Genomic DNA, 57,671 nt, shown 5'->3' with positions numbered 1-57,671 from the left:
TACATCGGGGCGGAGTACAGGTTAATCATGCCAGAGGTTTGGCTGGTCAATATCTTTTTGTTATACCCTCCCAGAACATGATTGTGGTAAGATTGGGCAAAAAGAGAGCCAGCGTCAAACAAAACGGCGTTTCGGTCGATATCCTTATATACCTGGATGAGGTCTTGAAAATGATGAAAAACAACTAAACATCAAAAAGAACATGGAATACATCTACCTTGGAAAGTCACAATTAAAAGTTAGTCGTTTTGGTTTTGGATGTATGTCATTGCCTGCAGATCAAAAAGAATCCGAAAGCCTGATTACACAAGCTTTAGACAAGGGAGTTAACTTTTTCGACACAGCAGATCTTTATGAGAAGGGCGAAAATGAAATACGTGTAGGACAGGCACTACATACGCGCCGTAAGGATGTAATTTTAGCTACCAAGGTCGGGAACCGATGGCGGGCCGACGGAAGTGGCTGGGACTGGAGTCCTTCCGGGGCTTACATCACCGGAGCTGTGGAACAAAGCCTGAAGCGCTTAAGAACAGATTATATAGACCTGTATCAATTACATGGGGGAACAGTAGAAGATCCGGCCGATGAAATCGTCGAAACATTTGAAAAACTAAAGCGAGAAGGTAAGATAAGATATTATGGTATTTCTTCCATTCGGCCAAATGTGATCAGAAGCTATGTAGAACACTCCAGGATCGCCAGCGTAATGATGCAGTACAGCCTGTTAGACCGACGGCCGGACGAGAGCATCACAGCCTTGCTTAAAGAGCATGAGATCGGGATGATTGCCAGGGGCAGCCTTGCACAAGGCTTACTGACGGGCAAAGAACCAAAAAATTATCTTTCATACTCTGCGGAAGAGGTAGGCAAAGCTGCACGAGCTATAATGGCCGTATCCGGCTTGCATAGAAGTCCGGCTCAGACTGCTCTTCGTTATGTTTTACATCAGCCGGCTGTACAAGTTGCCCTTGTGGGAATCAGAACAAGCGCTCAGCTATCAGATGCTCTGGGAGCTTTTGATACCTCTATATTGAACACTGACGAGATAACAATACTGGAAGAGAGTATTCAGGCTCTTGCTTATACAGATCACAGGTAGCTTCCATTGTGTTAAGTTGACACTATTAACAGCTAAGGGTAAAAAATGTATTTCTGGTCTCGATCTTGCATCGAATTTGAAGACCTTTGGTGAACATTATCAAAATATTTATCCATTACCTGTTTATACGTGGCACTATCAAATGAGCAGCTCCCGGCTGCAATCGAAAATACTTCCCTAATCAAAGAAATCAGTCCCAACAGAATACGGTTGGCGGTTTCCTTGTTTTATTTTGGACAAGGTTTAAGTTTTGCCTCCTGGGCAAGCCGGATTCCGGATATCAAACATAATTTGGGTCTTACCGACGCTGTACTGGGCAGTATACTGCTGGCACTTCCGCTTGGCCAATTATGCACTATGCCTATATCGGGCCGGTTAGTTACCCGCTTTGGCAGCCGGCAGGTACTCACAGTGACGGCGCCTTTGTATGTGCTGGCGCTAAGTAATCTGGGGCTGGCAGGCTCGGCCTGGCAGTTAGCAGCCTGTCTATTCCTTTTCGGCATTATTGGCAACATGTGTAATATTTCGGTTAATACACAAGGTGTGGAAGCTGAGAAATTGTTTACACGACCGATTATGACCTCCTTCCACGGAGCCTGGAGTATTGCTGGTTTTACGGGAGCACTCCTGGGCCTGTTAATGATCAACCTGCATCTCTCGCCCTATCTTCATTTCTGGATTATTGCACTCATCATTTGGTTAAATGTTTTTTTAAACTATAAGTACCTGGTGCCGGGCAAAGGCAACAGTAGTAATGCGTCAAGATCCAGTTTTTTTGTTAAACCAGAAGGCTCCCTGCTCCAGCTGGGGATCATCGGGTTTTGCAGCATGGCAACTGAAGGCGCCATGTTCGACTGGAGCGGTGTATATTTTAAAGAAGTCGTTCAAACTCCTTCTACCCTGGTAGTAATAGGATATGCCTCGTTTATGATCATGATGGCTGTTGGACGATTTATAGGCGACAGCGTAATTTTGAAATTTGGCCGAAAAAGGACTATGCAGTTCAGCGGTATGGTTATGTTTACAGGCATGTTTATTTCTGTAATTTTTCCTTACCTTATACCTGCCACAATTGGTTTTATGATGGTCGGTCTGGGAGTATCCAGTATCGTACCCACACTTTACAGTGTTGCCGGAAAAAACAAAAAAGTTTCAGCCGGAATGGCACTGGCTATGGTATCGAGTGTTAGTTATTTTGGTTTTTTAATGGGCCCCCCTCTAATTGGGTATATCTCAGCTTTATCAAACTTACGGTATTCATATGCAGTGATCGGTTGCTTCGGACTATTGGTAACTTTGTTAACAGCAAAAATAAAAGCACTTGATCAAAACTAATGACCTAAATATTTAAGAAAATTATAAATTGGACCTTACATATAAAGTACGGTTAATCTAGATTCTTAAGAAATATTAAAATGGACTTTCACATTAAAAATATGGTTTGCAGACGTTGTATCAGTGCAGTTGATTCAGAATTGCACAAGCATGGCTTAAATCCTGTGAATATACAGCTTGGCATCGCAACCATCAGTGAAGAAAACATATCTGAAGATATAAAATCGGCGCTGACCAAAGGTTTAAAAGATCTGGGTTTCGAGATGCTAGATTCTAATGTATCGAGGGTTGTCGAAAAGATAAAAAGCCTGATCATTGACAAAGTTCATCACCACGACCGTCTGGACTTAAAGGTGAACTGGTCTGACTATATAGCAGAACAACTGCATCAGGATTACAATAATTTAAGCAGCTTATTCTCTTCTGTAGAGGGTATCACAATTGAGCAATATATCATTCGCCAAAAAATTGAGAAGACGAAAGAACTGCTCATCTATGATGAAAAAAATCTTAGTGAAATAGCGTTTTTATTGGAATACAGCAGCGTTCAGCACTTATCCACACAATTTAAGAAAGTAACAGGGCTGACACCTTCGCAATTCAAACGTATGCGGGAGCCTGTTTTGCATCGAAAGGCCCTGGATTCTATTTAAAAGATCAAACGCCTAAAACAATCTTTTTAGGCGTTTGATCTTTTAATGATCCTGAAGTTCGCTGGTATCCCTGGTAGAAAGCATGGAATCCTGTCCAACAGATATGATCTTAAATGTGTTTATCCCGTCCGGCATCTCCCATTCGGTAATCGCCCCAGTTGGATAACCCAGCAAGGCGAGGCCTATAGGCAAAGCGGTTTCGGTGGCGCCTTCCGGAACCAGTTCCGGAATGTCAACCTGTACACTGAACGTGTGATTTTTATTTACGTTCCAAACAACCACTTTTGAGTTCCGGCAAACAACATTTAAGGGCAAACAATCCTTTGCTACGATCCTCGCCCCCATTAGTTCGCTGTATAGACGTCTTTTATTTATAGATGAAAGACCGCCATTAAGGAAATAACGCATTAATAAATTAAAATCCTGTTCAGTTAAAATAATAGTTGGTTGCTTCATTTCTTATTCTTTAATCATGAAAAGATTAACCGGTTTGCTTAGCATTCTGGCAGGCATTAATTGACCGCTTCCTCTTGCGCGCTATGGGTGACCTTTAAGATCTTAAAGTTCTTCAAGCCATTTGGCATCTCCCATTGCACCAGCGCCCCTGTGCGATAACCAAGCAGAGCAACGCCTATTGGAGCAAACACTGAAACTTTATTTGCTTTAATGTTAGCATCAGAGGGTAAGACGATCTGGAAAACAAACTTTTGCCCGGTTTTAGTCTCTTCTATCTCTACCTTAGCGTCCAGGCAAACAACATCGTCTGGTAATTCAGACTCCTTTTTAACCTGTGCAGATTTTAATTCATCCAGGAGTTTATTTTTATTGAAATCAGAAAGATTGCTGCGCATCAAATGCGTCTTTAGTAATTCGAGCTCTTTTTTTAGAATAATTAATTGTTCTTGTTTCATAATCTAGATTTAAGTGCGTTTAAATATTAATGGTTAATCGTCACTTGACGGTATAAAAAACGATAAAACGCTGCCAGAATAAACCGGCAACATATTGTTTGTTAATAATTTCAGGCTAATAAAACAGATCGTTTTATGAGTGCCCCAACGCAAAAAAGATGGTTGGGGCCTACTTGATAAAGTCCTTGCTCGCTTTAAGAAATGACTTGCGTAGCTCGATGCGGGAAAAAACTGACCTACAATAACTAACGGCAACAGCGTGCGCTGCATGCAATGGTTTCGTTACGCTATTTTTTAATGAATTGGTCATCAGTTAAGAAACGATATCTTTTCGCTTTTATTGTACTCTACTTAGAAACAGTTGACAGTTCGTTTTACTTTGTTAGAATTTTGTACTCTTTTTGATACGGTTGAAAGTATATATTTGCAGAACTGAAGATTTAATTGATGAAAAACCAGAAGATCATTTTAGCTTTACTGGCCGGGGCGGCAACGGGTGCAATAGCAGCAATCTTGCTAACCTCTGATGACGGAAAAACCACCCGCTCAAGAATCGGGGAGTGGGCCGGGGAAAAACTTAGAGGTGCTAACAAAGGTGCCGGTGTGGAAGAAGAAACAGAGGAAACAACCCTGGGAATTTAAGTGGTAATATAAACGTGCATGAGCGCAGCTCTGCAGGATGAAGTTGAGGCGCCTCTCCAGGAGTTGTAGACAAATCAATTCATAAAAAAGGCGCTGTGAGGTTCTCACAGCGCCTTTTTTATCGTAAATCAGAATTATTATTGCGCTCTTCCTGTCTTCTTATCCTTAGAACGACCGATCACATAACCGGTACCTGCTCCCAACAGACCCCCGATTACGGCACCACGTCCATCCTTTTTGTCAACAAGTACCCCGGTAACAGCACCTGCACCAGCTCCGATTACAGCTCCTTTAGCTGCCGAACTCCAGCCTTTCTTTTTTTGTTGTACAGGTGTTGGAGTATAGTAGTATGATTCAGACACTCCTTTAACGTAGGTTTGTCTTTTCGGTGCAGCAGAATAGGCTACCCTTTGTGCTGCAGCTTGCTGTTGTTGCAGTTTTGCATTTTCCGCAACACGTTGTAAACTGTCAATCTTCAAACTATCGCGCATTGCCTTCATTGAATATTGCAGCATCTTAACCGAATCGCGCGCTGAAACTTCCTGACTGTTTGTTTTTGTGTTGTTGTTGCATGCCGCAAATATTGAGGCAACTGCAAAAGCTATCATTATCCGTTTCATAAGCCTAATAGTGTTTATGTGTGTGTGTGTGTTTAATTTTTATATTCTACTGAAAAAATAATGCCAAATAATTTATGCTTAATATTTTCTCTTTAATAATAACAGACAAGCTAAATGTAAAAAGGTTTAATTTAGATCCTTTGCATATACTTCTCTATATTTGCCGCATTCACAAAATTCAATAAGTATGCTTACTCATCACGTTTTATTCTGGCTTAAAGCCGATACTTCCGAAGAACAAAAAGAAGCGTTCCGAGGAGGTCTAGAGTCCCTTCAGGGAGTAGAAACTATTAAATCAATTTATATCGGAACCCCGGCGCCGATCAGCAGGGCTGTAGTAGACACCACTTATACCTTTTCTTTGCTAACCTTATTCGATGACCTGGCAGGACATGATGTGTATCAGGAACATCCAATACATAAAGCCTTTCTTGATGAGTTCAGGGGGCTTTTTGAGAAAGTGGTTATCTATGATTCTCATTAAAATACAAAAAGCGGCCACAGAAGTGCCGCTTTTTGTATTTTTAACCGTAATCCGCGAATCTCTTTAGTTAAGGATCAAAACACTATTAGTGCTACCAAAAGCGTTAACATTCTGATCGTCAGCTTCTGGCTCTTCCATCCACTCCGTTTTATTTACACGATATTTAAATTCATGCTGACTATTTTTTGGAAGGGTTATTTCTGTTGAGAAAGAACCATCCTTTTTTTTGCTGAGCGGAATCGAGTTCTCCCAATCACTATTAAGACCCAGTATCTCTACTGTTTCAGCACTATCATGTTTGAAAGTGAACTTTACTTTCCAAAGATCTTTACTTTTTACGTATGTTTTCTGTAGCATTTCAATAAAATATAACTTACTTTAATAAGAACTTGACAATCAATAGATTTAATTATTGTAAAATTAATAAATAAAACCACACTACAAGTACACAAAAACATTTTTTTTCCCTCAAAGAGAAAATTGGGCAGAAGCTGTGTAAAAGCATGGTATATTTCTTCAAATGATACAATATAAATGCCGAATAGTTTTTAAAATATAGAACTTTTTTAATGACAGAGAGTAGTAACAGGAGAGAAAAATCTGCCTAAAAAAAAAGCATCCATCAAATGATGGATGCCTACAATTTATGATACTAGTTTTCTTAGCTAACTTTCACATTTACTGCATTTAAGCCTTTTCTACCTTGCTCAACATCGTAAGTTACGGTATCATTCTCACGAATGTTATCGATAAGACCTGAAGAATGAACGAAGATTTCGCTACCACCTGTTGAAGGGATAATAAATCCGAAACCTTTAGTTTCATTAAAAAATTTTACTGTTCCTTGTTGCATTATATTATTATTAATTAATATAAAGGTACACTTTAAAAGATCCAATTTTCTATCTTTTATAAAAAAGATTTTCGAATGACACATTCTAAAAAGTCAAGAAAACTAACGAACACCTGATTATCAGAACATTACCTGACATTCCAGATAAGTAGTTTGTATACTTTTGTAAAACATTCGTCCACACAAGGCTTCACTATAATATCATTTTATAAAAACTTTTGGCCGCACTATGCAGTTTTTGCAATGAACCTATAATTAGGTGAATGAAAATTTACCTGCAAAATCATCTGCGCATGAACGAAAATGGTAGGAAAAGAGCAATAATCACGAATGTAAAGCCCTCAGTTGAAAACGGTCAATATCCGGCAAGATCTGCTATACACGAGATCATAACAATCTCGGCAAGTATCTTTGGGGATGGTCACGATGAAGTTGCCGCTGCAGCCGATATCCATAAAGCGGGTCAGTCACCGGTACATATTCCACTTAAACATCTGGCTAATGATTACTGGGAGGGCACATTTGAGCCAGAGGATCTTGGCTTGCATACCTTCAGCATCCGGGCATGGATCGACCATTTTACAACCTGGCAAAAGGGACTCATTAAAAAACACGACGCAGGTCAGGACATCTCGGTAGAATTTTTGATTGGACTGGAGATGGTTGAAAAGACGGCGTCAAAGTCACCGAAAGCTGATCAAACTTTGCTGGTGAAATACATCGATCAGTTTAAGTCACTCAAGGATGATCCAGACAATTTGGTGAATATTTCCACAAGTAATGAGCTGTCTGAGCTCATGTACAGAAACCGGGACACCTCTCTTGATACCATTTCCCCAGAGTTTACCATCGAAGTGGAAAGAAAGAAAGCTGGTTTTAGCACCTGGTATGAGTTATTTCCAAGGTCGGCTTCTAAGGAAGCTAATAAACATGGTACTTTCAACGATGTAAAGGCCCTGCTACCCAGGATTGCAAAAATGGGCTTCGACGTCCTCTATCTCCCTCCCATTCATCCGATTGGAGAGATAAACAGGAAGGGAAAAAATAATTCCCTGGTAGCTGAACCTGGAGAACCGGGCTCTCCATGGGCAATAGGTAATCGTCTTGGGGGACACAAAGATATCCACCCAGAACTGGGATCATTGCAGGACTTTAAAAACCTTATTGAGGAAGCTAAAAATTATGGGATTGATGTAGCTATGGACATTGCGTATCAATGCGCTCCCGACCACCCTTATGTTAAAGAGCATCCCCAATGGTTCAAATGGCGGCCCGATGGCTCTGTTCAGTATGCAGAGAATCCGCCTAAGAAATACGAAGATATTCTACCCATAAACTTTGAAACAGAGGATTGGGAAAATCTTTGGCAGGAATTAAAGAGTGTAATTGACTATTGGATCGAACAGGGTATAAACATCTTCAGGGTCGATAATCCGCATACCAAAGCATTTCCATTCTGGGAATGGATGATCAAAGAAGTTCGTGCCAAGCGACCGGATATCATATTCCTGGCCGAAGCATTCACTCGTCCCCGTATTATGGAACGACTGGCTAAAAACGGATTCAACCAATCGTACACTTATTATACCTGGCGCAATACAAAACACGAACTGGAAGAATATATCAACGAACTGACGAACACTGACCAGCGTTATTATTTCAGACCCAACTTTTGGCCGAATACCCCCGATATCTTACCACCATTGCTGACCTATGGGGGCGAAAACGCTCATATTTTACGCGTTCTCTTAGCTGCCACTCTTTCTTCGAATTATGGACTGTATGGACCCGTTTATGAGTTTGGATTAAATGAGCCTCGTCCGGGAAAAGAAGAATATATCGATAATGAAAAATACGAGGTCAGACACTGGGATTGGGATCAGTACACCAGGATAAGGGAGATAATCACCCGTATCAATAAGATACGTAAACAAAATACTGCTTTTCATTCTACCTGGAATATCGGTCTGGCAGAAACCACAAATGAGCAGATCATCTGCTACACTAAAAATGATAAAAAGAACAGCAATACACTTATCATGGCTGCAAACCTGGATCTGTTTAACACACAGGGCGCCTATGTAAAGATCCCCATTTCAAATCTCGGCATTGATCCGGATAAGCCTTATATCGTACATGACCTGCTCAGTGGCAGCCGGTATCACTGGCAAAATGAATGGAACTATGTGGAATTAAATCCATACGAGATGCCCGTTCATGTGTTTAAAATAGAGCAGCAACAAGAAACATCAGACCTGTTAATTTAATTATTAACCATATTCACATGCCCGATAACCACAATCAAATAGACGATAAACTTCATTGGTATAAAGATGCAGTTATTTATGAACTTCATATAAAAGCCTTCCGCGACGGAAACTGCGACGGAATTGGCGATTTCAAGGGCTTACTGGAAAGACTCGATTATCTGCAAAACCTGGGTGTAACCGCAATCTGGCTCCTTCCCTTTTATCCATCGCCTTTAAAGGACGATGGTTACGATATTGCCGACTACTACAGCATAAATCCATCTTATGGTGATTTAAAGGAATTCAAACAGTTCCTGCGGGAGGCTCATAACCGGAACCTCAAAGTAATAACCGAGCTGGTCATTAACCATACTTCTGATCAGCATCCCTGGTTCCAAAGGGCCAGAAAGGCTCCAAAAGGTTCACCCTACAGGGATTTTTATGTATGGACTGACGATCCTAATCAATTTAATGAAGTGCGGATCATATTTCAGGATTACGAAGGCTCAAACTGGACCTGGGATCCTGTAGCCCAGCAATATTACTGGCATCGCTTTTTTCATCACCAGCCAGATTTGAACTATGATAATCCCCTGGTTCAGCAGGAAGTTTTTAAAATAATAGACTACTGGTGCAAAATGGGCGTTGACGGCTTCCGTCTTGATGCTGTTCCATACTTGTTTGAGCGGGAAGGCACCAATTGCGAAAACTTGCCAGAGACCCACGAGTATTTGAAAAAACTCAGGAAACATGTAGATGACAACTTCCCTGGAACTCTTTTGCTCGCAGAGGCAAATATGTGGCCTGAAGATTCGGCAGCTTACTTTGGCGACGGCGACGAATGTCATATGAATTATCACTTCCCGGTGATGCCGCGGATGTTCATGTCCTTACAAATGGAGGACCGCTATCCTCTTACTGACATCTTTGAACAAACCCCGACAATCCCCGAGACCTGTCAATGGGCAATGTTTCTGCGCAACCACGACGAACTTACCCTTGAAATGGTTACTGATGAGGAGCGCGATTACATGTATAAGGTGTATGTGAAAGATCCGAAAGCGCGCATTAACCTGGGTATCAGGCACCGCCTTGCACCCCTAATGGATAACAGCCGTAAAAAAATAGAGTTATTAAACTACCTTTTGTTTTCATTCCCGGGAACCCCTGTCATCTATTACGGAGATGAAATCGGGATGGGCGATAACTTCTATTTAGGAGACCGTGACGGAGTTCGTACGCCAATGCAATGGTCCTCAGATAGAAATGCTGGCTTCTCTGAGGCAAATCCGCACCGGCTTTATCTGCCTGTTATATTGGATCCTTCTTACCACTACGAATCAGTTAACGTTGATATACAGCGGCGAAATACCAGCTCCTTGCTTTGGTGGACAAAACGAATAATTAATACACGTAAGCAGTATAAAGCCTTCAGCCGAGGCGATATGAAATTTATCCAGGCTGAAAACTCAAAAGTACTGTCCTTTACCAGGACTTATCAGGATGAAACAGTTCTTGTAATTGTAAACCTGTCGCGATACGCCCAGCCTGCCGAGCTTGACCTTAATGCTTTTAAAGGCTATCTTCCGGTAGAGATCTTTAGTAAGAACAAGTACCCTGCAATTAAAGAGGATACGCCTTACTTTTTTACCCTAAGCCCCTATGATTGTCAATGGTTTATTCTGGAGAAAAGCTTCCCTGAGATTGGAGAACATAAGGATCTGCCTCTTGTTCAACTCAGCAAGTGGAAAGATATTGTATCAAGGCAAGCCGTTACTAGCCTTGAAAAGACAGTGCTGCAGCAATACCTCATGAAAGTGCGCTGGTTTGGAGGTAAAGGGCGTCTGATCGAAAGTATCCAGATCATTAATCATGCTTTTATCCCTCTGTCTGAAAATCCGGCACTCGTACTATTGATAGAACTGCACTATCAGAGTGGCTTGCCCGAAATTTACCATCTACCTGTAAGTTTTGCCAGCGGAGCTAATGTTCAGACACTTAAGGAAAACTACCCTCAATCTGTTCTGGCCCGTGTACAATTAGATGGACAAAACGGAACGCCGGAAGAAGGTGTATTATATGATGCATTGTATGGCGAAGAATATCAGATGGTTCTGTTTAACCGGATTACAAACAATCAGAATATAGATTTAAAAGACGGCGAGATCCAGTTCTCAGGCAATAAATTAATGAAGAACTATTTTGCTGAACACGATAAGATCAAACCCAAAGTGATCTCCGTTGAGCAAAGTAATACAGCCATAAGTTTTGACAACAAGTTTTTCCTGAAGATCTACCGGAAGGTCGATACTGCCATTAATCCCGATCTCGAAATAAATCACTTCCTGAGCAAACATGCCAGGTTCGAACACATTCCCACTTACCTCGGATCTGTAAAATGGGAGTTCGGCCGCGGCAGTATGGTGCTTGGCATGGTACAGGAGATGATTGAAAATAGTGGTGACGCCTGGGCATACATGATAGAGAGACTTAACGACTTCTACGAAAATATTCTGTCGGGAACGAGAGTAGAAGCTCCTAAGTCACCACTACAGGGTTCTTTAACCAATCCGGTAGACTACGAGGATGCTCCGGAAGAAATAAAAACCCTCATAGATGCGTCACTGGCGGAAAGGATCAGATTGCTGGGCATCCGTACTGGCGAAATGCATATTGCTCTGGCATCGGGTGACGATTTACCTGAGTTCCGCCCTGAAGAATATTCATTGCACTACCAACGGTCACTGTATTCTTCCCTGCAGTCGCTTGTCAGGGCCGCATTTCAGAATCAGGTTCGTAATACAAGCAAGCTACAGCCGCAGGTAAAACAGGAAGCTACTGAAATTCTGAGTATGAAAAGTGATATCCTGGAAGTTTTCAGAAGAATATATCGTAAAAAGATCGATGTGCTCAAGATCAGGGTGCACGGCGACTACCACCTGGGCCAGGTATTGTTAACAGGGAAAGACTTTGTTATCCTTGATTTTGAGGGAGAACCAGCAAAAGCCTACAGCGAAAGGCGACTAAAACGCTCGGCTCTCAGGGATGTGGCCGGTATGGTACGTTCACTGCATTACGCCGCCTATGCCGGATTATTCCTGGATGACAAGATCAGCAAGGAGGATACAGAAAAGTTGATCCCTTATGCAGAACAATGGTACCACTACATGAGCGGATTTTTCATGAAAGCCTACCTGGAAACGGTAAAAGGCACCAGGATAATTCCTAAGGACAAAGAAAGTCTGGACGTTTTAATGGATACCTTTTTACTGGAAAAGGCCGTGTACGAATTAAACTATGAGCTAAACAACAGGCCCGACTGGGTGATCATCCCTATCCGCGGTATAAAAACGATAATGGAAAAAAACAGCATTACAAGTGATCTATAATCACACGAACATATTATGGGATACAAAAAATCAGATTTGCTACCTTTTGAAGAAAATATAGAAAACACATCGCTGACAACAGCAGATCATTTCTCCCTGTTTTCTGATTTTGATATAGAGCTGTTTAAAGCCGGCAAACATTATCATTTATACAATAAACTTGGAAGTCACCGGCTTGAAAAAAATGGCACTCAGGGCATCTACTTTGCAGTATGGGCACCAAACGCCAGGTCTGTGTCTGTTATTGGAAACTTTAATGGTTGGGATAAAAGAACCCATCCCATGAATATAAGATGGGACGGCTCGGGAATATGGGAAGTGTTTATTCCTCATATAACAAGGGGTGAGGTCTATAAATACTATATTGAATCCCACAATGGTTATTGTGTGGAAAAGGGCGATCCATATGCTTTTAGATGGGAAGCGCCGCCGGCAACAGCAACGGTTGTATGGGATATCGATTTCCAGTGGGATGATTCAGCCTGGCTCAGCGAGCGATCGTCAAAACATGCGCTCGGTAAACCGATATCCATATATGAAGTCCATATAGGCTCATGGAAGCGCAATGCAAGCGGCGATTTTTTAAGCTATCGTGAGCTGGCAGAAGAACTGCCTCACTATTGCAGTCATATGGGCTTTACCCACATTGAGTTTATGCCTGTCATGGAACATCCTTTTTACGGATCCTGGGGTTATCAACTGACCGGCTACTTTGCACCTTCAAGTCGATTCGGCACAGCACAAGACTTTATGTACCTGGTGAACGAATTACATAAAGCAGGTATTGGTGTAATACTTGACTGGGTTCCCTCCCACTTTCCTACAGATGAGCATGGCCTGGGGTACTTTGATGGCACCCATCTTTATGAGTACGCCGATCCCCGTAAAGGTTTTCATCCTGACTGGAAGAGTAATATCTTCGACTTTGGCCGAAATGAGGTACGGGCATTCCTTATATCAAACGCTTTGTACTGGCTGGATAAGTTCCATATAGACGGTCTGCGCGTAGATGCGGTAGCTTCAATGTTATACCTTGATTATTCGCGAAAAGAAGGAGAATGGATCCCCAATATCTATGGAGGAAGAGAAAATCTGGAAGCCATTAGTTTTTTAAAAGAGTTTAATGCGGCCGTACATGACTTTCATCCCGAAGTGATCACTATTGCCGAAGAATCAACAGCATGGCCGGGGGTAACTCATCCCACTGCGATGGGCGGTTTGGGTTTTGACATGAAATGGATGATGGGCTGGATGCACGATACGCTAAGCTATTTCCAGAAGGACCCCATATACAGAAGCTATCATCAGGGCGAGATAACATTCAGTATGGTTTATGCTTTCTCTGAGAAGTTCACACTCCCTCTTTCTCATGATGAAGTAGTGTATGGAAAACACTCGCTGATCAACAAAATGCCCGGCGATGAGTGGAAACAATTTGCTAATCTCCGTTTACTTTACAGCTATATGTACGGGCATCCCGGTGCGAAGCTGATTTTCATGGGAGGCGATTTTGGGCAGCGCCATGAATGGCAGCATGACTTTAGCCTCGACTGGCATGAAAATGAGCATCCATGCCATTATGGTGTTCAGAGATTATTAAAAGACCTTAACGAACTTTACAAAAGCGAACCTGCTCTTTATGATGAAAACTTTAGCGATAAAGGCTTTGAGTGGGTAGATATCAATGATTCTTTTAACAGTGTGATCAGCTGGATAAGAAAAGGAAAGGATCCTGACGAGCAGCTTCTTTTCGTCGCGAACTTCACCCCTTTGGTAAAAACTAATTACCGGGTCGGCGCGCCTAAACTGGGCATGTATACCGAGGTGTTTAACTCTGATGATCTTAAGTATGGCGGAAGTGATGTATTAAACCGGGGGCCAATTGAGACGTTCCCAATTCCAAAACATCAGAAAAGCCATTCCTTTTGCCTTACACTTCCTCCCCTGGCACTAATAGTGCTTAAGTATAGTGGAGAAATCGATTATTAATACTCGCATATTCTGCTGAAAATATCTTTGATAAGATGAATCGTTAACAAAATAGAATTAATTTTCACTAACTTTGCGCCCTAAAATTTTGTTATAATCTTATGAAGTTATCGCAGTTCAAATTCAATTTACCTGATTCTTTGATTGCACATACACCTGCCGATCAGCGTGATGAAGCCCGTTTAATGGTACTTGACCGTAAAACCGGTGCCATTGAACATAAAATCTTTAAAGATGTCTTAGGTTATTTTGATGAGAAGGACGTGATGATTCTGAATAACACAAAGGTATTTCCTGCCAGGATGTACGGCAATAAGGAAAAAACCGGCGCAACTATTGAAGTATTTCTCTTAAGAGAACTAAATAAAGAATTACGGTTATGGGATGTGCTGGTTGATCCGGCACGTAAGATCCGCGTGGGTAACAAACTTTATTTCGGAGAAGACGATCTTTTGGTTGCTGAAGTTGTGGATAATACTACTTCACGCGGCCGTACAATTCGTTTCCTTTTTGATGGTTCAGAAGAAGAATTCCGCAGAAACATCGAAATTCTCGGAGAAACACCACTCCCCAAATATATCAAAAGAAAAGCGACTCCTGAGGACAAGGAACGCTATCAAACCATTTTTGCTAAAAACGAAGGTGCTGTTGCTGCTCCAACGGCTGGTTTGCATTTCAGTCGCGAATTAATGAAACGCCTTGAGCTTAAAGGTGTGGATTTTGCCGAAGTAACCCTTCATGTCGGTTTAGGTACCTTCCGCGCCGTAGAGGTAGAGGATCTGACTAAACATAAGATGGATTCTGAGCAATTCATTATCGAACAGAAAGACGCAGACCTGGTTAATCGTGCTATTGAAGAAAAAAGACGTATTTGTGCAGTTGGCACTACCAGCATGAGAGCTATCGAATCGGCCGTTTCTGCCAATAGAACACTTAAGGCCGCAAACGACTGGACCAGCAAGTTCATATTCCCGCCATACGATTTCAGTATAGCAAACAGCATGATCACCAACTTTCACACACCAGAATCGACCTTGTTGATGATGATATGTGCTTTCGGAGGTTATGAAAATGTTATGAATGCTTACGAAATAGCTGTAAAAGAAAAATACCGCTTTTACAGTTATGGCGATGCAATGCTGATCATCTAATTTATTCGGGCTTACCGCCCAAAACCGGAGATCAGATCAAAACTGATCTCCGGTCCTATCCCTTCTTTTTACCAGGTGAATGAAATACTACGCCATAATAGTCGCCGGCGGTTCCGGGAGTCGAATGGAAACTTCCACTCCTAAGCAATTTCTACTGCTGGACGGACTTCCCGTACTGATGCATACCATCAGGGCCTTTCACGAGTCATCCATGCAACCGGAGATCATTTTAGCATTAAATCAATCGTATAACTCTCTCTGGACAGAACTCTGCACGACGCATTCATTTGACATACCTCATAAAATTATTCCGGGAGGAAGTCAGCGTTTTGAATCCGTGAAAAATGCATTGTCTCAAATCAGCGAAGAGTCTGTAACAGCTGTACATGACGCAGTCCGTCCAATCATATCAGATGATCTGATCTCCCGATGTTACCGGCACGCGGAAGAACATGAATCCGCCATTCCGGTAGTAGGTAGTCGCGATTCATTGCGAAGAAAAGTAAACAACAACACCGTGGCATTGAATCGTGACGAAATCCTGATTGTACAGACGCCCCAAATATTTAAGTCCGGAATCTTAAAAAAAGCTTATCAGCAAAGCTTTTCCGGCGAATTCACTGACGATGCCTCTGTGGTGGAGAAAGCGGGTTTCAAGGTATCTACTGTGTATGGAGACCTCAGAAATATAAAAATTACGTTCCGGGAAGATCTTGAGATTGCATCGCTTTTTCTAAAGTCCGGTAGATAATTAATAAATAAAAAAATCCGGCGAACCGGATCTTTTTATTTATTAATTATTCTCAGGGAACTAAACAGCTCCTCTTATAACTCTTAATAGCACTGCAACAATTGCAATCACTAATAGAATATGGATGATTCCTCCGCTTGCATATCCTCCGAAAAAACTCACAGCCCAGATTATTACCAGGACAACTGCGATTAAATAAAGTAGATTTCCCATAGTATTATATTTTAGTTTTAGATTGATATATTCAACTGATACTACCGATACAAAAAGCAAGCCAAGCGGCAAACTATGGAAAACCGTTCCGAAACAGCACTTTTAGGTACTTATTTTTAATTATCTGTACAATATAATAGCCAATAGTGAACAGAGGACTTTACAGAATAATGAAAAAAGCCGCTTTATAGCACACGCGGCACGCGTGCCGCGTGCGACTAGGAGTTGCCCTATAAAAAAAAGCCCTGTACAGGGACAGAGCTTTTAGTATTCGTCTTCATTAAAGAAGAAATCATCTTTGGTTGGATAATCGGGCCAGATCTCCTCAATATTCTCGTAGGGCTCGCCGTCATCTTCCAACGCCTGTAAATTTTCTATCACTTCAACAGGAGCTCCTGAACGGATAGCATAATCGATTAACTCATCTTTTGTTGCAGGCCATGGAGCGTCTTCCAGGTGCGATGCTAATTCTAAGGTCCAATACATATTTTTTAAAGTTTAAGCTTCAAAATTTTGTCGCAAAAGTATAATAAAAATTATAAGAATTTAAAATATTTTTTGAATAATATAGATTTTGATTTTTGTCTAACAATCCCCTAAAACAGGCTTATGACCTGGCAACCCACTTATTCTCCTCAATTCCTTTGTAAGCACACAAGTGCCTGGCGAGTACAAAAAGATAATCGCTCAAACGGTTAAGATATACCACAACTTTTTCATCCACAAAACTGCTGTCTGATAAATGCACCACAATCCTCTCAGCCCGGCGGCACACGCATCTGGCCAGGTGACAATAAGAAACAACCGTATCTCCTCCAGGCAAAATAAAATGCCGCAACTCCGGAAGCTTAGACACCATAGCATCTATCTCCGTTTCAAGCAATACAATATCAGCATCAATCAAACCCGAAATTTTAAGGCGCGACTTTTCGGGATCAGTAGCCAGCACCGATCCTATTGTAAAGAGCCGGTCCTGAATTTCTTTCAAAACGGCTTTAACATCTGCTTCAATGTCCTGATCTCTTATTAAACCAATGTAAGAGTTGAGCTCATCTATTGTTCCATAACTCTCAATCCGAAGGTCGTATTTTGGAACACGCCTTCCTCCTATTAACGACGTTTCACCGCTGTCACCGGTTTTGGTGTATATCTTCATCTAAATGATTTATAAGAATGAACAAGTATAAGCAGTAACTACCTGCCAGGCAAACTTGAATTTGTATTTCCAAACTTTTCCCTGGCAGCAAAGATTTCGTCCATATTACTGGTCGCCCATTCAGAAAGCTGGATCAATTGAAATAAAAGACTCCGGCCAAGGTCTGTTAACTGGTATTCAACTCTGGGAGGAATCTCGGGAAATATCTTACGGGTTACAATACCGTCTTGTTCCAGGTTCCGTAAAGTAACCGTAAGCATCCTCTGACTAATACCATGAATACTCTTCATAAGCTCATTAAATCTGAGCTTATCAGCCTTCCCAAGCGTTATTATCGCGTGAATCGACCACTTATCACTGATACGGTCCAGAACGTTGGTAATAGGGCAGTTAAATGTCTTCTTTCCGTCAGAAAAATGACTGTTTACTTTTTCCCGTGTGGCTCTGGCTTCTCCTTTTCCAATAGTTACTTCCATACAACTGAGTAATTAAATAGTGCCTTATTGTTTAGTACTAAGTTACTAAATAAATTTGAGTTATTAAAAGTAACTAAGTAAATAAAAGTATGGATCTTAAATCAATCTTAAACTGGAGATATGCAACAAAGCGCATGAACGGCGAACAAATTGCAGAACAAAAATTAAATAACATTTTAGAAAGTATACAACTTTCGGCCTCTTCTATCGGCATGCAGCCCTATAATGTACTGGTGATCCGCGACGAGCAGATACGTGAACAAATCAAAACGATTGCAAACAACCAGCCGCAGATAACAGAGGCCTCGCACCTGCTGGTATTTGCGGCATGGAACAAAATAACACCAAAAAGAGTGGAAGAATTTGTTGAAAGAATTGCCGAAGTTCGAAATGTAAGCCTGGATTCTCTAAAAACCATGCGCACCTATGGTGAAAATTTAAGTGCAGCTCCTGAAGAACAAAACTTTAACTGGGCTGCAAGGCAGGCCTATATCGCGTTGGGCACAGCTCTAATTGCTGCAGCTGCAGAACAGGTAGATGCTACGCCGATGGAGGGATTTGATGCTGCAGCCCTGGATAAGCTGCTGGGGCTGGAAGCACTTGGCTTAAAAAGCGTCATCCTGCTTCCTTTAGGCTACCGTGACCAGGAAAACGACTGGTTGGTAAAGCTCCCCAAAGTACGTGTAGATGCCGGGAAACTTTTCATTAAAGATTCTGACCTCCGCGTAAACGCTGCTTAATCAAAGAAAATAAACAAAAAAAGCGAACAGGTTTGTTCGCTTTTTTTGTTTAATATAGATTGAGATAAAGCTTATTCCAAAGCCTTTAGCTTAGCATCAATTTCAGCAACCTTAGCGGTATTATTTTTTATAGAATAATATTTTTTCAGATTCTGAAGTGCAATGTTCGATTTAGGATCAAGCTCAACTGATTTTTGAAGATAAGGTAGAGCGCGGTCAAACTCCGCAGAGGATTGTTTTTTAAGTGCATTGTATTCAGCAACCTTACTGGTTGGAAGCTTATTCGCTCTATTATACATATCAATGCCATTGTTCATAATCAAACCGCCTATATTTATGTAAGCATCAGTATAATTCGGATCAACTTCAATAGCTTTTTTATAAGCTTCCTCAGCCTTTTTGTTATCCCCTGTAGCATTATAGGCAATTCCTAAATAAAAAGGATATAATCTGTTGGTTGGATTTGCCGCTACTTGCTGTGTGATCTTTTCTATGATTTCTTTCTGTTTGCCCGACATCAGGCTGAACTCAATCTCTCTGGTAGCAAGATCAGTACTTTTCGGGAACCTCTTCACCCCTTCCGATAACACTCTTATAGCTGAAGCAGTATCTTTTTGTCCGGCATAAAGGATGGAAAGATTGGAGTACACACCTTCCAACTGCGAGTAATCAGTTTTAAGCAATTCATTATATCTCGCTATCGCATTGGGGTAATCTTTTGCATACATCGCAGAAATACCTGCAGCATAAGCAGCAGTGGTATCACCAGGTGCGTATTTTAAACCTTTATTGAATTCAGTATACGCATTTGTGTAATCTTTTTTGTCGTAAAAGTCTTTACCTCTTTGAACCTGAAGATAATAAAGCGACTGGTTAGCAGACTTTAGTTTGTCTTTATTCGCTCCTGCATTATCCAGAGAAGATGCCTTTTGTATAGCTTCTTCAGCCTGAGCAATTACATCGGCGCTCGTTGTGGTTTTTTCCGCTGCAAGCTCTGAATAAATAAGTGCTTTGTAAGTCCACGCGTTTACATCCTCTTTAGTCTTCTCATGAACAACAGCCCTGTCAATTGCTTCTTTTGCAGCTTTCAAAGAAGGAATGGATAATTTAGGCTGAGCCTTGATGGCTAAAAATTTCTCGTATTCAGTTTTGGCAGAGCTAATTGCACTTTTTTGCGCAGATGCTGTAAAGGATATCCCCGTTACAGCTACAGCCAAAATAAATGACTTCATTTTCATACTGTGTTAATTATTTAATTAAATATAAATTGTTTTAGTTTGTTATTCACCTTTTGCAATTCAATCATATTTCCGGTATTGGTATACAATACAGCCAACGATTTAAGAGCATTTACAGAATTAGGGTTTATATCCCCTGCCATGGTTAGATGTTTCTTTGCCAGGGCAAGATATGACTCTTTATTTTCTGTTGCCTTCAAAAATAAATTTAAATACAATAAACCTAATGAATAATGACCTTGATAACTATTTTGTTCTTCGCTGATCACTTTTTTATAAAACTCTTCGGCTTTTGTTTTTTTACCCATGCTTTCATAGGCAAAACCGGCAAGATAGTTCAGGTTTACATTATCCGGATCAAGGGCAAGAGCATCCATAACAATTTTTTCAAGTGTTTCATAGGAGCCGTTATCCGCATATATATTAATCTCTTTAAACAGGATGTCTTTATTGCCAGGAAAGACTTTCCTGCCTTCCTGCAATACTTCCAGAGACCGGTTATGGTTTTTAGTCAGATCATACAAATTTGATAATGCAAGGTAATAATCAGGTTGAGTGCGCTGTTTGTCGGAAATTATGATTTCATAATACCGGATAGCCTGCCGGGTATAACCAAGTTTTTCGGCAAGGACAGCAAGATTATAGCGGACTAAAAAGTTACCAGCATCGAGTGAGTCTACCGTTTTAAACGCCTCAAACGCCTGCAAATATTTAAATCCAGAAACCGCCTTGTTCGCTCTGATCAGCCAGGCTTTTGCCAGCTGTTTATCAATGTATTTCAACTCGGGCTCATGTTCGTCGTTTAATTTAGGATTCTTTAACCTTCGCAACGAAAATTCGGCTTCCTGAATCGGATCCTTAACATATTTTAGCTTGCGAAGAGAGTCCGCATAAGCTAAGGAAGAATATACCAGCGCACGTATGAGATTATTTTTGTAGGTAAACGAGTCTCTTTTTGTTTTATAACCGTCGTCAATATTCTTTCGGGCACTTTCTAATTTTGAAAATTCCCCTTTTGATGTATAAAGGGCAAAATTATTCATAGCTTCTTTCGTAAATGTCTGGGCGGAAAGTCCCGACAAACAAAATACAGCAGCTATAAGTAATCCTGCCCTCTTCATATAGTCATTCAATTTATTAAACTTAAAATAAATTAATAATCCGGAAAGCTTAGCTCCGGATTAGTTCATTATTCTTCTTCTAACGTATCATCTTCTTCATTGGTATCATCAGGCTCTGATTCATCTTCAATCTCCTCAGGCTCCGTGATTGCCGCAGCTGCTAATTCTTCATCCGAAATTTCAGCTATCGCATCGGTATCAATCACTTCGTCATCATCGTGCTCCACTTTTGCAACAGAGGCAATTGCATCATCACCTTTTAAAGAAATTAAGCGTACACCTTGTGTGGCTCTGCCCATTACTCTTAACTGACTAACCGCAATCCTGATCACAATACCCGACTTATTGATGATCATCAGATCGTCTTTTTCTGTAAGATCTTTAATCGCTATAAGCTCCCCGGTTTTTTCAGTCACGTTAATGGTTTTCACACCTTTACCGCCCCGGTTGGTTACACGATAATCTTCAATGTCGGTACGTTTACCGTATCCGTTTTCAGAAACAACCAGCACCGTAACTTCCGGACTGTTTACACTGATCATACCCACCACTTCGTCTTTTTCGTGGGCCAGGGTAACACCTCTTACACCTGTTGCCGTACGACCCATCGGCCTTACTTTCGATTCGTTGAAACGGATAGCACGTCCGGAACGCAGCGCCATTACAATTTCGCTGTTACCGTCGGTAAGTGCAGCTTCCAATAATTGATCGCCCTCGTTAATATTGATCGCATTGATACCATTTGCACGCGGACGCGAGTATGCCTGAAGAGAAGTCTTTTTAATAGTACCCTTTTTAGTACACATCATAATAAAGTTATTCTCCAGGTATTCCTGATCTTTAAGATTTTTTACTTTTATAAAAGCTTTGATCTTTTCTTCTTTAGGAATATTAATAATATTCTGAACCGCTCTTCCCTTGCTTGTCCGGCTGCCTTCCGGTATTTCGAACACCCGCAGCCAGAAACAACGTCCGGCTTCGGTAAAGAACAGCATGTAGTTATGATTAGAGGCTATAATAATATGCTCGATAAAGTCTTTATCTCGGGAGTTAGACCCTAAGGAGCCTTTACCACCTCTTGCCTGAGTACGGTACTCTGTAAGCGGAGTACGCTTGATATATCCTTCGTGCGATATAGTAATTACCACCCCTTCATCTTCGATAAAGTCCTCCATGGTCATATCTTCCGCAGAATGAACTATCTGAGTTTTCCTGGCATCACCATATTTTTCTTTGATCTCCAATAATTCATCGGTGATGATCTTCATTCTCAGATCTTCGTCGGCCAAAACAGAGTTCAAATAGTCGATAGTTTTCATTAACTCTGCATATTCCTCCTTGATCTTATCTCTTTCAAGTCCTGTTAACCGGCGAAGAGTCATATCGAGAATAGCACGGGCCTGAATATCGGATAAACCGAATTGCTCAATTAAACCGGTCCTTGCATCATCAGGAGTTTCAGAGCTCCGAATCAATCGGATAACTTCATCCAGATGATCTAAAGCTATAAGTAAACCTTCGAGGATATGGGCTCTTTTCTGAGCTTCGGCGAGTTCAAACCTTGTTCTTCTTACTACTACTTCATGGCGATGATCAACAAAGTGCCTTATGATATCTTTCAAATTCAGCATCATTGGCCGGCCATGTACAAGCGCAATACTGTTGATACTAAAGGAAGTCTGTAAAGACGTGTATTTATAAAGGTTGTTTAAGACGATAGAAGAATTGGCATCACGCTTAATTTCGTAAACGATACGCATTCCGTCACGGTCAGATTCATCGCGGATTTCGGAGATCCCTTCAAGTTTTTTTTCATTGACTAGTTCGGCTGTCCGCTCGATCATCATTGCTTTATTCACCTGATAAGGTATTTCATTTACAATGATCCGCTCTCTATCATTACCATAGGTTTCAATTTCGGCTTTAGCCCGCATCACAATACGTCCGCGTCCGGTTTCATACGCATCTTTTGCACCCGAATGCCCGTAAATAAAACCACCTGTCGGGAAATCGGGACCTTTAACATGCTGCATTAGCCCGGCGATGTCAATTTCCCTATCCTGTATATAAGCAACGGTGGCATCAATAACTTCGTTTAAGTTATGCGGAGCCATGTTAGTGGCCATACCTACCGCGATACCCGATGCTCCGTTTACCAAAAGGTTAGGAATTTTTGACGGCAGTACAGTAGGCTCTTCCAGAGAGTCATCAAAGTTCAACTGGTAGTCAATAGTATCCTTATTGATATCTGCCAGCATCTCTTCAGCAATCTTTTTCAATCTTGCCTCTGTATAACGCATTGCCGCAGGGCTGTCACCGTCGATTGAACCAAAGTTTCCCTGGCCATCTACCAGTGGATACCGTAAACTCCAGTCCTGGGCCATACGTACCATAGTATCGTAAACGGAAGAGTCACCATGCGGGTGATACTTTCCAAGCACGTCACCAACAATACGTGCAGATTTTTTATAAGGTTTACCACTGGTTACACCTAAATCAAGCATACCGTAAAGGACCCTGCGATGTACTGGTTTTAAGCCATCTCTTACATCAGGCAGAGCACGAGAAACGATTACCGACATCGAATAATCGATATAGGCGGCTTTCATTTCTTCCTCAATGTTTATAGGTATTATCCGGTCGTTAGCAGGTTGTAGATTTTCGTTCTCTGTTTCGTCGGCCATTGTTTGATCGTTCCTTTTTTGAATTAAAAGTCGCTGTAATGCGACCTGCGAAGATAAGAAATTATGCGAGTATGAACTTCCCTGTTGAAAAGTTTTAGGACGTTTTTCCTTTGCTAAAACGGAAAACTATAACTGATCACTTGAAGGATCAGAGACTATCCAGAACTGACCTCGCCAACAGAATGAAAACGATCAGATCACTACCTCGTTTATCAATTCAGCTACAGGTTGCTTATCAACCTGGTAGCGGATCTTTCTTCTTCCTATAAGCAGAATAAGCAGGGCAAGTATTGCGGACGCCGCCATAACCCCTACCATTGGAATGGCGGTATGATTGCTGAATACACTGATAGCGATCGATGCCATTGCCCCTATGGCCATCTGTACTGCTCCCATCAAGGCAGAAGCGCTGCCCGCATTCTTCGAGAACGGCGCCAGGGACAAGGCGGATGCGTTTGGAAATGTAAAACCGAGACAAGCAAGAAATACAAAAAGCATACAAATAGTCCCTGTGAGCCCCAGCAGGTTATTTGCAGTACCGATGAAAAACAAAACACCAACTACCGACTGGCAAATAAGGGCCGTGAGCACAATCTGTTCACTTTTAAATGTTTTTAGTAAGAAACTGTTCACCTGACTTCCGCCAATAAAACCAACAGAAAGCAAGGCGAATATCCAGCCGTATTCTTTCTCATTCACACTAAATATTTCCATAAAAACTAGTGGGGAACCTGCTACATACGCAAAGAGTCCTGCAAAGGCGATTGCCCCCGTAATAGCGTAAGTAGTAAACTGGCTTTCCTTAACGACATTTAAGAAGTTTAGAAGAATAGGACGTGGCTTCAGGGAAAATGAAGGGTCGGGTTTGCTGCTCTCTGGCAATTTAAAATACACAGCCACTAAAATTAAGGCGGCCATCAGGGTAAGTATCACAAAAACCGAATGCCATCCAAATGCAGCTGTAACATAACCTCCGGCTGTTGGAGCTATCATAGGCGAAACCCCTACTACAAGCATAAGAAGCGAAAACACTTTGGCACTATCTTCCACTGGAAATAAATCTCTTACCATAGCCACCGAAGCAACCGCCGCAGCGCAACTGCCCACTGCCTGAACAAATCGCAGAATGATGAGAGCCTCTATAGTGGTTGCAAAAACACAGGCAAACGACGCCAGTATGTATATAGCCAAACCAAAATATAATGGATTTTTACGCCCATAGCGGTCCAACAGAGGTCCATACAGTAATTGCCCACCTGATATTCCTATAAAAAAGCTTGATAAGGATAGGGAGACATCCGCAACTGAGCAGTTAAGATCATCAGCAATTGCCGGAAAACCCGGCAGGTACATATCAATTGAAAAAGGACCCAGGGCTGTTAACGTGCCCAGGATCAAAATTAGCAAAGTGCTCCCTTTCTGTTTCATAGCTTAGACGATTTTGAGGTGCAAAAGTATAGGAATAGCAAAGATTGAAAAACAGGCCAATGTAATATCTGTCAAATGCGCGGTTTGTGTTAATCAATAAAGTGGTATAAAAACACTACTTCACCGGTAAAAGCAGGCTTTTTCTGATCGCTCACTTCGAGCTCCACACCAATCGTCGCTTTGGTTACTCCTCGCAGATTTATAATATTATTTAGTTTAACTTTCAATCGCACAGCACTTTCAACAACAACCGCCTGGCCAAATTTTAAATTTTCGATACCATAGTTAATCTCCATTTTGAGGTTTTGGATATCTGTGATCTGCTTCCATAAATACGGTATCAGCGACAATGTAAGGTACCCATGAGCAATGGTGGCCTTAAACGGACTGTCGGTCCGGGCTTTCTCAGGATCTGTATGGATCCATTGATGATCTAATGTGGCATCAGCAAACTTATTAATTTGGTCCTGACTAATAGAATGCCAGTCAGATACCCCTATTTCCTTGCCAAGATAGCTTTCAAACTCTTTGTAACTTGTTATAACAATCATATTTTTATTTTATTAGTTCTGCATTGACAACCGACGCCAGAGTTTTCCCGGCACGAAGGAGTTCGGTGGTAATGGTTCGGGTATAGGCCTTAATTTCTTCTTTAAAATCATGTACAGAGGCTCCAGATCTTATTTCTTCGAGCCGCTTTTCCCAGGTTCCGGTCAGTTCTGCCTGGGCTATTTTTTTGTCTTTAACCACCTCATAAACAGCCAGACCTTTTGTTGTGGGGACCAGGTTTTTCTTTTCCCGCAAAATATATTCCCGTGTTATCAGGGTTTCAATAATAGATGCCCTGGTGGCCGGAGTTCCCAAACCACTTTCTTTCATTGCATAACGTAACTCCTCGTCCTCAATCTCCTTGCCTGCCGTCTCGAGTGCTTTTAATAATGTAGCTTCAGTATACAGAGGCTTAGGTTTGGTTTGCTTTTCAAGCAGCGCTTTATTTTCTATCGGTAATGGTTCTCCGGCTTCAACCTTAGGTAAACTCGCATTGTCTTCATCTTTTTTCTCCTCATCTGCCTCGTTAAAAACTGAACGCCAACCAGCGGATTTGATCACCGTACCTGTTGCGGTAAATTTTGAACCAGACTCTATAGTCAGTTTAGTGAGATCCTTAAGGCACTCTTTATGGAAAGCTTCGAGCATCCTTCCCGCGATCATATCATAAACCGCCTGCCTGTCCTCTGAAAGATAACCAGGATTTTCACCTGTCGTCAATATGGCATGGTGGTCTGTCACTTTCTTGGCATTAACACTCCGTTTATTAAGCGGTATAGTACCTAAAAACTGGGCATGTTTTCCGAAGTCGGGATGGCTTTGCAACTTTTCGATTAGAGCCGGAACCGTAGCAAATATATCATCTCCGATATAACGACTACCTGTTCGGGGATAGGTAACCAGCTTACTCTCATATAAATTTTGCAAGATTGCAAGCGTCTGATCGGCGGTATACCCTTTTCGTTTATTTGCTTCCTGCTGAAGGCTGCTTAAGTCGTGTAGCAAAGGAGGTGGTTCTTTTTTCGACTTCGCCTCAACATTCAAAATGAGACCACCTGTGGCATGCCCGGAAGCAACATCCAGCACTTTGTCGAACACTTCCTGAGCCTGGCTTTTTTCTTTGAAGTTCTGTACAGATACCGCCTTAAACGTCTGTCCGTTTTTATTCAGGAGGATACTTACCTGGAAAAATATCTGGGGAACAAAGTTTTTCATTTCCAGGTATCGCGCGCAGATCATAGCCAGAGTGGGTGTTTGTACCCTGCCAAGAGAAAGCACCGAACGGTTGCCCGCTGAAATACTCAGTGCCTGCGTCGCATTCATTCCCACAAGCCAGTCAGACACAGACCGGCAATGGGCTGAACTGAATAAGGTATCGTAATCAGCGCCGGGTTTCAAATTCCGGAAGCCATCTTTTATGGCGGAATCAGTTTGTGAAGATATCCATAATCTTCGGAACGGCTTTTTGCACTTAAGGTGATGATAGATATAGCGAAAAATGAGCTCTCCCTCCCGTCCGGCATCCGTTGCCACAATTATTTCCTCAGCTTCGTCAAACAACATTTTAATAATGTCCAGCTGTTTCCGAACAGCGGGGTCTTCAACAATACCGTCCTTCGTTTTGACTTTTCGTATAGCCAGTTTAAACTTTTGGGGAAGCATGGGAAGGTTCTGCTCTCTCCAGCCATAGTAACCGTAATCCTGAGGAGGGGCTAATTGTAACAAATGGCCGAATGCCCATGTAAAAGAATAATTTTTCCCTTCAATATATCCATTCTTTTTGCCTGTAGCACCAAAAACTTTTGCAAGTTCACGGGCTACTGAGGGTTTCTCTGCTATTACTACTTTCATGTTCAAATGACAGATTCCGGAACTTAGACCAGTTATATCAACCGGCGTTCAAACGCCAAACTGCAAAGGTGTGATAATTTTCGGGAATTGAACAGACATGTGGATAGTTTAAAAAGAAGGCGGCGTTGTTAAGAAAAATCTCTTTTTTTAGGCGTCAAAATAAGTTTGGCACAATCTCTGCTATATACCAGACATAACAGCGCAACACCCAGTTTAGCTGAGATAACACACTATCAGCTACTGTTCAATATATACTCATCACAAATTAAAAAATTAGCATCGTCTTGGGAGGCGATGCTTTTTTTATTAACAAAAAACCCGGAGCCAACAAAACTCCGGGAAGGTAAAGTAAAAATAAAACAAGAAAATTAATATTGTTATGAATTGTTATGCAGAGCGTACAGACCTGTCAAGATGCACATACCCTCCATCAACATGTATTAGCTGACCAGTAGTATGGCTTGAACATTCAGACAACAGAAAAGCTGTCGTATTTGCTATCTCTTCAGCAGTGGTCATTCTTCCCCCGAAAGGAATACGTGAATTTATTTCTTTCAGCTTTTCCCCTGCATCAGGCAAACTGTTTATCCATCTTTCGTAAAGAGGAGTCCAGCATTCTGCAACTACCAGCGCATTCACCCTGATACCATAATCCAGCAGTTCTACAGCCCATTCCCTGGTTAAAGCATTCCGGGCACCATTTGAAGCTGCATACGCTGATGTGCCACCCTGACCTGTTTCAGCAGTTTTTGAACTGATATTTACGATCGATCCTTTGGTTTCTATCAAGGAAGGCAGGGCGTAATGAGCAAGCAAATAATAATGGATCACATTTTTATGCAAACTTGCAACAAAGCCTTTATAATCTCCTTTTTCCAAACCAATGCCATCGTTAACGCCTGCGTTATTAACCAATCCGTCAATTCGACCGAATTGTGTCAATATTTCATCTATTGCCTTACGACATTCTTCAGGATCACTTAGTTCGGCGGTCACCTGAAATGCTTTTCCACCTTCAGCTTCAACCTCTGCCAGTGTCTTTAAGTTATCATCCTGGTTGCGGCCAATAATTACAGGAATAGCTTTTTCGCGGGCAAGTACCTTTACTATACCCTCGCCTATCCCTTTCGCACCACCGGAGACAATAAATACTTTTTCCTGAAGCTTTAAGTCCATATTAACTTTTTGAATATGCTTTAAACACTTGTTTAGACACACCCAGCCCATCGATGCCAAGTTCTATAACGTCCCCGTCCTTAACATACAATGGAGGATTCATTCCCAGGCCTACACCAGCAGGTGTTCCGGTTGATATAATATCGCCCGGAAGCAACGACATAAATTTGCTGAGGTAAGCAACTAAATAAGGTATTCTAAAAATGAAATCAGAAGTGTTTCCATCCTGCATCGTTTTGCCATTAAGCTTTAGCCATAAACGAAGATTATCAGGATCAGCGATTTCATCTTTTGTAGCCATGAATGGACCAATAGGAGCAAATGTATCACAGCCTTTTCCCTTATCCCAGGTACCACCTCTTTCCAATTGAAATTCCCTTTCTGAAACGTCGTTATGGAGACAGTATCCTGCAACATAATCCATTGCCTCAGCTTCTTCAACATAACTTGCCTTCTTTCCAATCACGAACGCCAGCTCTACCTCCCAGTCGGTTTTTACTGAGTCTTTGGGTATTATCACATCGTCAAAAGGTCCTGCCAACGCCGATGTAGCTTTCATAAACACCACTGGTTCTGCAGGCAATGCTGCGCCTGTTTCAGTTGCATGGTTTGCATAATTTAAGCCTATACAAACAATTTTAGAGGGCCTGGCCACAGGAGATCCTAAACGGATTCCTTCCGGAAGTCTTTGAAGACTAGCTTTATTTTCCTCCACAAACTGTGAAAGACGAGCTAATCCGTCTGATTCAAAAAAACTCTCATTGTAATCTTCACCAAATGTTGATGCATCATAGTAAACATCATCCAGGACAATTCCTGGTTTTTCTTTGTTAAGTTCTCCGTGTCTGATCAGTTTCATAATTTATATTTTCGCCGTCTGGCGCATTAAAACTTATTTAAATTGAATTCTTTGGTTAAGCGATAAAAACTTACAACTCCTTAATTGTTCAGTTTGATAAATCCGCCATCAAGCGCATAGTCATTCCCTGTAACAAAGCCTGCTTCTTCCGAGCATAGATACAGAGCGAGCGAAGCTACTTCTTCCGGCTTACCCATTCGGCCAATTGGCTGACTTTTGGAGAGCTTATCAAAAATCTCAGCTTCTTTACCCGGATAATTTTTGGCAATAAAACCGTCGACAAAAGGTGTATGCACTCTTGCCGGAGATATGGTATTACTACGTATATTATCGTTAATATAGTCACGGGCAACCGACATACTCATGGCATAAATAGCGCCCTTACTCATAGAGTAAGCAAAACGGTCTGAGATTCCGACAACAGATGCAATGGAGGCCATGTTTACAACAGCCCCGCCTCCGTTTTTCTTCATCAACGGGATAGCGGCGTATAAACAGTTGTAAGCTCCCTTTACATTTACATCAAATACTCTCAAAAAGTCATCCTCTGAGGTTTTTTCAAGATTACCTACATGGGCAATGCCCGCATTATTTACCAGGATATCTACCTTCGAAATTTTAGCAAAAGTATCCAATACCTGCCTTTGATCACTTACATTACAACTGTAACTGTAGGCGCTTGACCCTAATTCCTTAATCTCAGCAATGGTCTGTGCAGCTGATTCTTCACTTAATTCAATGATATGAACAATTGCTCCCTGCTTTGCAAAAAGCGTAGCGATTGCTTTGCCGATACCACTTCCGCCACCTGTAATTACAGCGGATTTATTTTTTAAACTAAACATGTGTGCGAATTTTTACAATGAAACACCTCTTTTCCATGGGATAAAATCATCCTGGCCTAATTTAACAGATTTTGGCTGAATTTCACCACTTGCTACCTGAATTACAAAATCGAGGATGCGCTCTCCGGCCTGTTCAATCGATTCGGCACCTTCGATAATGCTACCACAATTGATGTCTATTATATCAGGCATGCGAAGCGCCAAACTGGTATTGGTAGACAATTTTATCACCGGTGCTACAGGATTACCAGTTGGAGTACCCAGGCCCGTGGTGAACAACACCACATTTGCCCCTGCACCAACTTCGGCAGTAGTGCTTTCAACATCGCTTCCTGGCGTGCACAACAAGTTAAGTCCTGGCTTTTTCACTTTCTCCGGGTAATCGAGAACATCTGTTACGGGCGATGTGCCTCCCTTTTTTGCAGCTCCCGCCGATTTTATAGCATCAGTGATCAGTCCGTCTTTGATGTTTCCGGGTGATGGATTAGCATAAAACCCAGATCCATCAGCTTCTGCCCTCGCATTGTAGGTACGCATGAGATTAATAAAGCGGTTTGCCGTTTCCTCATCCATGCAACGATCACTCATCTCTTGTTCTACACCGCAGAGTTCTGGAAATTCAGCCAGGATCACAGACCCACCCATAGATACCAGAAGATCGGAGACGTAACCTAGAGCCGGATTGGCCGATATCCCTGAAAAACCATCAGACCCACCACATTCGAGACCTATACATAGCTTTGATAGAGGAGCAGGCTTCCTGCTGATCTGATTGACCTCGATAAGCGCAGTAAATGTTCTTTTCAAAGCTTCCTGCATCAGTTGATGTTCAGTTCCTAAAACCTGCTGCTCCAATATTACCAATGGTTTTGCAAAAGAAGCATCGCGTTTTGCAATTTCATCTTTTAAAATACTCACCTGTGAATGCTGGCAGCCTAAACTCAATATTGTTGCCCCAGCCACGTTAGGATGGGTGATATAACCTGCGATCAAACCACATAAGGCATCTGAATCCGTGCGTGTTCCGCCGCAGCCCATATCATGCGTAAGAAACTTAACACCATCGATATTCGGAAATAACCGCTTCTTGCCTGAATCCTGGAGATCATCATTTAACTCAAGACTTAGAATATCCGTGATATCCTTCCCCGTTTTATAGGAGTCTATCAAATTATCGACATAATTGTCGTATTTCCTGGATTTTTTATAGCCCAGCTTATCTTGTAGCGCGTCTTTTAATACTTCTATGTTTCTGTTTTCACAAAATACCAAAGGGATAACCAACCAGTAGTTAGCTGTACCAACACTTCCATCCTGACGATGATAACCATGAAAAACCCGGTCGCTGAACTTAGAAACATCAGGTTTTTCCCAGGAAAGCTTACGCGGACCGAGTTCGAAGTTACCTGCAGCATGCTCCACATTAGAAACAGCCAGTAATCCTCCGGAACCAATATGTCGGCTTGCTTTTCCCACCAATACTCCATACATAAAGATTTCATCCCCCGGCTCCAGATCACCTATTGAGAACTTGTGTTTGGCCGCTATATTTTCAGTAAGTGTTATATCTTGACCATTAAACTCAATGTGCTTCCCCGCATTTAGATTACTTAACGCAACCAGCACATTGTCTTTGGGATGAATTTGAAGGAAATCTTTCTTTGTCTGTGACATCTCTATCTATAAAAGCTATTTGCAAATAAAACACAGAAAGCACGCTTATTAGTTTAAGAATTTTGCATTATATTAAGCCTTATTGGCAATAACACTTTAAACTCAGCTCAAAACTCACTAATGCGCATACTTTAAGTCTTAGCTCTCAACTATAAAGTCTTCACTTTAAACTCACCCTTCGAACTCTCCCCTTTAAACTTTCATCCCAATGACCTAACTTTGCGGCACATCAAGCAGCATTATAATGAAATTTACCTCACTGTCCGTGATCATGATATTAATTTTGGCTTCATGCTCCTCGGATAACAAGAAACGCTTACCAATTTTAGGTAACCGGGAACCTGTAGAAAAGACCGTAGATGGAAAGTTAGTAACAGATACACTTTATCAAACCATTCCTTCATTCAGGTTTCTGAACCAGGATAGTGTTGCTTTTACAGATAAAGACCTTGACGGCAAAATTTATGTAACCGACTTCTTCTTTACTTCATGCCCTTCAATTTGTCCGGTAATGCATCGTAATATGATGAAGGTCTTTCAGGAATATAAAGGAAATGATCAAGTCCGGATAGTTTCACACACCATCGATTTCAAATATGACACCCCTTCCAAGCTAAAGGCATATGCGAAAAAACTGGGAGCAGAAAGTGATCAGTGGCAGTTCCTATGGGGTAATAAAAACGATGTCTATAACATCGCAGAAAAAAACTACCTCGTTGCAGTTAACGAAGACAAAAATGCGCCCGGTGGTTATATTCACCAGGGATGGTTTATTTTGGTTGATAAAGAAAAAAGGCTTAGAGGTGCTTATGATGGTACCAAGCCGGATCAGGTAGATCAGATGATTGCTGACATGAAGACCTTGCTTGATGAATATAAAGATCAGGAATAAACTCCTTGTTATACTCGCTTGCAGCACCTCTCTGATTTCTATTTTTCAAGCATGTCAAAGCCAGGGAGATATAAACTATGCGAGATACTATACTAACGGCAAAAAACTTTATGACACCCACTGCCAAAATTGTCATGGCGCTGAGGGTCAGGGCCTGGCTGCATTGATCCCGCCATTGACAGATACTGTGTATTTAACGCAGCATAGGGACGAGCTTGCCTGTATAGTCAAACATGGACTTAACGGAGAAATAATTATTAACGGACAGACCTTTAACGAGCAAATGCCCGCCAATCATCAGTTGACAGATATAGACATTGCGGCGATAGTTACCTATATAACCAACTCTTTTGGAAACAAGCAAGGATTATATGATGTTACTAATGCCGGCACTGATCTAAAAAACTGCCGGCACTGATATTGGAACTTAGTAACGAAATTATTGGCTTAGTTGCGGGGATACTCACGGCAGCATCTATGATACCCCAACTGATAAAAACATTCCGGTCAAAAAAAGCGGGTGAATTATCCACTTTTATTTTTGTTTTATTGCTCGCGGGGACTGGCTTATGGACTTATTACGGCTTTCTAAAGGACGATCTCCCTATTATCGTAACCAATAGCTTCTCCTTTTTATTAAACGGCCTGATGCTTATATTGAAGTTCAAATATTCTGATAAATCCGTCAACGGGTAACATCTTTAAGGAATTTTTTGATAACGAAAGTAGAGAGTTGTCCGCCGGGGCCATTAATATTATAATCAAAACCATGAGTTGCCCAGGGAAGACTTAGAAAATAGTTCTTAACAGAGCTCTCCTGCAATTTGTTCTGTAAACGCCTGCTATGCTCATAATCAACCAGAACATCGTTTTCTCCATGGATAATCAGGGTTGGCGGAGAGTCGGCAGTGATAAAATATATTGGAGAGCTCAGCTCATAATATTTAGGTTTTACCTCTAAGGTGGCGCCAAGATAATCTTCCATCACCTTCCGGGAATCCATAACCAAAGGGCTCGCAGGTCGAGTGTATCCCCAAATCATATCTGCCGGGCCATAAAAATCAATTACTCCCTTTATTCCGCGCTCGTGCATAGTATAAGCTGATACCAATGCAATCTGGGCACCGGCAGATCTACCGAGCAAGACAAAGCGGCTGGTATCAATTCTTAATTCCTTTGAGTGTTTCTTTAAATATTCAAATGCAGATCTGATGTCATCTACCTGTACCGGACTTTGATACTTTGGAGCAAGATGATAATTTACCGCCGCGACGTGATATCCTTCTGACGCTAAAACTGAGTTCAATTCAGGTAGCTGGGCATTATTTCCACTTTTCCAGGATCCGCCATGAATCACTATAATGCAAGGTCGCTCACCTGCAGACACTGCAGAGAAAAAATTTATTTTTAAATGATCTCCCTTGCTGACATAACTCAACTTATCCGGGCTAACCTCTCTCGTCCCCTTTCCGGAAAATAACTGCTTCAGGCTGATTGGTGATGATCCGGCACTAAAGTCGTTTTTTATATCCCCGGCAAGCAGCCAGGCTCTGGCAGGCGTACTTAACACCAGCATCAATGCGATGATTGCGGATAGAGTCCCGGGCAAATTAAATCTTTCAACTTTTATTCCCCACAATAACAGCACGATAATAACTCCAGCCAGAAAAACAGGAAATTCAGTGACCAGTATAGCTACCAGCCACAAATGATAGGTAGGAGCTTTCAATACGGCAAGACAAGAAACAAGTAAACAAATCAAACATAAGATAAATCTCAGCATAGCTTACTATTAACAGTTTACACCCATTTAATATTTAGTTTACATTTCAATTTTAGCTTTGAAGCTTAGACAGGGCAATTAAAAATCATCATGCCAAAGTTATCATTTCAACAACGTGTTTTAACAGGATTTATCACAACACTTATCCTTGTATTTACTGGAGCAATCATATCCTATAATCGTATCCGTGATCTGCAGAAAGACAGCCTTTCGGTCGATCGCACTCAGGAGATCATCAAATTCACAAACCAGGTGTTCATAAATATTGTGCAGGCAGAAAGCAGTGTCAGGGGCTTAATAGCAACAGGTAACAGTTATTATCTGGACGATTACAATGAAAGTCTCAGCAAGATCAACCCTTCGGTTGACAGACTGAGCTCCCTGTTAAAGGAGGACCCGTCTCAACGTATCCTGGCAGATTCACTGAGGTACCAGGTTTCCCAAAAGCTCTACGCTATGAGTAAGATTCTTTGGGCCTTTAACCTAAAAGACTTTCAGAAGGCACAATCCGATCTCTTAGCTGACAGGACAATAAACAAGGTTCAAAGCATTGTAGATGCAATAAATACCAAAGAAAATGCGCTTTTGACCGAACGAAGAAAGATTAGTGAGGCAAACGTAGAAAAGAGCATTCTGTTGTTTTTTGTGGGAAGTGCGGTCATTATGATATTATTCCTGGTCCTTTTTCAGTTTATTCGCCTCAGCTTTAAAAAGCGGAAGATCGTTGAGGATAGCCTGGCTGAATCCAACTTTCAACTGAAAAAAATATCAGAGGAAAATGAATTGCAGAACTGGATATTAAAAGGCAATGCACTTATGGACGAAGCCATGCGAGGACAGCGCAATTTGAAAACACTCTCCAACGCCATCATCCGCAGTATTGGTGAATACTCTGGTGCAAGGATCGGCGCCCTGTATCTGTTCAATGAAAATAAAAACTTGCAGGTGGCAGGTACCTACGCATTCGATTCCAATTTCGCCAGCAGAGAAATCAAATTGGGAGAAGGTCTGGTCGGACAAGTCGCAAAGAATAAGGATGCACACATACTTAAAGACATTCCGGCAGACTACATAAAAATCAAAACCGCCTTAGGCGGATGCAGTCCAAAGGTACTTATTCTCCAACCTGTATTCTTCGAAGATGAAATCATAGGTGTCGTTGAATTAGGGTATATTGAGATGCCCGAAATAGCAACGACTTTCATCAGAAGGGTGGTTAACAACATTGGCATCGTTATTAATAGCGTTCAAACAATGAATCGTGCAAGCAGAACACACGCTGTCTTGTATTAAATCTTGTATTAAATAATGTGCATTGTGAATTCTAATCTGTTCAGTTCAATGAAATAAGTTCCCGGTGTGCTTTAAAAAATAAAACACTGATTCACACCCTCTTTTTAAGAAGAGCTAGAAAATCTGAGCTTAAAAACAGCATATGGTTGGAAAATTGATATCCATATACGGAATAATCAACGGACCATATGTTTAGTAATGAATAAAGTTTTACAGTTTGCTATCTTATTATCTATTTTTTATCTATCCGCAGCACCTGGGGCCCGCGCTCAAAGAACCTTTAGAAAACTTGCATTAGGTCTCGAAGGTGGATCTACACATCATTGGAGTGATATGCCAGTGGTTGATATAAGGAAACACTTCGGTGCCACTGCCGATTATTTTTTAACGCCCTATACCCTGGTTGGTCTTGAGTTTCAGCGAGGTACCCTGGTAGGCTCTGAGAAACAGCAACCGTTCCGGAAATTCAGGAACCATTATAAATCTTACTCCCTAACCGGCAAGGTGCATCTGGGGGAGTTTTTTAGTCGAAATACTACTGATTATAATCCCAGAAGAGAGTTCGTATATAACATGCTCAAAGGAGGATACCTGGGTGTTGGCTTCGGGATAATGTTCGACAAACAACGTTATTCAATCAGAAACTCTAAAGATGAAAGTACTTATGGCTTCGACAAGGTAACAGAGTTTATGTTCCCGCTTAATATAGGTTGGGATACATCAGCATTTGAAAAACGACTTATTGCCGGCATTAAAGGGCAGCTGAATTTTATTCAGGGTGATAACATGGATGGTTATGAGCAAGGAGATTATAACGACGTTTTTGGAACAGTAGCCCTGACGCTTAAATACCGGTTCGGCTTCGAGGGACGAAGCCGGTTTTAAAAGAAGAAGAAAGTGTCCAGAAAGGCTGATCGTCATGCCGAATTTATTTCGGCATCCTTGAACTAATTGTATGCTCACGCACAAGATCCTGAAACAACTTCAGGATGACCAACTGGTTCAGGATTACGCGAACCAAATTTTCGGACACCTTCTTTAAATTTTAATTAACCCTTTTAATTTCTACTCTCCGGTTAAGCGCCCGACCTTCTTCGTTTTGATTAGAGGCAATCGGCTTGCTTTCACCATAACCCATAGTATTAAGGCTATTAACATCAACCCCTGCATTTACAAGGTATGACTTGACGGCATTTGCGCGGTCTTCAGAAAGTGAATTATTGTGTTCCGGAGTTCCTTCGGCGGAAGAATGTCCGTTGATCACAAACTTTACTGTTGAAGTTTTCTTCATATCTGAAGCAATCTTATCAAGTACAGGATATGAAAAGGTCTTCAGTACAGCGGAATTAAATTCAAATTGAATGTTTTTAAAATTCAAATCCGGCTCAGACGCTGCTTCAGAGTTTACATTTTCACTTTGTTTAGCTTCAGCTACCGCTGTGGAAGGACTTTCAGTCTTTTCTGCTTCTTTCTTTGGTTCAACCACGGGAACCGGAGTAGAAGTAATCGCCGCTTTTTTTGTTTTACAAGAGTGTAAAGTCAGGAACAATCCTGCCAGGACAACTGGCAGGATCTTAATTTTCGTAATCTTCATATCTTTGTTGTGTTTGTCAGGGTAAAGCTAATAAAAACTTCTTTTATACAAACACCACCAGATTACCTAGATATATCCTCAAATATAGCGGTTCACGATATTTTCCAGGTACTCTTGTTTTCCGCTGATAGTAGCTGGTTCACCGTTTTCAATGGCGTAATCTCTTAGATCTTCGAGCGAAAGCTTGCCTTCTTCAAATTCTTTTCCCTTCCCGCTGTCAAATGAGGAATAACGCTCCTCCCGGATCTTGCGGTATTCAGATTTCTGAAGGATGTTATCAGCTGCAATTAAAGCTCTGGCAAAAGTATCCATTCCCCCTATGTGCGCCACAAACAGATCCTGAGGATCAGTAGAGTTCCTTCTGATTTTGGCGTCAAAGTTCACGCCGCCACCTTGTAACCCGCCTGCTTCAAGAAAAATAAGCATCGATTCAGTCACTTCATTAAGATTATTAGGGAACTGGTCTGTATCCCAGCCATTCTGAGCATCACCCCTGTTCGCGTCAATAGACCCCAGAACACCTGCATCAGCAGCAACCTGCAGTTCGTGCTGGAAAGTATGCCCGGCCAGTGTTGCATGGTTAACTTCGATGTTGATCTTAAAGTCGTTCAATAGATCAAACTCACGCAGAAAACCTATTACTGTAGCGCAATCAAAGTCATACTGGTGTTTAGATGGCTCTGCAGGTTTTGGTTCGATAAAGAAAGTGCCCTTGAAGCCATTTTTGCGTGCATAGTCTTTTGCGGTATGCAAGAACCGGGCAAGATGTTCCTGCTCGCGTTTCATATTGGTGTTTAAAAGGCTCATATAACCTTCGCGACCTCCCCAGAAAACATAGTTTTCACCACCTAATTCTATAGTTGCATCTAAAGCTGCCATCACCTGGGCTGCTCCATGTGTCAGCACATGAAAATCAGGATTAGTAGAAGCACCGTTCATATAACGCCTGTGAGAGAAAAGATTGGCAGTTCCCCATAAAAGTTTCACACCTGTTTCTGCCTGCTTAATTTTAGCGTAATCTACCAAAACCTTCAGACGTCTTTCATTCTCAACAATATCGTTTCCATAATCAACAACATCCACATCATGGAAGCAGTAATAAGGAAGGTTCATTTTAGTCAAGAATTCGAACGCTGCATCCATTTTATCTTTCGCACGCTCAATCGGATCCGCTTTTACATCCCATGGAAAAATATGCGTAGGTCCGCCGAAAGGATCTGTACCGTTTCCGCAGAAGGAGTGCCAGTAAGCACCTGCAAACTTAAAATGATCTTTCAGCGTCTTTCCGGCCACTACCTTGTTTTCATCATACCATCTAAACGCCAGGGGATTATCTGACTCCAAACCTTCGAACTTGATCTGACTGATCCCCTTGAAATATTCCGTCTCTACTAATGAATTATTTGCCATAATTTCTAATTATTTATATATTTTTCTAATAACTCTTTCCAATCCTGGTAAAACAGGTTATACGCTTCTGCATTTTGGGGCTGAATAAGCTGCAGCGGCTTCATATTGCTGAAGGCTTCCTGCTCTGAAGAAAATATTCCGGCACCGATACCGGCACCGATTGCAGCTCCAACACTACCATCACTTTCATAAAATTCAACCGGAACATTGGTAGCATTCACAAAAGCCTCGGTAAATACCTCGCTCAGAAATAAATTCGTTTTACCCACCCGGATCACTTTTGGTTCCATGCCATTTTCTCTCATAATATCCAGGCCATAACGGAAGGCAAAAGCAATTCCTTCCTGTACAGCCCTGAACATGTGAGCTTTCGTATGAAGATTCAGATCAATATTCAAAAAATGCGAACCTACAATTTTGTTGTTAAGCATACGTTCTGCCCCGTTACCAAATGGAAGCACACGCAAGCCCTCACTACCGGCAGGTATTGTTTTGCTCATCGCATTCATCTCATTGTACGAAATGTCTGAACCAAACAGGTTTTTCGCCCATTTATTCAGAATACCGGTTCCATTGATACAAAGAAGTACCCCTAGTCTCTTGTCATCGTCCTTGTAATTAACATGAGCAAACGTGTTTACCCTCGATTCTTTATCATACGATAGTTTGTCGCTTACTCCGTAGATTACCCCTGAAGTTCCGGCTGTAGCAGCTACCTCGCCTGGCTTCAGCACATTCAGTGACAGTGCATTATTTGGCTGATCACCTGCTTTATAAGCTATAGGAATACCAGCGCGTAGGGACAGTTCTGAAGCAACCTCAGCTTTTAAAGTGCCATGGATCGAAAATAGCTCATGGATTTCAGGAAACAGGGCATTATTAAATCCGAAGTATTCTATTACATCTCGCGACAATTCGTCGTTTTTAAAATCCCAAAACACCCCTTCAGAAAGTGCCGATTCACTGGTGGTAATTGAACCGCTTAACATCATAGCGATAAAATCACCCGGAAGCATTACTTTATCGATCTTCTCAAAAATGTCAGGTTCATTCATCTTCACCCAGGCAAGTTTTGAAGATGTAAAATTGCCTGGCGAATTCAGCAGCTGCGATAAGCAAACTTCTTCGCCAATAGCAGCGAACGCGTCGTTTCCGATCTCTACCGCCCGGCTGTCGCACCAGATAATAGAATCCCGGAGGACATTCTGCTCCTTATCCACTATCACCAATCCATGCATCTGGTAAGCAATCCCTATAGCGGCAATGTCTTTGGGATTATACAAGGCGGCAGTGTTGGCTCTTAATATAGCTTTTTGAACATGCTCCCACCACATGAGCGGCGATTGTTCTGCCCACCCTGGCCTAACCGACTTAATATCAGATTCGGTTTCAGGGTATTGAGCCGAAGCTATACATTTCCGGCTTGCAGAATTTACGATTGAAACCTTGATAGAAGATGTTCCTACATCAATTCCTAAAAGAAGCATGTATAATTAATTAAAGATCTATTTATAATTGTGCTTAGCTAATGTGCCAACGTTGGCGTAAAGATATGCAGGAATATTTATAAAGCCCAAAAATTTATAAATTATTTGCACTTTTGAACTCCAGCAACATCGCATTTTGAAAAGAGTTACCATACTTGACATTGCTAAAGAATTAAACATAACGTTTTCAACGGTTGCCCGGGCCTTAAATGATCATCCGGCAATTAGTGATGCTACAAAAAAAGCCGTCAGGGAGACTGCCGAACGACTAAACTACAGACAAAATAAACTGGCCTCCTCCCTTCGTTCCGGCCGTTCAAACGTTATCGGAGTTATTGTACCAAGTTTGCATGTCAGCTTTTTCAGTTCAGTTGTTCACGGTATTGAAAAGATAATGAATGCCAACGGCTACAACATATTGCTTTACCAATCTAATGAATCTAAAAAACATCAGGCCAAAGGCATCGACACTTTTCTTCAATCGCGAGTTGACGGTATCATAGCATCGGTCACCCTAGACACCGATAATAATGACGATGCTTACCAGGAAATCAAAAAAAGAAACACACCTCTGGTATTCTTTGACCGCATACTCGAAACCATGCCAGTCTCTTCGGTAACTATTGACGACTACAAAGGCGGCTTTATTGCCACTGAACATCTGATAAAACAAGGCTACCGAAGGATCCTGCATATTACAGCCGAACAAAACCTCTCTATTTTCAAAGAAAGGTTACTAGGCTACATGGATGCCCTGGAGCATTATGGCATTCCTGTGGATGAAAAGCTAGTCGTGAAAGGAAACTTTTCTCTGGAGTTCGGAAGAAACATCGTCAAAGAACTGCTTGCTGAGGGTTGCGATTTTGATGCCGTATTTGCTCTCGAAGATTATACCGCTATGGGTGTAATGCAGCAACTGATGGAATCAGGCATAAAGATACCAGAACAGGTTGGAGTGATCGGCTTTGCTAACGAGGCCTTTGGCAGCCTCGTAACTCCTCAGTTGTCTACCATTGCCCAGCAAACCATTACCATGGGAGAAGAGGCCGCCAGGCTTTTTCTGGAATTGAATAAGCAGGAAAAAACTAACCCGTCTCCAAAAAAAGTAATACTTGAGCCAATATTAATAGTTCGTTCTTCATCTAAACGGCTAGGCGAATAGTCATTTATCGCGCTTAGTTTTTTCCCCTACTTCGTGTATTTTTTACACCATTTGAAATTGAAACCTATTTTATTCAATAACACACGTTTAAACGCGGTTTTTGGGAAAGAAAATCATCTGGAAAATTCATTGATAATTTGTGAAGTTTGTTACCTTTGGGCTCATTTCAAACAACATGTTAGACAGCCTGAAACACCAATTTTCAAATCTATTCGGCCAGGAAAGTAAAAACTCTTTTTTTGCACCAGGCAGAGTGAACCTAATAGGTGAACACATTGACTACAACGGCGGACTTGTACTGCCTTGTGCGGTCACCTTTGGAACCTATCTTTTAACAGCACCTAATAACGATGGGGTATTCCGCTTTAGAAGTACAAACTTTGAAGAAACTCTTGATATTCCATTGCAAGACAGTTACCAGAAAACAGGAAAAGAATGGTATAATTATCCCCTTGGGGTTATACACAACCTGCTAGCCCAGGGAGTAAGACTACAGGGACTTGACCTCTTGTTCTACGGCGACCTTCCTATTGGAGCTGGTTTATCTTCTTCTGCTTCTGTAGAAGTTGTTACCGCCTTTGCTTTTGATCAGCTTTTCAAGGGAGGCATCTCAAAGCTAGATCTGGTTAAACTGACAAAAAAAGTAGAGAATGAGTTTATCGGAGTAAATTCAGGTATCATGGATCAGTTTGCAGTCACCTTTGGAGAAGCTGGTAAAGCACTCAAATTAAACTGTGAAACGCTTGACTATGAAGCGGTAGACTGCGATCTGGGCGATCATTACCTTGCTATAATTAATACGAACAAACCTCGTAAACTCGCAGAATCTAAGTATAACGAACGCGTTCAGGAATGTTCTACAGCACTCGGCGAACTGCAGCAAAACTTGAACATTGCCAACCTTTGTGATATTGATTCTGAAACTTTCGATAAAAATAAACATCTCATATCAGATCCAATTGTTCTAAACAGGGCCAAACACGTCGTGGAAGAAAACGAGCGGGTAATACTCGCCGCCAAAGCGCTTGCAGAAAATCGTTTACAGGATTTTGGTCAGCTGATGTATGCCTCGCATGACTCACTTAAAAACCTGTACGAGGTATCAGGAGTTGAGCTTGACACCATTGTGGAATTCTGTTTAAACTTCCCTGATGTTACCGGTGCAAGAATGACAGGTGCAGGCTTTGGCGGATGTGCTATTGCGTTGGTTAAAAAAGATTCCTTTGAGACGTTCAGTAAAGAGATCACGGAATACTATACTGAGAAAATAGGCTACGCGCCTTCGGTGTATAGCTCTGAAATAGGTCCGGGTGTTATTGAATTACCAAACTAGGAAGTGATGGCGGTGAAGATTGCTATGGTTAAGCACACGCGGCACGCGTGCGCCCAATAAAACCGCACTGTCCTTAGTCTGTAGCCTGGGGCAAAGCGCGCCAGGGAATAAGGATTGTCCAATAAAAAAAGAATCTCTGACTCGTTAGGCATTAAACATAGCGCTTTAGCGAGTCAGATCCTTCGGAACACTAAGGACAGACAAACAGACGAAGGACGGTGTATCGTCATTCCGTCATGCCGAATTTATTTCGGCACCTCTTGAACCATGTTTAACTCAAGAGGTCCTGAAACAAGTCCAGGATGAGGAAGAAATAAATTTAGAATCCCCGGATTCGGCTAACATCCGCCTTTATATATGCGTAAATTAAAACTCGACGAATTAAACCGTGTCAGTGTTGACGATTTCAAAAAACAGGAAAAACTGCCTGTAACGGTGATCCTTGACAGTGTCAGAAGCCTGCACAATGTGGGCTCAATCTTCAGAACATCCGATGGTTTCGCGGTTGAACGGATCATCCTCTGCGGCATAACCGGCCAGCCCCCACACCGTGAGATAGAAAAAACCGCCCTCGGCGCTACGCAATCTATAGACTGGTACTACTATGAAGATATCGTAGAAGCAATAACTGAGCTTAAACAAAGCCATTACAAGATCATAGCCATAGAGCAGGCTGAGAATAGTACCAGCTTAAATGATTTCAAACCATTAGCAGAAGAAAAATACGCCCTTATCTTTGGCAATGAAGTAAATGGAGTATCCGAAGAAGCGATGAAACAAATAGACGGCTGTATTGAAATCCCCCAGTTCGGAACAAAACACTCTTTCAACATCGTAGTATCCGCTGGTGTGGTCCTTTGGGACTTCTTCGCCAAAATCAACTTCAACTATTAACAAAAAAGCCTGCTCCTTTGAAGCAGGCTTTAATATTACCATTCTGATTTAGTACCATTTATTAGAAAGCATACATGCTCTCAGCGTCTTTGCTTTCAAGGAATGTAGTTCCTGTAAGGAAAAGATCTACCCTTCTTGCAGCTTCGCGGCCTTCGGAAATAGCCCAAACCACCAGCGACTGACCTCTTCTCATATCGCCTGCAGCGAAAACCTTATCCACGCTTGTCTTGTACAAACCTTCTTTGGCTTTAACATTTCCACGTTCGTCAAGTTCCACACCCAGTTGCTCCAACAAGCCTTGTTTTTGAGGATGAAGGAAACCCATCGCCAGGAATACCCTTTGAGCAGGTAAAACACGCTCAGAACCTTCAACTTCCTGAAACTTCACCGGGCGACCGAATACGTCAGTTTCCCATTCAACATCTACTACCCTTACACCAGTAAGATTGCCATCAGCATCGCCAACGAATTCCTTGGTACTAACTGCCCAAGCACGCTCGCAACCCTCTTCATGAGAAGATGTAGTTTTTAAAAGCATAGGGTACGTAGGCCATGGCATACTCTCCGTACGGTCCTTCGGAGGCATCGGCATTAATTCGAATTGAGTGATTGATCTCGCCTTATGACGGTTAGAAGTTCCAACGCAGTCAGAACCTGTATCACCACCACCAATTACAATAACATCCTTATCTGTAGCCAGGATTTCTTCTTCTGTAAAAGGAATTCCGCTTACACGTTTGTTTTGTTGTTTAAGGAATTCCATCGCATAATACACTCCCTTCAACTCACGTCCCGGTGCAGGTAAATTACGCGGAATGGTTGATCCTCCGGCTAAAACCACTGCATCGAAAGATTTTAAAAGTTCATCTGCAGAAAGATCCTTTCCTACTTCAATGCCGTATTTAAATATGATGCCGTCTTCCTCCATTAACTGTACACGACGTTCAACAACCCATTTTTCAAGTTTGAAGTCAGGAATACCGAAACGTACAAGACCACCGGCCTTTTCGTCGCGCTCAAATACCGTCACCAGGTGCCCGGCTTTATTTAACTGAGCAGCAGCAGCTAATCCTGCAGGACCAGATCCTACAACAGCTACCGTTTTGCCGCTCCGGATAAGAGGAGCCTTTGAGGTAACAAAACCTTTAGAGAATGCGATCTCGATAATATGTTTTTCAATCTCCTCGATAGCAACTGCCGGCTTGTTAATTCCCAACACACATGCAGACTCGCATGGTGCAGGGCAGATCCTTCCTGTAAATTCAGGGAAGTTATTAGTGGAAGATAAAATGCGGTAAGCCTCTTCCCAGTTCTCTTTATAAACCGCATCGTTAAATTCAGGAATTATATTTCCTAGCGGACAACCGTTGTGGCAAAAAGGCACACCGCAATTCATACAACGAGCAGACTGCTCGTTTAACTTATTTTCCGGATATAATGCTACGAATTCTTTATAATCATTAATACGCTCTTCAGGAGATCTTTTTGAAGGAAGCTCTCTTGCGTATTCCTTAAATCCTGTCACTTTTCCCATAATTAATTAGCTGGTTGAAATTGTGCGTGTTGTAATACTTTTTTATACTCTTTAGGGAAAACCTTAATAAACTTCCTGGATTCTTCAGCCCAGTTACTTAAAAGGAATAATCCAAGGTGACTCTGTGTCAGCTGAATATGTTTACGTAACAAGCTGTTGATCTGCTCCTCATCGTCAGAAGTCAGGGGATCCAGATCAACCATCTCCGGATTACAGTAATCTGCAAAATTACCGTCCACATCGTAAACCCAGGCAATACCACCACTCATACCTGCAGCAAAGTTTCTTCCGGTTTTACCCAGAATCAAGGCCCGGCCACCAGTCATGTATTCACAACCGTGATCACCTACTCCTTCCACTACCGCAGTAGCTCCGGAGTTACGCACAGCGAAACGTTCACCAGCCTGGCCTCTTACAAAAAGCTCACCGGAAGTGGCACCGTAAAGTGCAACGTTACCAATGATGATATTGTCTTCAGGGACCAGAGAACTGTCTGCTGATGGATAAATAGCTAACCTGGCACCTGATAAACCTTTACCTACATAGTCGTTTGCCTCACCTTCAAGCTCAAAGGATAAACCTTTTGCAGCAAAGGCTCCAAAACTCTGCCCAGCAGAACCGCTGAACTTATAGTTGATGGTATTATCTGGTAAACCAGCACCTTTATATACTTTTGAAACTTCGTTTGAAAGAACTGTTCCTATGGTACGGTCAGTATTTTTAACTGTAAATGAACCGAATACAGGAGTTTTATTTTCTATAGCCTGCTGAGCCTGAGAAAGCAGTTGCCAGTCGATGATATTAGCCATTCCATGATCCTGCGCCTCGCTGTTGTAAAGTGTTTGCTTAGACGGATTAGTAACCGGAAATAATATCGCCGAAAGATCAAGCGTTTTTGTCTTCCAATGTAAATTGCTCTCCTTTACTTTAAGGAATTGAGCGCGGCCGACCATCTCATTGATCGTTCTGAACCCAAGATCAGCCATGATTTCACGTAACTCTTCAGCAATGAAGTTGAATAAGTTAACGATATGTTCTGGCTTACCGCTGAATAACTTACGTAGTTCAGGGTCCTGAGTAGCTACCCCAACCGGACAGGTATTCAGGTGACACTTACGCATCATGATACATCCACCCGCAACAAGCGCTGCTGTTGCAACGCCCCATTCTTCTGCACCAAGTAAAGCTGCAATAGCAATGTCGCGTCCGGTTTTAAGCTGACCGTCAGTTTGAAGAACTACACGGCTTCTTAACTTGTTGCGAACCAATGTTTGGTGCGCTTCAGCTAAACCAAGTTCCCAAGGTAAACCGGCATGTTTGATGGAACTGATCGGAGAAGCTCCTGTTCCGCCATCGTAACCTGCAACCAGGATCACATCAGCATGAGCCTTAGCCACCCCGGCAGCGATAGTACCTACACCAGCTTTAGACACAAGCTTCACGTTGATACGTGCAGCACGGTTAGCATTTTTCAGGTCGAAGATCAGCTGGGCCAAATCCTCGATTGAATAAATATCGTGGTGCGGAGGAGGAGAAATTAAACCTACTCCAGGAGTGGAGTGACGTACTTTAGCAATCCATGGATCCACTTTATCGCCAGGTAACTGACCTCCTTCACCTGGTTTTGCACCCTGAGCCATTTTGATCTGAAGCTCATCAGCATTAGTCAGGTAGTAAGAAGTTACACCGAAACGACCCGACGCAACCTGTTTGATCGATGAACGCATAGAATCTCCGTTAGGAAGCACTTCATAACGCATCTCATCTTCACCACCCTCTCCTGTATTACTTCTTCCACCGATACGGTTCATAGCAATAGCCAGGGTACTGTGAGCTTCGTGTGAAATTGAGCCAAACGACATTGCTCCTGTAGCAAAACGCTTCATGATTGAAGAAGCAGACTCTACTTCCGCCAATGGCACCGGTTCGCGATGATGAGCGAAATCGAATAAGCCACGAAGTGTGTACATTTTCTCATCCTGCTCATTGATTAATTTGGCGTAACTCTTATATACGCTGTAATCACCAGTACGTGCTGCCTGCTGCAGCAAGTGAACCGTTTGCGGATTAAATAAGTGAGCTTCACCACGGCGCTTCCACTGGTAGATACCACCTTCAGGCAATAACTGGTACTCAGCTTTTGATATAAATCCGTTATTATGTTTAAATAATGTTTCTTTTGCTATCTCGTCAAGGCCAAGACCTTCTATACGAGTTACCGCGCCAACAAAATATTTGTCAACTACCGCTCTGCTGATACCAAGGATCTCAAATATCTGTGCTCCCTGATAAGACTGTAAGGTAGAGATACCCATCTTAGAGAAGATCTTCAATAATCCGTCACATACAGATTTGATATAGTTCTTTGAAAGGTATTTGAACTCCAGCGAAGTCTCCAGTTTACCTTCTTCTTTCAGAGCATGAATAGTCTCTAAAGCGAGGTATGGATTAATAGCAGTAGCACCAAAGCCTAGCAGACATGCAAAGTGGTGTACTTCCCAAACATCCCCTGCTTCTACCACCAAACCAACTTGTCCGCGGTATCCTTTTTTAATAAGGTGGTGATGTACGGCAGAAACAGCTAATAAAGATGGGATAGGTGCATGCTGAGAGTCAACCGCACGGTCAGAAAGTATAAGGACTTCAAAACCATCATTAACTGCATCCTCAGCGTAGCGGCACAGCCGCTCAAGTCCTTTTTGAAGAGAACCAGGCTGACCGTCTGCTTTGAAATATGTTTGAAGTGTTTTAGCATTAAACATACCTGTATCAATACTTCTGAGTTTTTCCAACTCGGTATTGGTCAAAATAGGCTGTTGCAATGCAACGCAATGGCAATGCATTTTGTCTTCATCAAACAGGTTTCCGTTACTGCCGATAAAAGTAGCCAAACTCATTACCATTCGCTCACGGATAGGATCTATCGGCGGGTTGGTTACCTGAGCAAAGAACTGCTTAAAGTAGCTGGAGAGATGCTGAGGTCTGTCTGAAAGAACCGCTAATGGCACATCCGTTCCCATAGAACCGATAGGCTCTTTTCCATCAACAGCCATTGGCTTAATGATAGTTTCGATATCCTCGCGGCTGTATCCAAATACCTGGTGGTATTTGTGAACTGCATCTTTTGACAGGTTGGTAAAGGCTACCCTTGGTTCTGGAAGCTCTTCAATTCTGATCTTATAATTTTCAAGCCACTCAGCATAAGGCTGGCTGCTTGCAATTTTGGTTTTAATCTCCTCGTCGGTGATGATCTTTCCTTCAACGATGTCAATCAGCAACATTTTTCCTGGCTGAAGACGCCCTTTTTGAATGATCAGCTTCTCGTCGATCGGCAAAGCACCGGCTTCAGACGCAACGATCACGCGGTTATCGCTGGTTGTAGCGTAACGCAACGGACGAAGACCATTTCTGTCAAGCAAAGCACCGATCTGCTTACCATCAGTAAACGTTAATGCCGCCGGACCATCCCATGGTTCCATTAAAGTAGCGTGAAACTCATAGAACGCTTTCTTCAAGGGCTCCATATGCTCATTGCCATCCCATGCTTCCGGCACAAGCATCATCATTACATGAGGTAATGAACGGCCTGTATTAACTAATACTTCAACTACGTTATCTAAACAGGCTGAATCTGACTGGTTCTTATCTATAACAGGAAGAACGATATCCATCTCTTCTGCCGTGAAGAAAGAAGATGCATAAGATCTCAAACCCGCATAAAACCAGTTAAGATTTCCTGTAAGTGTATTGATTTCGCCATTGTGGGCCATCATCCTGAAAGGCTGAGCCAGTTTCCACGATGGAAACGTATTTGTAGAGAAACGGCTGTGAACCATCCCGAAAGCAGAAGTCAATCTGCTATCCTGAAGGTCAAGATAGTATTGGCGTAACTGATAAGTAGTTAACTGTCCTTTATAAACGAGAATACGACTTGACAAAGAAGCAATATAAAAATCGCTGCCATTGTTAACCGTTTCGTTAATCGTTTTTGTAATCAAACGTCTTAATACGTACAGCTTTCTCTCAAAATCCTCTACACTTACAACATTTGCTGGACGGCCTATAAATAAATGCTCCGCATCAGGCTCTACGGCAAGAGCTGTCTCTCCAACTACACCAGGGTTCACAGGAAGCTTACGAAAGCCTAAAAGAGGTAAGCCTAACTTGTCTGCAGCACTAACTACAGCTGCACGACAGGCTTCCTTTGCATTGATCTCCTTCGGGAAGAAAACCATTCCTGCGCCATAATGGCCAGGTTCAGCAAGGTGGATATCTAATCCAATACACTCTTCCATAAGGAACTCATGAGGTATCTGTAAAAGAATACCGGCACCATCACCTGTTTCAGGATCACAGCCACATGCACCTCTATGCTCCATATTCTCCAGAATAGTTAAAGCATCTGATACAGTTTGGTGCGACTTATGGCCATTTATGTTCGTAATAAAACCTACTCCACAAGAGTCGTGTTCAAATTCAGGGCGATATAATCCCTGCTGGTCATTTCCGGTTTGCTTCATCAGAATTATAATGGTAATTCACGAAAGTACAGATTTTACGTCAAAATTATCGACTAAACAATGATTTTTACGTTTTCTTCAAAACAAAACACCCTTACAGTCTCGCATTTATAAATTTACTAAATTTAACACTATTTTATTATAATATTAACAAAACTGCTTTCACTAAATTTGAGAGTTTCACAAACGAAGTGCACTTTTCTGAAAACAATTTCATATGTTTTGAGCTTTCATAATGTTATTTATATGATATCCATCATATTTTTACAATCCTCACAAACCTCATTTGAACCTGTTACGCATCCTTACCATTGACTATTAGACACACGCGGCACGTCTGCTTCTTCTGTCTCTTCTGTCCTTAGTGTTCTGAAGGATCACTCGCGCTTAACCCCGGCTACAGACTATGGACAACGCTGATCAAACTATTGGATCTCTTAACTTAAAGACATGGCGCATGCGTGCGTGCCGCGTGTGCAAAGCCTCACTGTACCTCCTGTCCCTAGAAACTAAAAAAAACTCCCTTTTCTTCCCCCCCAATTTATTTTCAAATTTAATTAGGTAAGTATTCAAAAGTTCTTACTTTTGCGCCGGGTTAGTCTTCTACGACCAGCTCCTCTTGAACTCCCCCAGGGCGGGAACGAAGCAAGGGTAAAGAGTCGTAGCGGTGCGATAGAAGGGGCTAGCCCACTTTTTTTTCTTCTGCCAGAATCAAAATCATAAACTTAATAAAAAACAAATCTGGCACTTGTCTCTAAGTTGATTCTGTTTTAATCTTTTATATAAAAAAATGAAGTTTTTTATCGATACAGCAAACCTTGCTCAAATTAAAGAAGCTCATGACCTGGGTGTTCTTGATGGCGTTACCACCAATCCAAGCCTAATGGCTAAAGAAGGAATTTCAGGCCAGGAAAATGTAATAAACCACTATAAAGCTATCTGCGAGATCACTGATGGCGATGTTAGTGCAGAAGTTATTGCCACTACTTACGATGAAATTGTAGCCGAGGGCCTTGAATTAGCGAAACTTCATGAAAAGATTGTGGTTAAAGTGCCGATGATCAAAGACGGCGTTAAAGCAATCAAATTCTTCACTTCAAAAGGAATCCGTACCAACTGTACATTAATATTCTCACCCGGACAGGCTTTATTAGCAGCTAAAGCAGGTGCTACCTATGTATCGCCTTTTATCGGACGTTTAGATGATGTTTCTACAGATGGCTTAACCCTGATCGAAGACATCCGTACAATCTTTGATAACTACGGCTATACAACAGAGATCCTTGCAGCGTCAGTACGTCACCCTATGCACATTATTAACTGCGCTAAATTAGGTGCTGATGTTATTACTGCTCCTCTTTCTGCAATTACGGGGTTATTAAAACACCCTTTAACAGACAACGGATTAGCGCAATTTTTAGCTGACCACGCAAAAGCTGCCGGCAAATAGTTAAAGAAAATAATATCTCAAAAGCCGCTCCAAGCGGCTTTTTTTGTTTCTTAGTAAATATGGAAAACAATACACTCGACCTGGTAATTATTGGTGCCGGCCCCATCGGCCTCGCCTGCGGAATCGAAGCCGTAAAAGCAGGTCTGTCCTATACAATTATCGAAAAGGGTTGCCTGGTTAACTCCCTTTACAACTACCCGGTAAACATGACCTTCTTTTCTACATCAGAACGCCTGGAAATAGGCGGCCTCCCCTTTGCGTCTATCAATCCAAAACCCAGGCGGGCAGAAGCCCTTGAATACTACCGTCGTGTTACTTTACACTTTAACCTGAATGTGCGTTTATTTGAAGAAGTTTACTCGGTTAACAAAGCACATAGAACCTTTACATTAGAATCAGCAAAACAAACTTACCAGGCAAAAAACGTGATAATTGCCACCGGATTCTATGATATCCCGGCCTACCTTAATATACCTGGAGAAGACCTGCCTAACGTATATCACTATTATCACGATCCCCATTATTTCGCCATGCAAAAGATCGCTGTGATCGGCTCAAGTAACTCTTCCGTAGACGTTGCCCTCGAAACCTACAGAAAAGGTGCTGAAGTAACTATGATCGTAAGGGGTGATGGAATCGGTAAAAACGTTAAATATTGGGTTAGGCCAGATATAGAGAACCGCATCGCCGAAGGCAGTATCAAAGCGTATTTCAATTCTGAAATAACGGAAATCCGTGCGGGGGAAATTGACATCAACACCCCCTCCGGTAAAGTAACCATCAAAAATAACTTCGTGCTGGCCATGACGGGCTACCGGCCTAACTTTAGTTTCCTCAAAGAAGTCGGAATAGAGTGTTCCCTGGACGAAAATCAGCTGCCCGTCTACAATCAGGACACCATGGAAACCAACATCCCCGGGATATATATGGCCGGAGTAGTCTGCGGAGGAATGAATACACACACTCTTTTTATTGAAAATTCACGAGAACACGCCGTAAAGATCATCCAGCATATCAGCCATATTAACCATATTAACAACACCTAGTCCTTATCTCACAAACACTGCTTATCTTTGTATCGATGAACACACAGGATTTGCTGCAAAGGGCTCTTGCCTTCGACTTTCTTTCTATAGACGAAGGCGTTTATTTGTTTAAAAATGCTGCTACATCTGAATTGATGTATGTAGCCAACGAACTAAGAAAAAAACAGGTACCACACGGCAAAGTAACCTGGCAGATTGACCGCAATGTTAATACAACTAACGTTTGTATTGCTAACTGCAAATTCTGTAACTTCTTCAGAAGGCCAGGTCATGCCGACAGCTATATTACCGATATAGAAACTTATAAAATAAAGATCGAGGAAACCTTCAGGTTTGGCGGCGATCAGCTGCTGCTTCAGGGGGGCCACCATCCCGATCTGGGCCTGCAATTTTATACTGACCTGTTTAAGCAACTGAAACAGCTCTACCCTACCCTGAAATTACATTCACTTGGTCCACCCGAAATCGCTCACATCGCGAAACTTGACGGACTTTCGCATACTGAAGTTCTGAAGGCTTTAATGGACGCCGGACTCGATTCACTTCCCGGCGCTGGTGCAGAAATCCTGAACGACCGGGTAAGACGCCTAATCTCTAAAGGAAAATGCGGAGGTCAGGAATGGCTTGACGTGATGCGTGCAGCCCATCAGCTGGGACTTTCCAGTTCAGCAACCATGATGTTCGGGCATGTGGAAACCATCGAAGAGCGCTTTGAACACCTGGTATGGATCAGACAGGTACAATCAGAAAAACCCGCAGACACCAAAGGATTTATCGCTTTTATTCCCTGGCCTTTCCAGGATGACGGAACCCTGTTGAAACGGGTTCGTGGCGTGAGCAACCAGGTAACCGCCGACGAATACATCAGGATGATAGCGCTAAGCCGGATCATGCTTCCTAATATCAAAAACATCCAGGCTTCCTGGTTAACCGTAGGAAAACAGGTAGCTCAGCTCTGCTTACATGGCGGAGCCAATGATTTTGGGTCCATCATGCTCGAAGAAAATGTAGTGAGTGCAGCAGGTGCCCCGCACCGCTTTACATCCGCTGGCATCCAGCAATCCATCAGGGAAGCCGGCTTTGAACCCCAGCTGCGCAATCAGCAGTATGGATTCCGCGAAATTCCTGAGCAGATCCAGCAACAAACCATTAATTATTAATGACCCTAAACGCTCTCATAGTTGATGATGAAGAATACAGCCGCAAATCGCTGTATTTTTTACTTCAGGAAAACTGCCCGGATGTTCATATCGGTGGCATTGCAAAATCGGTAGCCGAAGCCAGGACTTTGCTCGAAGAGCAGAATTTTAATGTTGCCTTTCTGGATATCGCCATGCCTAAAGAAAACGGCTTCGAACTATTGCCTCAACTTCAAAGCCGTAATATTATGGTGATCTTTACCACTGCCTATGATCAATATGCCCTTAAAGCATTAAAAGCAAACGCCATCGATTATCTTTTAAAGCCAATAGACATTGCGGAGCTCAAAATTGCGGTGTCCAAGGCGGTTGACTGGGCTCAAATGCTTTCCGTTTCTTCCGGCAAAACCGCTGAAACAGCAAAACCCGATGTAAATGCAAACAAAAAGATCAGCCTGCCAGGCACCTATGGCTTTAAGGTTATCGATACGGCCGACATTCTTTATGTAGAAGCAGACAGCAATTATTCCATATTTCATCTTAAAACCGGCGAGAAACTGATCATCTCCAAACCACTGAAAGAGTTTGAAGAAACGCTGGACACCTTCGACTTTATCCGCATCCATAAATCGGCCATTATAAATATGAAATACGTACAGAGTTATTCAAACAAAAACGGATTGCAGGTATTACTCACCAATAACGTTGTTCTGCCAGTATCACGCAGGCGAGCAACCGAATTTCAGGAAAAAGCCCGGCAATATTTTACCAAATAAACGATCGAAAGTGCATAGATTACTCCTTTACATATGGTTGTTTTTGACAGCAGGCTTTTGTACAGGCGTAAGAACTAATGCTCAAACTTTAAATTTCAAAAACTATTCAGTAAATCACGGCCTGGCATCATCTACTGTTTATTCCATTCTACAAGATTCAAAAGGCTTTATCTGGTTTGCCACCGAAGGAGGTGTTAACCGTTTCGACGGAAGAACATTTGAATTGTTTACCATTGATAATGGCCTGTCGGATAATGAAGTGCTGCAGATTGAGGAAGACTCAAAAGGAAGGATCTGGTTTCTGACTCTAAACGGAAAGCTCAGCTACTACCACAATAAAAAGATATACAATCCTATAAACAACGACCTGCTGAAACGTACCGTCTGCAAAGGCAGCTTCGTTTCATTCTATGAAGATTCTAAAAAGAACCTGTGGTTTTCTACCAATCAAAACCGGATCCTTAAGATCAGTAATACAGGGGTAGTGAAATTCCTCAGCTCGCCTAATTACGCCCTTGTAGATGCCTTTATTTTTGAAAACCCCGAAAAACAAATAGCTGTATTTACCCGTCAAAACCTTCTGGTTTTACAGGGAGATGTTTTCGTCAATAAAAAGACTGCAGAACTTCCCATCTCTACCAAGTCTATCTACAGAAATAAACTAAGTAATTCTTTGTTTTTCATTTCTGAAACAGGTCTTATACACTATAAAAACAGCTACAACCACATATTCAGTTTCCTGCCTGAAAACGTTGTAGCCAGTGCAGCTACCACCTTTGTAGTAGATAAAAAAAGCAATGTCTGGTTAGGCACCATGGGACACGGACTTTACCAGTTAAACTCCCTTTCACAGGAAGCCAAGAGCCATCTCAAAGAAAACCTGATCACCGACCTTCTGCAGGACCAGCAAGGCAACATCTGGGTATCAACTATAGGCAACGGTGTGTACATGGTACCAGCATACGCCCAGGCTACGCTAAATTATACTAATAAGGATGGCCTGAATTCCAAAGCTATCCATAGTGTACTGAAGATCAATAACCAACTGATACTTGGCTTAAGGAACGGCAACATTGACCTGATCGAAAAGAACAAGATATCGCATCAATATCTCAATGAAAAAACCTACAATCCTGTCAAACAATTGTATTACGATAAGGAAAGAGAATCGGTGTGGTTTGCTTCCAACAACCGGCTTGGAGAGCTGAAACTGAAGGATCGAAGTTACAGTTTTGTAAAGGAAAAAAGTGGCGGCGCATATTCAGTAAAGGATTTCAGCGTCAGTAAAAACGGGAAGATTGCACTGGCACTTGCTTCGGGCGTATATCTTGTTCCCGACAAAAACAAACTCCTTTTTGACTCCAAACACACCTTGCTTAACAGCCCCTATTTCAAAAGCAGGGCATTCTCGGTTTATTATGACTCTTCAGAACGGCTCTGGTTTGCAAATCTGAATGGTCTGTTTTGCCACTACAATACCGTTTCATTGTTTCAGAGCAGAGATGCTGTGAGTCAGCGTATAACCGATATAGCAGAACTACCTGATAGATCCATACTTTGCTCTACCTATGGTTATGGACTTTTTTTGCTGAAAGATTTTAAACGCGTCAAGACAATTAGTACCAAAAACGGACTGCTAAGCAATATCTGTAAGAAAATTTACATCAAAGGCAATACAGCGTGGCTGGTCACCGGGAAAGGAATCAGCACTATTGACTTCGATAACAATGCAAAAGTTACTAATTACGGCACTGAAAACGGCCTTACAACGTCGGAAGTAAACGACCTGATTGTAGAGAACGACAGCCTTTATGCAGCTACCAATAACGGTCTGTCTATCTTTAAAGCGCAACAACACCAAACAGCACAAGATCCACCAAAACTCTACTTTAATCAGCTTACTGCGAATAAAAAGCCCATTGCAACAGATACGATCATTACCCTTCCCTATCAAAAAAACAACATCACCGCAAATTTCATTGCACTCGACTTTGAACATCCCGCATCGGTAAAATACAGTTACAAGCTCAATCCCGAACTCAAGTGGAACGAAACTACCAATAATTCTATCGAGTTCGCATCGCTGCAGCCAGGCACTTATCATCTGCAGATCAGAGCAAAAAGTATAAATAGCAACTGGAGTTCACCCATCGAGATCACTTTCACTATAAATTCACCTTTTTGGAAAACATGGTGGTTCCTGGTGTTAAGTATCACTGGCATTGCCGTTTACCTTTTCTATCTGATCAACAAGTATTACAAAAACAGGCGCGCCAAAGAAAATGAGCGACTGCTTACCCGCACCAAGATCATATCCCTGGAGCAGCAGGCACTGCAAGCCATGATGAACCCCCACTTTGTATTTAATGTGATGAATTCCATCCAGTATTTTATCAATACAAAGGATAATACGATGGCTAACCAGGCGCTCACAGGCTTTGCGAGGCTGTTAAGAAAGAACCTGGAAAACTGTACTAAAAGTTATATCACCATAGAAGAAGAGGTGTCCTACCTTAACCTGTACCTGTCGCTTGAGAAGATGCGTTTCGGCGAGCGCATGAACTATACGATTGAGGTTGAGCAGGGGATAAATAAAGAAGAAACCTATATTCCATCCATGCTCTTACAACCTTTTGTGGAAAATGCCATATGGCATGGCCTGATGCCAAAGGAGGACAACGGGACAATATTTATAGGCATAAGACTAAAAGATCCTGCGGTACTCGAAATTGAAATTACCGATGACGGAGTTGGGATTGATAATTCCCTGCAACAAAAAACTGAGGGCCATATCAGCCGCGGAATGCAGTTAACCCGCGACCGGATAAAACTTTTGAATACCTTCAAGGAGAAACCTATACAAATAAAGGCACAGCAATTACATCCTGAAGGCACCCAGGTGCTGATAAATATCCCATTTATACCGTTTACTCATTAGAAACTACCGCTTACTCAAAAACCCATTAATCATTTTACTTAAACTTTTATTATTGTATAAGCAAATCGATATTAAAAGTTCATAAGAACTATTAAATATAATTTTATCTAAGTGTGTGTTTAGCGGCTGAAACTCCCCAAAGTTTCACCGCTTTTTTTTTGCCCGCAAAAAAGCCGTTTTCCGGCGGAAAATGGGGGATCAGTCCGGAAAGTTGTGGACTAGGCGTATATTTTGGATAACCTGTACATAAAGAATTCGATATTAGTTACCCCTCTGAACTGACT

General features: G+C 42.0%; 50 protein-coding genes and 1 other RNA gene (1 of these 51 running past the window's edge). 26 read left to right on the top strand and 25 right to left on the bottom strand.

Annotation, left to right across the window (positions count from 1 at the left end; all coding sequences use genetic code 11):
* From J3P37_RS14510 to J3P37_RS14495, 4 genes are all read left to right on the top strand, one after another.
* Positions 1–188, top strand: the 3' end of a protein-coding gene (locus tag J3P37_RS14510; protein ID WP_256012071.1) for a serine hydrolase domain-containing protein. 973 nt of this gene lie to the left of the window's left edge; only the last 188 of its 1,161 coding nucleotides appear in the window; the start codon falls outside the window, past its left edge; it ends in the stop codon at positions 186–188.
* Positions 189–202: 14 nt separating this feature from the next.
* The gene (locus J3P37_RS14505) at positions 203–1,099 is read left to right on the top strand and encodes an aldo/keto reductase (RefSeq protein WP_256012070.1); all 897 of its coding nucleotides are present in this window, start codon (positions 203–205) and stop codon (positions 1,097–1,099) included.
* A gap of 129 nt (positions 1,100–1,228) precedes the next feature.
* Positions 1,229–2,434 carry an MFS transporter gene (locus J3P37_RS14500; protein ID WP_256012069.1) on the top strand — a complete coding sequence of 402 codons (1,206 nt, stop codon included), beginning with the start codon at positions 1,229–1,231 and terminating at the stop codon, positions 2,432–2,434.
* A gap of 80 nt (positions 2,435–2,514) precedes the next feature.
* Positions 2,515–3,087 carry a helix-turn-helix domain-containing protein gene (locus J3P37_RS14495; protein ID WP_256012068.1) on the top strand — a complete coding sequence of 191 codons (573 nt, stop codon included), beginning with the start codon at positions 2,515–2,517 and terminating at the stop codon, positions 3,085–3,087.
* Positions 3,088–3,129: 42 nt separating this feature from the next.
* Here J3P37_RS14495 and J3P37_RS14490 read toward each other — a convergent pair whose 3' ends face one another.
* A complete protein-coding gene (locus J3P37_RS14490; protein ID WP_256012067.1) occupies positions 3,130–3,543 on the bottom strand; it encodes a GreA/GreB family elongation factor in 414 nt (137 codons plus the stop codon).
* A gap of 56 nt (positions 3,544–3,599) precedes the next feature.
* Positions 3,600–3,998: a GreA/GreB family elongation factor gene (locus tag J3P37_RS14485; RefSeq protein ID WP_256012066.1), complete on the bottom strand. Its 399-nt coding sequence runs from the start codon at positions 3,996–3,998 to the stop codon at positions 3,600–3,602.
* Between the two features lie 447 nt (positions 3,999–4,445).
* Here J3P37_RS14485 and J3P37_RS14480 point away from each other — a divergent pair, with 447 nt between their 5' ends.
* Complete coding sequence (locus tag J3P37_RS14480) at positions 4,446–4,640, top strand: hypothetical protein (RefSeq protein ID WP_256012065.1); 195 nt, start codon at positions 4,446–4,448, stop codon at positions 4,638–4,640.
* 137 nt (positions 4,641–4,777) lie between these two features.
* On the opposite strand, the gene J3P37_RS14475 is transcribed toward J3P37_RS14480, so the two are convergent.
* Positions 4,778–5,260 carry a YMGG-like glycine zipper-containing protein gene (locus J3P37_RS14475; RefSeq protein ID WP_256012064.1) on the bottom strand — a complete coding sequence of 161 codons (483 nt, stop codon included), beginning with the start codon at positions 5,258–5,260 and terminating at the stop codon, positions 4,778–4,780.
* A 187-nt stretch (positions 5,261–5,447) separates the two neighbouring features.
* Here J3P37_RS14475 and J3P37_RS14470 point away from each other — a divergent pair, with 187 nt between their 5' ends.
* The gene (locus tag J3P37_RS14470; RefSeq protein WP_256012063.1) at positions 5,448–5,744 is read left to right on the top strand and encodes a Dabb family protein; all 297 of its coding nucleotides are present in this window, start codon (positions 5,448–5,450) and stop codon (positions 5,742–5,744) included.
* Positions 5,745–5,807: 63 nt separating this feature from the next.
* Here J3P37_RS14470 and J3P37_RS14465 read toward each other — a convergent pair whose 3' ends face one another.
* Positions 5,808–6,101 (bottom strand): isoamylase early set domain-containing protein, encoded by a 294-nt coding sequence (locus J3P37_RS14465; RefSeq protein WP_256012062.1) that lies wholly within the window; start codon positions 6,099–6,101, stop codon positions 5,808–5,810.
* Positions 6,102–6,405: 304 nt separating this feature from the next.
* The gene (locus J3P37_RS14460; protein WP_256012061.1) at positions 6,406–6,597 is read right to left on the bottom strand and encodes a cold-shock protein; all 192 of its coding nucleotides are present in this window, start codon (positions 6,595–6,597) and stop codon (positions 6,406–6,408) included.
* A 263-nt stretch (positions 6,598–6,860) separates the two neighbouring features.
* On the opposite strand from J3P37_RS14460, the gene J3P37_RS14455 reads away from it, so the two are divergent.
* The 5 genes from J3P37_RS14455 (at position 6,861) to J3P37_RS14435 (ending at position 16,126) form a co-directional block, all read left to right on the top strand.
* On the top strand, positions 6,861–8,864 hold the full coding sequence (locus J3P37_RS14455; RefSeq protein ID WP_256012060.1) for an alpha-1,4-glucan--maltose-1-phosphate maltosyltransferase: 2,004 nt from the start codon (positions 6,861–6,863) through the stop codon (positions 8,862–8,864).
* Between the two features lie 17 nt (positions 8,865–8,881).
* Positions 8,882–12,235 carry a maltose alpha-D-glucosyltransferase gene (treS, locus tag J3P37_RS14450; RefSeq protein WP_256012059.1) on the top strand — a complete coding sequence of 1,118 codons (3,354 nt, stop codon included), beginning with the start codon at positions 8,882–8,884 and terminating at the stop codon, positions 12,233–12,235.
* A 15-nt stretch (positions 12,236–12,250) separates the two neighbouring features.
* On the top strand, positions 12,251–14,224 hold the full coding sequence (gene glgB / locus J3P37_RS14445) for a 1,4-alpha-glucan branching protein GlgB (protein WP_256012058.1): 1,974 nt from the start codon (positions 12,251–12,253) through the stop codon (positions 14,222–14,224).
* Positions 14,225–14,325: 101 nt separating this feature from the next.
* On the top strand, positions 14,326–15,375 hold the full coding sequence (queA, locus tag J3P37_RS14440) for a tRNA preQ1(34) S-adenosylmethionine ribosyltransferase-isomerase QueA (RefSeq protein WP_256012057.1): 1,050 nt from the start codon (positions 14,326–14,328) through the stop codon (positions 15,373–15,375).
* A gap of 79 nt (positions 15,376–15,454) precedes the next feature.
* Positions 15,455–16,126: a 2-C-methyl-D-erythritol 4-phosphate cytidylyltransferase gene (locus tag J3P37_RS14435; protein ID WP_256012056.1), complete on the top strand. Its 672-nt coding sequence runs from the start codon at positions 15,455–15,457 to the stop codon at positions 16,124–16,126.
* Positions 16,127–16,186: 60 nt separating this feature from the next.
* Here J3P37_RS14435 and J3P37_RS14430 read toward each other — a convergent pair whose 3' ends face one another.
* The 4 genes from J3P37_RS14430 to J3P37_RS14415 all read right to left on the bottom strand — a co-directional run bounded on the left by J3P37_RS14430 (position 16,187) and on the right by J3P37_RS14415 (position 17,971).
* Complete coding sequence (locus J3P37_RS14430; RefSeq protein WP_207423692.1) at positions 16,187–16,339, bottom strand: lmo0937 family membrane protein; 153 nt, start codon at positions 16,337–16,339, stop codon at positions 16,187–16,189.
* 264 nt (positions 16,340–16,603) lie between these two features.
* The gene (locus tag J3P37_RS14425) at positions 16,604–16,825 is read right to left on the bottom strand and encodes a DUF2795 domain-containing protein (protein ID WP_002996718.1); all 222 of its coding nucleotides are present in this window, start codon (positions 16,823–16,825) and stop codon (positions 16,604–16,606) included.
* A 121-nt stretch (positions 16,826–16,946) separates the two neighbouring features.
* A complete protein-coding gene (locus J3P37_RS14420) occupies positions 16,947–17,495 on the bottom strand; it encodes a cob(I)yrinic acid a,c-diamide adenosyltransferase (protein ID WP_256012055.1) in 549 nt (182 codons plus the stop codon).
* 38 nt (positions 17,496–17,533) lie between these two features.
* Positions 17,534–17,971 carry a winged helix-turn-helix transcriptional regulator gene (locus J3P37_RS14415; RefSeq protein WP_256012054.1) on the bottom strand — a complete coding sequence of 146 codons (438 nt, stop codon included), beginning with the start codon at positions 17,969–17,971 and terminating at the stop codon, positions 17,534–17,536.
* 89 nt (positions 17,972–18,060) lie between these two features.
* Between J3P37_RS14415 and J3P37_RS14410 the strand changes: the two genes are divergently transcribed.
* The gene (locus J3P37_RS14410; RefSeq protein ID WP_256012053.1) at positions 18,061–18,711 is read left to right on the top strand and encodes an NAD(P)H-dependent oxidoreductase; all 651 of its coding nucleotides are present in this window, start codon (positions 18,061–18,063) and stop codon (positions 18,709–18,711) included.
* Between the two features lie 71 nt (positions 18,712–18,782).
* Here the strand turns inward: J3P37_RS14410 and J3P37_RS14405 are convergent, their stop codons facing one another.
* The 10 genes from J3P37_RS14405 to J3P37_RS14360 form a co-directional block, all read right to left on the bottom strand.
* Positions 18,783–19,943, bottom strand: a complete 1,161-nt coding sequence (locus J3P37_RS14405; RefSeq protein ID WP_256012052.1) for a tetratricopeptide repeat protein — start codon at positions 19,941–19,943, stop codon at positions 18,783–18,785.
* A gap of 20 nt (positions 19,944–19,963) precedes the next feature.
* Positions 19,964–21,070 carry a tetratricopeptide repeat protein gene (locus tag J3P37_RS14400; RefSeq protein ID WP_256012051.1) on the bottom strand — a complete coding sequence of 369 codons (1,107 nt, stop codon included), beginning with the start codon at positions 21,068–21,070 and terminating at the stop codon, positions 19,964–19,966.
* A 68-nt stretch (positions 21,071–21,138) separates the two neighbouring features.
* Positions 21,139–23,754: a DNA gyrase subunit A gene (gyrA, locus tag J3P37_RS14395; protein ID WP_256012050.1), complete on the bottom strand. Its 2,616-nt coding sequence runs from the start codon at positions 23,752–23,754 to the stop codon at positions 21,139–21,141.
* 192 nt (positions 23,755–23,946) lie between these two features.
* The gene (locus J3P37_RS14390) at positions 23,947–25,182 is read right to left on the bottom strand and encodes a multidrug effflux MFS transporter (protein WP_256012049.1); all 1,236 of its coding nucleotides are present in this window, start codon (positions 25,180–25,182) and stop codon (positions 23,947–23,949) included.
* A gap of 89 nt (positions 25,183–25,271) precedes the next feature.
* A complete protein-coding gene (locus J3P37_RS14385) occupies positions 25,272–25,733 on the bottom strand; it encodes a MaoC family dehydratase (RefSeq protein ID WP_256012048.1) in 462 nt (153 codons plus the stop codon).
* Positions 25,734–25,737: 4 nt separating this feature from the next.
* Complete coding sequence (topB, locus tag J3P37_RS14380; protein WP_256012047.1) at positions 25,738–27,582, bottom strand: DNA topoisomerase III; 1,845 nt, start codon at positions 27,580–27,582, stop codon at positions 25,738–25,740.
* Between the two features lie 387 nt (positions 27,583–27,969).
* Entirely contained in the window at positions 27,970–28,758 is a 789-nt protein-coding gene (locus tag J3P37_RS14375) for an L-fucose dehydrogenase (protein ID WP_256012046.1), read from the bottom strand.
* 1 nt (position 28,759) lies between these two features.
* Positions 28,760–29,617, bottom strand: coding sequence for a fumarylacetoacetate hydrolase family protein (locus tag J3P37_RS14370; protein ID WP_256012045.1), 858 nt, complete (start codon positions 29,615–29,617; stop codon positions 28,760–28,762).
* An 80-nt stretch (positions 29,618–29,697) separates the two neighbouring features.
* Entirely contained in the window at positions 29,698–30,462 is a 765-nt protein-coding gene (locus J3P37_RS14365; protein WP_256012044.1) for an SDR family NAD(P)-dependent oxidoreductase, read from the bottom strand.
* 12 nt (positions 30,463–30,474) lie between these two features.
* Positions 30,475–32,136 carry a UxaA family hydrolase gene (locus J3P37_RS14360; RefSeq protein WP_256012043.1) on the bottom strand — a complete coding sequence of 554 codons (1,662 nt, stop codon included), beginning with the start codon at positions 32,134–32,136 and terminating at the stop codon, positions 30,475–30,477.
* A 244-nt stretch (positions 32,137–32,380) separates the two neighbouring features.
* Between J3P37_RS14360 and J3P37_RS14355 the strand changes: the two genes are divergently transcribed.
* Genes J3P37_RS14355 through J3P37_RS14345 form a run of 3 tightly spaced genes read left to right on the top strand, consistent with a single transcriptional unit; the run spans position 32,381 to position 33,724 of the window.
* Positions 32,381–33,028, top strand: coding sequence for an SCO family protein (locus J3P37_RS14355; RefSeq protein WP_256012042.1), 648 nt, complete (start codon positions 32,381–32,383; stop codon positions 33,026–33,028).
* A complete protein-coding gene (locus J3P37_RS14350) occupies positions 33,006–33,446 on the top strand; it encodes a c-type cytochrome (RefSeq protein WP_256012041.1) in 441 nt (146 codons plus the stop codon). The genes J3P37_RS14355 and J3P37_RS14350 overlap by 23 nt, the downstream gene beginning before the upstream one ends.
* Positions 33,447–33,448: 2 nt before the next feature.
* Entirely contained in the window at positions 33,449–33,724 is a 276-nt protein-coding gene (locus J3P37_RS14345) for a SemiSWEET family sugar transporter (protein WP_256012040.1), read from the top strand.
* Here the strand turns inward: J3P37_RS14345 and J3P37_RS14340 are convergent.
* The gene (locus J3P37_RS14340) at positions 33,714–34,811 is read right to left on the bottom strand and encodes an alpha/beta hydrolase (protein WP_256012039.1); all 1,098 of its coding nucleotides are present in this window, start codon (positions 34,809–34,811) and stop codon (positions 33,714–33,716) included. The two genes, J3P37_RS14345 and J3P37_RS14340, sit on opposite strands and share 11 nt — an antisense overlap.
* Positions 34,812–34,901: 90 nt before the next feature.
* Here J3P37_RS14340 and J3P37_RS14335 point away from each other — a divergent pair, with 90 nt between their 5' ends.
* Together J3P37_RS14335 and J3P37_RS14330 are read left to right on the top strand one after the other, a co-directional pair.
* On the top strand, positions 34,902–36,104 hold the full coding sequence (locus J3P37_RS14335; protein WP_256012038.1) for a CHASE3 domain-containing protein: 1,203 nt from the start codon (positions 34,902–34,904) through the stop codon (positions 36,102–36,104).
* A 198-nt stretch (positions 36,105–36,302) separates the two neighbouring features.
* The gene (locus tag J3P37_RS14330; RefSeq protein ID WP_256012037.1) at positions 36,303–36,989 is read left to right on the top strand and encodes a hypothetical protein; all 687 of its coding nucleotides are present in this window, start codon (positions 36,303–36,305) and stop codon (positions 36,987–36,989) included.
* Positions 36,990–37,149: 160 nt separating this feature from the next.
* Here J3P37_RS14330 and J3P37_RS14325 read toward each other — a convergent pair whose 3' ends face one another.
* The 3 genes from J3P37_RS14325 to J3P37_RS14315 all read right to left on the bottom strand — a co-directional run bounded on the left by J3P37_RS14325 (position 37,150) and on the right by J3P37_RS14315 (position 40,595).
* Positions 37,150–37,698 carry an OmpA family protein gene (locus J3P37_RS14325; RefSeq protein WP_256012036.1) on the bottom strand — a complete coding sequence of 183 codons (549 nt, stop codon included), beginning with the start codon at positions 37,696–37,698 and terminating at the stop codon, positions 37,150–37,152.
* A gap of 78 nt (positions 37,699–37,776) precedes the next feature.
* The gene (gene xylA, locus J3P37_RS14320; protein WP_256012035.1) at positions 37,777–39,108 is read right to left on the bottom strand and encodes a xylose isomerase; all 1,332 of its coding nucleotides are present in this window, start codon (positions 39,106–39,108) and stop codon (positions 37,777–37,779) included.
* A gap of 5 nt (positions 39,109–39,113) precedes the next feature.
* Positions 39,114–40,595: a xylulokinase gene (locus tag J3P37_RS14315; protein WP_256012034.1), complete on the bottom strand. Its 1,482-nt coding sequence runs from the start codon at positions 40,593–40,595 to the stop codon at positions 39,114–39,116.
* Between the two features lie 136 nt (positions 40,596–40,731).
* On the opposite strand from J3P37_RS14315, the gene J3P37_RS14310 reads away from it, so the two are divergent.
* The 3 genes from J3P37_RS14310 (at position 40,732) to J3P37_RS14300 (ending at position 43,984) form a co-directional block, all read left to right on the top strand.
* Entirely contained in the window at positions 40,732–41,757 is a 1,026-nt protein-coding gene (locus J3P37_RS14310) for a LacI family DNA-binding transcriptional regulator (protein ID WP_256012033.1), read from the top strand.
* Between the two features lie 175 nt (positions 41,758–41,932).
* A complete protein-coding gene (locus tag J3P37_RS14305) occupies positions 41,933–43,090 on the top strand; it encodes a galactokinase (protein ID WP_256012032.1) in 1,158 nt (385 codons plus the stop codon).
* A 357-nt stretch (positions 43,091–43,447) separates the two neighbouring features.
* Positions 43,448–43,984 (top strand): RNA methyltransferase, encoded by a 537-nt coding sequence (locus tag J3P37_RS14300; protein ID WP_256012031.1) that lies wholly within the window; start codon positions 43,448–43,450, stop codon positions 43,982–43,984.
* 61 nt (positions 43,985–44,045) lie between these two features.
* Here J3P37_RS14300 and J3P37_RS14295 read toward each other — a convergent pair whose 3' ends face one another.
* Together J3P37_RS14295 and gltB are read right to left on the bottom strand one after the other, a co-directional pair.
* Complete coding sequence (locus tag J3P37_RS14295; RefSeq protein WP_256012030.1) at positions 44,046–45,518, bottom strand: glutamate synthase subunit beta; 1,473 nt, start codon at positions 45,516–45,518, stop codon at positions 44,046–44,048.
* A gap of 2 nt (positions 45,519–45,520) precedes the next feature.
* A complete protein-coding gene (gltB, locus tag J3P37_RS14290; RefSeq protein WP_256012029.1) occupies positions 45,521–50,038 on the bottom strand; it encodes a glutamate synthase large subunit in 4,518 nt (1,505 codons plus the stop codon).
* 593 nt (positions 50,039–50,631) lie between these two features.
* Here gltB and ffs point away from each other — a divergent pair.
* The 6 genes from ffs (at position 50,632) to J3P37_RS14260 (ending at position 57,387) form a co-directional block, all read left to right on the top strand.
* Positions 50,632–50,729: signal recognition particle sRNA small type (ffs, locus tag J3P37_RS14285), an RNA gene on the top strand.
* 99 nt (positions 50,730–50,828) lie between these two features.
* Positions 50,829–51,488, top strand: coding sequence for a fructose-6-phosphate aldolase (gene fsa / locus J3P37_RS14280; protein ID WP_256012028.1), 660 nt, complete (start codon positions 50,829–50,831; stop codon positions 51,486–51,488).
* A 59-nt stretch (positions 51,489–51,547) separates the two neighbouring features.
* Positions 51,548–52,534 carry a YpdA family putative bacillithiol disulfide reductase gene (locus J3P37_RS14275; RefSeq protein ID WP_256012027.1) on the top strand — a complete coding sequence of 329 codons (987 nt, stop codon included), beginning with the start codon at positions 51,548–51,550 and terminating at the stop codon, positions 52,532–52,534.
* A 35-nt stretch (positions 52,535–52,569) separates the two neighbouring features.
* Entirely contained in the window at positions 52,570–53,694 is a 1,125-nt protein-coding gene (gene mqnC, locus J3P37_RS14270) for a cyclic dehypoxanthinyl futalosine synthase (protein ID WP_256012026.1), read from the top strand.
* Complete coding sequence (locus tag J3P37_RS14265; RefSeq protein WP_256012025.1) at positions 53,694–54,449, top strand: LytR/AlgR family response regulator transcription factor; 756 nt, start codon at positions 53,694–53,696, stop codon at positions 54,447–54,449. The genes mqnC and J3P37_RS14265 overlap by 1 nt, the downstream gene beginning before the upstream one ends.
* Before the next feature lie 10 nt (positions 54,450–54,459).
* Positions 54,460–57,387, top strand: coding sequence for a sensor histidine kinase (locus J3P37_RS14260; protein WP_256012024.1), 2,928 nt, complete (start codon positions 54,460–54,462; stop codon positions 57,385–57,387).
* The last annotated feature ends 284 nt before the right edge of the window (positions 57,388–57,671 follow it).

It is taken from the genome of Desertivirga xinjiangensis (genome assembly GCF_024436435.1).
GTDB classification, from domain to species: domain Bacteria; phylum Bacteroidota; class Bacteroidia; order Sphingobacteriales; family Sphingobacteriaceae; genus Desertivirga; species Desertivirga xinjiangensis.
This window is presented reverse-complemented; position numbering and strand designations above follow the sequence as displayed.

Coding starts and splice junctions, on each gene's coding strand:
- J3P37_RS14505 (WP_256012070.1), top strand. CDS start 203: ATGGAATACATCTACCTTGGAAAGTCACAATTAAAAGTTAGTCGTTTT.
- J3P37_RS14495 (WP_256012068.1), top strand. CDS start 2,515: ATGGACTTTCACATTAAAAATATGGTTTGCAGACGTTGTATCAGTGCA.
- J3P37_RS14490 (WP_256012067.1), bottom strand. CDS start 3,543: ATGAAGCAACCAACTATTATTTTAACTGAACAGGATTTTAATTTATTA.
- J3P37_RS14485 (WP_256012066.1), bottom strand. CDS start 3,998: ATGAAACAAGAACAATTAATTATTCTAAAAAAAGAGCTCGAATTACTA.
- J3P37_RS14480 (WP_256012065.1), top strand. CDS start 4,446: ATGAAAAACCAGAAGATCATTTTAGCTTTACTGGCCGGGGCGGCAACG.
- J3P37_RS14475 (WP_256012064.1), bottom strand. CDS start 5,260: ATGAAACGGATAATGATAGCTTTTGCAGTTGCCTCAATATTTGCGGCA.
- J3P37_RS14470 (WP_256012063.1), top strand. CDS start 5,448: ATGCTTACTCATCACGTTTTATTCTGGCTTAAAGCCGATACTTCCGAA.
- J3P37_RS14465 (WP_256012062.1), bottom strand. CDS start 6,101: ATGCTACAGAAAACATACGTAAAAAGTAAAGATCTTTGGAAAGTAAAG.
- J3P37_RS14460 (WP_256012061.1), bottom strand. CDS start 6,597: ATGCAACAAGGAACAGTAAAATTTTTTAATGAAACTAAAGGTTTCGGA.
- J3P37_RS14455 (WP_256012060.1), top strand. CDS start 6,861: ATGAAAATTTACCTGCAAAATCATCTGCGCATGAACGAAAATGGTAGG.
- treS (WP_256012059.1), top strand. CDS start 8,882: ATGCCCGATAACCACAATCAAATAGACGATAAACTTCATTGGTATAAA.
- glgB (WP_256012058.1), top strand. CDS start 12,251: ATGGGATACAAAAAATCAGATTTGCTACCTTTTGAAGAAAATATAGAA.
- queA (WP_256012057.1), top strand. CDS start 14,326: ATGAAGTTATCGCAGTTCAAATTCAATTTACCTGATTCTTTGATTGCA.
- J3P37_RS14435 (WP_256012056.1), top strand. CDS start 15,455: ATGAAATACTACGCCATAATAGTCGCCGGCGGTTCCGGGAGTCGAATG.
- J3P37_RS14430 (WP_207423692.1), bottom strand. CDS start 16,339: ATGGGAAATCTACTTTATTTAATCGCAGTTGTCCTGGTAATAATCTGG.
- J3P37_RS14425 (WP_002996718.1), bottom strand. CDS start 16,825: ATGTATTGGACCTTAGAATTAGCATCGCACCTGGAAGACGCTCCATGG.
- J3P37_RS14420 (WP_256012055.1), bottom strand. CDS start 17,495: ATGAAGATATACACCAAAACCGGTGACAGCGGTGAAACGTCGTTAATA.
- J3P37_RS14415 (WP_256012054.1), bottom strand. CDS start 17,971: ATGGAAGTAACTATTGGAAAAGGAGAAGCCAGAGCCACACGGGAAAAA.
- J3P37_RS14410 (WP_256012053.1), top strand. CDS start 18,061: ATGGATCTTAAATCAATCTTAAACTGGAGATATGCAACAAAGCGCATG.
- J3P37_RS14405 (WP_256012052.1), bottom strand. CDS start 19,943: ATGAAGTCATTTATTTTGGCTGTAGCTGTAACGGGGATATCCTTTACA.
- J3P37_RS14400 (WP_256012051.1), bottom strand. CDS start 21,070: ATGAAGAGGGCAGGATTACTTATAGCTGCTGTATTTTGTTTGTCGGGA.
- gyrA (WP_256012050.1), bottom strand. CDS start 23,754: ATGGCCGACGAAACAGAGAACGAAAATCTACAACCTGCTAACGACCGG.
- J3P37_RS14390 (WP_256012049.1), bottom strand. CDS start 25,182: ATGAAACAGAAAGGGAGCACTTTGCTAATTTTGATCCTGGGCACGTTA.
- J3P37_RS14385 (WP_256012048.1), bottom strand. CDS start 25,733: ATGATTGTTATAACAAGTTACAAAGAGTTTGAAAGCTATCTTGGCAAG.
- topB (WP_256012047.1), bottom strand. CDS start 27,582: ATGAAAGTAGTAATAGCAGAGAAACCCTCAGTAGCCCGTGAACTTGCA.
- J3P37_RS14375 (WP_256012046.1), bottom strand. CDS start 28,758: ATGGACTTAAAGCTTCAGGAAAAAGTATTTATTGTCTCCGGTGGTGCG.
- J3P37_RS14370 (WP_256012045.1), bottom strand. CDS start 29,617: ATGAAACTGATCAGACACGGAGAACTTAACAAAGAAAAACCAGGAATT.
- J3P37_RS14365 (WP_256012044.1), bottom strand. CDS start 30,462: ATGTTTAGTTTAAAAAATAAATCCGCTGTAATTACAGGTGGCGGAAGT.
- J3P37_RS14360 (WP_256012043.1), bottom strand. CDS start 32,136: ATGTCACAGACAAAGAAAGATTTCCTTCAAATTCATCCCAAAGACAAT.
- J3P37_RS14355 (WP_256012042.1), top strand. CDS start 32,381: ATGAAATTTACCTCACTGTCCGTGATCATGATATTAATTTTGGCTTCA.
- J3P37_RS14350 (WP_256012041.1), top strand. CDS start 33,006: ATGAATATAAAGATCAGGAATAAACTCCTTGTTATACTCGCTTGCAGC.
- J3P37_RS14340 (WP_256012039.1), bottom strand. CDS start 34,811: ATGCTGAGATTTATCTTATGTTTGATTTGTTTACTTGTTTCTTGTCTT.
- J3P37_RS14335 (WP_256012038.1), top strand. CDS start 34,902: ATGCCAAAGTTATCATTTCAACAACGTGTTTTAACAGGATTTATCACA.
- J3P37_RS14330 (WP_256012037.1), top strand. CDS start 36,303: ATGAATAAAGTTTTACAGTTTGCTATCTTATTATCTATTTTTTATCTA.
- J3P37_RS14325 (WP_256012036.1), bottom strand. CDS start 37,698: ATGAAGATTACGAAAATTAAGATCCTGCCAGTTGTCCTGGCAGGATTG.
- xylA (WP_256012035.1), bottom strand. CDS start 39,108: ATGGCAAATAATTCATTAGTAGAGACGGAATATTTCAAGGGGATCAGT.
- J3P37_RS14315 (WP_256012034.1), bottom strand. CDS start 40,595: ATGCTTCTTTTAGGAATTGATGTAGGAACATCTTCTATCAAGGTTTCA.
- J3P37_RS14305 (WP_256012032.1), top strand. CDS start 41,933: ATGTTAGACAGCCTGAAACACCAATTTTCAAATCTATTCGGCCAGGAA.
- J3P37_RS14300 (WP_256012031.1), top strand. CDS start 43,448: ATGCGTAAATTAAAACTCGACGAATTAAACCGTGTCAGTGTTGACGAT.
- J3P37_RS14295 (WP_256012030.1), bottom strand. CDS start 45,518: ATGGGAAAAGTGACAGGATTTAAGGAATACGCAAGAGAGCTTCCTTCA.
- gltB (WP_256012029.1), bottom strand. CDS start 50,038: ATGAAGCAAACCGGAAATGACCAGCAGGGATTATATCGCCCTGAATTT.
- fsa (WP_256012028.1), top strand. CDS start 50,829: ATGAAGTTTTTTATCGATACAGCAAACCTTGCTCAAATTAAAGAAGCT.
- J3P37_RS14275 (WP_256012027.1), top strand. CDS start 51,548: ATGGAAAACAATACACTCGACCTGGTAATTATTGGTGCCGGCCCCATC.
- mqnC (WP_256012026.1), top strand. CDS start 52,570: ATGAACACACAGGATTTGCTGCAAAGGGCTCTTGCCTTCGACTTTCTT.
- J3P37_RS14265 (WP_256012025.1), top strand. CDS start 53,694: ATGACCCTAAACGCTCTCATAGTTGATGATGAAGAATACAGCCGCAAA.